This is a genomic window from Vibrio genomosp. F10 str. ZF-129, assembly GCF_000287055.2.
Lineage (GTDB): Bacteria > Pseudomonadota > Gammaproteobacteria > Enterobacterales > Vibrionaceae > Vibrio.
Window position 1 is genome coordinate 115344 of record NZ_AJYQ02000107.1, and the last position, 57671, is coordinate 173014.

The window sequence follows — 57671 nt, forward strand, 5'->3', positions numbered from 1 at the left end:
TTCCAAAAATACTTATACCTAATATCCCATTGTATCTGAATACTGAGAAGTGGCTGTTTCCCGTAGGTGGATCTAGAGTTCTACCATTTGTTGACTCATTCCCGGTTGCCTTTTTTTATGGTCAAGGAAGCACCGAATATAGCTATGAAAATTACATAGAGAATGTTTGTGAAGACTTTAATTTGGTTTGGATGAAAGAGAATAATATTCAATACCTTTTCAAACCTGAGCAGATGCTGAGTGCATGTGTTAATGGGCTTGATGAAGTGAAGAAGAAATCTAAAGTTTTGTCTGAGAAGGGAGAGGCATACCTAATTAAGTTGTATTAGGTGATTTTAAACTTAGAATGCAGTGGTACGCAACAGTAGTGCTATTGTGCGCGACCACTACAGCTTATGTAACGTGTGTTAGATTTAGATTTAGATTGAAAAGGGAATTAACACTCGACCTGTTAATTTTCCAATCAATATAGTAAAAATGGTGTTGTGATAAGCTCGTTAGAGAGCGTGTGAACAGTTTAAAAATTCCTGAAATCACCATTAGTGGTTCAGAGAACCAAATAAATGAGATAACGTATATGATGGAATTAATTACTAAGTTTAGAAATAACTATAAGAGTCAGGTTGTTGTTATCACTTATTGCTTGGTTGGTATTGCATCTGCGTTGGTAGATGTCGGAGGTTTGAAACTACTTAGTGAGTTTTACAATCTAACAGATGTATATGCGATTACAATCGCTTATATAATTGGTATGCTATTTAACTATACCTCACATAGTATATTAACTTTCCAGACTAAGATGTCCCATAATTGTTTTGTTAAATACTTAATTGTTGTAGGTGTTAATTATTTACTGGCTCTGTTAATTATATCGCTATTGAAAATTCTTGGTATACCTCTTGTTTTAAGTAAAATAATGTCTCTTCCTGTGATTTTTATTTCAGGTTTTGTATTGTCGAAAAAATGGATCTATGCCTAATTATTAATGATGATATATATTTCTAGCGTTGGTTGATACATAGGGTTCCCGCATATTATTTTCGCAGTGTTTCTCAAGTTTTCGGGTGAAATTTTAAAAATGGGTTGAATGAAGTGATCTGAGCGAGTTTCCTCAATTAATTTAGGAATAAATTGCCTCGTAAAGCCTACCTAGTAGCTTAAGTTGCCGGGTTGAAGAGGTTGAACACCTGGTATAGAGCTCTGACCACTGAACTCGAGTGTGTCGATACCTTCGGATTTTTTAGCCCACCCAACGTGCTGCCGGTTTGGTTGTGTTTTTCACTATACTTGTGAAGAAATTGTCTGTTTTCTTGAGTTGCTTTCGGATCTTGTGTTCTAAACTCGCCTACACGAGAAGGCTAATTGTCATCATCAACAAAGCTTCGATTCGTTGGTTTTTTTTAGAAAATGGACGATATTAGGAACTCAGGGCTTTTCAGGAAGCGATCTCCACGCTCTACTTTTTGTTGCAATTTGTATTGTTCAAGTGGCGCGGCCATAGTGTGGTCTGTTGGAACCTTGAACCCTACTGGAGATAACTTTGCTGTGGTACGTCATATAGGTTTAAGTTTTTACAGCAAAAAAATAATTTAACGGTGGTATCAAGAGGAAGTAGAAGTAAGCAAATAGAAGTAATGTGTATGTTTTTTAAATCCTTATGGGACGATGGGCTTCGTAATCTTGCCCTGGTCTATGGTCAGCCAAACGTTCTTATTATGATTTTTGACTATAAGATCATTAAGGTGTTTGGATGAAAATATGATACTTATTTCCAATTAGTATGAACGTGTTTCTACATACTCTATTTTAGTAAGGGAGTTTTTTTGTCACTAACATCAATCATCATAACCTTTCAACCTGAATTATCAAGTGTAGAGCCCTTGTTACTCGCTTGTCAGTCGAATGGCAACAGCGTCATTGTGGTTGATAATGGTAGTGAAAACGCCAAAGAGCTTGCTGAGGTTTGTCAGTCTTTTGAACGAGTGAATCTCATTTATCTAGATGCCAACTTTGGTATCGCAGAAGCTCAAAATATTGCGATTAAACATCTACAAATCGATGACGATGAACTTGTGGTATTCTTCGATCAAGACTCATCGATTGGTCACGATTATCTGAACCAAGTTGAGGAAACTTATCAGAAGCTGGAGCGTAACTATGGTCGCGCACTAGTACTAGGGCCCAGTTTTTATAATCGTGTGTCTAAGTTTGAGTACCCTGTCATAAAATTGAACAAGCTAGGCCTGCGACAAAAGATCTTGCCTAGTCAATTTGCTCATCCGACAGAGGCGTCTTGTATTATTTCTTCAGGTATGACGGTGAAAAATGATACTCTGAAACAAGTCGGATTGATGGAAGAATCTTTGTTCATCGATTATGTCGACACGGAATGGTGCTTAAGAGCGCGGAAGCTAGGGTACCCTATATTGGTAGATCCTAGCTTAGTTATGGAGCATGAAATCGGTACTAATAATCTTAAATTGTTGAGATGGCGTGTCCCCGTTCATTCTGCAGCTAGGCGTTATTATCGAATTAGGAACTCGTTTTTCCTATTCAATTACTCGCACGTACCTAAACTAACGAGCTTAAGAGAAATCGTTTTTTCTATTGTACATCAGGTATTCCTAGTGATTTTTACTGAAGAGAAAATAGGGCATTTCAAATCCCTTATACGAGGTGTGAGAGACGGCCTTTTTTATAAACGCTCAAAACCTCGTCAATCAAAAACCCCAACGTAGCCGTACTTGATACCTTAGTGAGCTTTTCCAATACCAAATGAAATGTTTTGACAGAAGCCGTCTGTTTTGATGAGACGCAAAATGAACGGCTTTAATGCTAGGAAAGTAGTAGACATTTAACTTGTGCTTGTTTGCTCGCGTGCAAATGTCAGCATCCTCAAAGTACATGAAGTAACGTTCATCAAATCCGTTCAGTAGCTCAAAGCTATTGACAGTGAATAGTAGAAAAGAGCCAGCGGCCCATTCTACTCTTGTTGGTTTGACTATTTTGCTCTTGTCATACACATCACTTCTTGGTATCCCAACTAAAGACTTTAGTGGTGATAATAGACTCGGATAACGGCGAATGGAACAATCGTAGGTATTGAATGTATTGTCGGTATAGAGATTGATTGTCGAGATGTCCGCTTGGTATTCAATCGCTTGTGCTATCAAGTCAGACACACTATCTACTGCGATTTCAACATCTGGATTTAATGCCAAAAAGAAGGCTTCATATGTTGGATTAAGGTGTGATTTTACGAACTGAAACACCTCATTGTTGTTAGCCCCAAATCCTTTAGGTGTATCACCTTGAATTAGGTGAATCCTGTGAGCGAGACAATATCCTGTGAGTCTGGGTGTTGCCTGCGTGTTGGATTTAATGATGACCGTGAAATACTTGGCCAGTGGTGGTAACGTCGGGTTATCTACAATCATTGAATCGTGATGGTGATTCACGATAGAAATATATACAGTCATAAATTAGCTATTATTCTCTTGGGGCGTATAGCCAGTGGGGGCATCAAGCAATATGCGTCTGATACAATTCACATCAAAATTGTGGCAACACGTATCCATCTCATCGAGCAGCAGCGTCATTTCTTTCCAGCTCAGTTTGTCTTCACTCGCAGTCATTATCTTTTGATGCTCACTTCCTTCCACATTATTCCCAATCAAAAGCTCTTCATAGAGCTTTTCTCCTGGGCGTAATCCTGTGAACTTTATAGAAATATCGCCTTCTTGAGAGTCGCCTTCTACATTCTCTTGCATACCCATCAAATGAATCATTCGTTTTGCTAGGTCGAGAATTTTGACTGGCTCCCCCATATCAAGCACGAATACTTGTCCATTGTTGCCCATGGCTCCTGCTTGTATAACAAGTTGTGCCGCTTCTGGGATCAGCATGAAATAACGAATGATATCTGGGTGAGTTACGGTTACAGGGCCGCCACATTTGATTTGTTTTTTAAATAATGGAACGACAGAGCCAGATGAGCCTAGAACATTCCCAAAACGAACCATAGTAAAAGTGGTGGTCTTTTGCTTATCGGCTAGTGCTTGAAGAACCAGCTCTGCCATGCGTTTGGTCGCGCCCATTACGTTAGTTGGTCTTACTGCTTTATCTGTTGAGATGAGAGTAAAGTTCTTCACGCCTGTTTGGATCGAAGCTTCAGCGCAAGCAAGTGTCCCAAACACATTGTTACGAACACCTTCAACAATATTATCTTCAACCAAAGGGACATGCTTATAAGCTGCAGCATGATAAACAGTTTCAATCCCATGTGCTGTCATCAGTTTTTCTAAACGGTTTTGTCTCTGAACGGAGCCAAGAGCAGCGACGATATGAGTCTCGCTTTTTAAGTTGATTTTTGTCGAATTTAGTTCTTGATCTATTTTGTAAAGGTTGTATTCATTTAGCTCGAATAGAACGAGTGTTTTGGGTTTTTGTGACATGATTTGGCGACATAACTCAGAGCCAATAGATCCTCCAGCGCCAGTAACCATAACATTCTTATTAAAAATGTTTTGTGCTAAAAGTGCCTTGTCTGGGTCAACAGCTGCTCTCCCAAGTAGATCGGCGACATCAAGATCTTTCACGTCAGTTGCTGCTGCTTTACCTGCGGCAATATCTTCCACAGATGGTACTGATTGCACTGCGATTGGCCAATGTGACAATTTTTCAACCAACCTTAAGCGCTCACCTTTATTAATCCCATTAATGGCCAAAAGCAGCTTTACGGGTTGATAAAGTGATTGGAGGTGTTCAAATTCACTTGGGTGGTGGACCTTGAGTCCAAATAATATTTGACCTGACTTTGTAGGGTCGTCATCAAGTAATACTACTGGATTGTACTCATCACCCTGAATCAGAGCATATGTTAAGTCGCGACCGGTAGCCCCTGCGCCATAAATAAACACATTGGGTTTTTGGCGCTTAAACCAGTGGTAATAAATTGAACGGATAAGTATTCTTGGGCCACCTAGCGTCAGGGTGGCCAAGCCAGCATATATAAACGGGACACTTCTAGGGATGAACGATTGGAAAAAAAAACCACTCATTATTAAAGCTAGGGTCGATATTATAACCCCAAAGAAAATGTTGCCAACGGCTGGCAGCATCATATAACGCAGGACGGCTCGGTACATTCCTAATCTAACGAAGCTATAAATTGTGATCGCAACAGTAATGAAAAGAGTTATTAGCTCTTCTATTTCGACTGAAAAAAATGCATTTCCAAGCCTTAAGGCAATGGCTAAATAGAGTGAAATTACGATAGCGAAAATATCATAACCAATACTGATGATACGCTTGTTCTTGCGTTTGGCATTAAGCAATATATGTATTGGTCTGATCATTGTGTTCCTTAGCGAGCAATTGAGCGTCTTAAGTTTGGTAGTTATAGTTTTTGGATAGTATTTTAATGTTGTTGAGTGCGGTAAGCTAGTTGTAATTGATAGTTATGTACCACTCGGTACCTTTACTGTTAATTTTGTTTGTTATTTGCTCAATATTTAGGCGTTTTGCATTATGAAAATTTTGGTCACAGGTAGCACTGGTTTTGTAGGTTCTAGAGTGGTTGAGTTGGCTAGAGAGCGCAGCTGGGCAGTCATTCCGGTTGTGCGTAAGCAAATAGAAGCAGTAACTAATAGCCTTGTTGTCGCTTCCATTGAAGCATCTACCGATTGGTCTGGTGCATTCGAAGGTGTGGATTGTATTGTTCATTGTGCTGCTCGAGTGCATCAGATGAAAGAGAGTGAGCAAGATGCATTATTAGCCTATCGAGGTATTAATACGCTGGGTACATTGAACTTAGCAAAGCAAGCTGCAGAAGCGGGCGTTAAAAGGTTTGTATTTGTCAGCTCGATTAAAGTTAACGGAGAATTTAGTGAGCCCAACTTACCTTTTGAACCGAATTTAAAGAATACTCCAAAAGACCTTTATGGCTTGAGCAAGTATGAAGCCGAAGTTGAGTTGGTTAAGCTTTCAAAAGAGACAGGGCTAGAAGTAGTTATCATTAGGCCACCATTAGTTTATGGGCCTGGTGTAAAAGCGAATTTCTTATCCATGATACGTTTGATTTATAAAGGCATTCCGTTACCTTTTGGTGCTATAAAGAACCAGAGAAGCCTAGTTTATTTGGATAATCTGTCCGATTTGATACTGACGGGTTGTGAACATCCTTTGGCTCCCGGGCATACTTTCTTAGCTTCTGATGATCAGGATGTATCTACAACTCAATTGATGCAAACCATTGCTCGCGCTATGGAGAAATCACCGCGATTAATTCCAATCCCAATGTCTTGGATACAAGCTGGATCGTCTTCTTTAAAAAAGAAGCATATAGCTCAAAGAGTCTGTGGCAACCTCCAGGTTGATATAGGTTTGACTAAAGAGGTCTTGGGATGGAAACCTCCTGTAAGTTTTGAACAAGGGATTAAAAGAACAGTAGAAGCTTACTTGAAGTCGCAGTGATGCGTTTTCGGTAGTTTATGGATTTCTTATCCATAAAGTCTTCAGGTATCCTTTATTGATTAGTGGTGCTTATAGCGCCCCCACGTTTTCAATCTGAATTTGATAGGACACATATTTTGATTCGTTTGTTAGATTTTGTTTTTGCTTTCTTTGGCCTGTTGTTCCTATGGCCAGTATTTCTCGTTATTTGTATCCTTGGCTACTTTGATACCGGGTCGCCGGTCTTTTTTCAAATCCGAGTAGGGCGCAACAAAAAACCATTCACTTTAGTTAAATTCCGCACCATGCCAGTGGAAACAAAATCTGTTGCGACTCATTTAGTTGGCGCTAGCTCTGTCACCAAATTAGGTGGATTTCTACGTAAGACGAAACTGGATGAACTCCCTCAATTGTACAACGTGCTTAAAGGTGAAATGAGTTTAGTTGGCCCAAGACCATGCTTGTTTAACCAACAACTACTGATCGATGAAAGAGAATCAAGAGGCGTACTCGCGGTAAGACCTGGTGTAACCGGGTTAGCTCAAATCAACGATATCGATATGTCGACACCGAAAAAACTAGCGGAGTGGGATCAACGCATGATTAACACGCTGAATACCAAATTGTATTTCCAGTACATTATTCAAACCGTGTTAGGTAAAGGCTCGGGCGACCGCGTTTAATTTGCCTCTTGCTTTCTTATCTATCTTTGACGTTTTTTAGAATCAGTCTTGTATTGTAACTAGGCTTAGTCAGAGGGCTATAACGTGTAGTGAGTGTAGTTGATTAGATCGTAGGTTATTGAATTTATAACCACCACTTTGCGTAGCGAAGTCAGTGTTCATTAGTTAATTTTAGTGTTGACGAGAGTCATGAACTGACACCTGTATTTCCCTGTTTTATGGTGTAACTATACTTAAGTCTATAACGTCACCATGATAGGCTGTTCTCTTTGGTGTTTGTATTCTCATACCTTAGTTCGTTTATTTGGAGCATTGGTTTTGCTTGATTGGTTAATGAATCCTGCTGTTCAGGTACTTGGCTTGTTCGTTGCAACAATTTGCGGCTTGATACGCTTTCAATCTCAGTCTGATAGAGTGTTTGGTGTATTGTTGTTAGTGCTTTTTACTAGCTCTCTGGTTACGACAGAGCAGGTTATCCTAAGTTTTTCAAATAAAGGCTTGCTCACTTTGATGCTGCTAATGGTTTGTTCTGTGGCAATAGAAAAAACAAAACTCCTGCGAGTGATTACCAACTATGTGATTGGGACTAATTACCACTCAACGTTACTCAGGTTGTTTAGTTTAACTACTTTTTCTTCAGCGATATTGAACAATACAGCAGTAGTTTCAACTATGTTAGCACCGATCCGCAACAACCCGTATCACAAAGCCAGTAAACTGCTCATTCCTCTTTCTTATGCAGCCATATTGGGTGGGACCTTAACCTTAGTTGGAACGTCCACGAACCTAATAGTGAACAGTTTGGTTATTGACTCTGGTTTGCCCAGCTTGAAGTTTTTCGACTTTACCGCGGTGGGCTTATGTTTGGTGCTTAGCTGTGGAATGCTTTTGTTTGCATTAAGCCCATTATTGCCAGAGTATGATAAAAACCAAGTTCAGATTCGTGATTATATTATCGATACTACAGTTGCTTCAGATTCAGATTTAATAGGAAAGTCTGTAGAACAAAATGGTCTTCGGCACTTAGAGTCATTATTCTTGGTGGAAATCTTACGTAATGGACGCCTGATATCTCCTGTGACACCACAAGAAGTAATTCTGCCCGATGATCGTTTGTTGTTTAGCGGTGATGTTAAAAAGGTCACCACTTTAACTCAGTTCGATGGGTTGTCTTTGTTTGCCAGTGATATTGGTTTACCCTTAGATAACCTTTCTGAGGTGGTGATTCGCCCTGAGAGTCACTTAATTGGCAAAACACTTAAGCATACCGGTTTTCGAGCATTGTTTGATGCGGCGGTTGTCGCTATTAAGCGCGATGGTGAGGCGTTATCTGGCAAGTTGGGTGATGTGGAGTTGCAAGTTGGTGATTATTTAGTGCTAGCGGTGGGAGAAGATTATTCCTCTCGAAACAACATTACTAAAAATTTCTTTTTATTAAGTGAAGTAGAAACCGAACACCATCTAGATGGTTGGAAGGAGAAACTCGCCATTGGTGGCTTTCTCGGGGCTATATTGTTAGCTGCCGTTGGTGCGGTTTCGCTATTTAAAGTGATGCTTCTTTTGCTGGGTTTGTTGCTGCTTTCAGGCTGTCTAAGTGCTAGTGAAGTATTGCAGCGCATACCTAAGAACATTTGGTTGATTATCTCCTCTGCATTATTACTATCTCAAGCGCTGTCCAACAGCGGCGCATTGGATGGCTTAGAAACAATGGTTCATTCATATGACTATTTGTTTACTCCACTGACTGGCTTGATTGTTGTTTATGTATTGGCATGGATGATGACAGAGTTAGTTACTAACAATGCGGCTGCAGCTCTCGTACTTCCTATTGGAGTTGAATTGGCTTCGAGTTTATCAGCAAACCCTCAAGCATATATACTCGCAGTAGCGTTTGGCGCCAGCGCCAGTTTTATTAGTCCGTATGGTTACCAAACTAACTTGATGGTATTTAATGCGGGGCAGTATAAGCTGCAAGATTTTGTGAAAGTAGGCGTACCGATGTGCCTGCTTTATGGCTTGATTGTGTTAATCGCAATACCTACCTTTATTGGATTGTAATTTAAGGACTTCTTTGAAATGAATATTTCTTCAGAGCGTATGACTCATCTAAAGCAATTAGAAGCTGAGTCTATTCATATCATGCGTGAGGTTGCCGCTGAGTTTGATAACCCGGTAATGCTATATTCTGTCGGTAAAGATTCTTCGGTGATGCTCCACCTAGCGCAAAAAGCATTTGCGCCAGCGACGCCTCCGTTCCCGTTAATGCACGTAGATACCACGTGGAAGTTCAAAGAAATGATTCAGTTTCGTGACTATATGGCAGAAAAAGTGGGTATGAAGTTGATAGTGCATCAAAACCCTGAAGGGGTAGAGATGGACATCAGCCCATTTGTCCATGGCAGCTCTGTACATACTGACATCATGAAAACCCAAGGCTTGAAGCAAGCTCTTGACAAGCATGGCTTTGATGCTGCATTTGGAGGCGCACGCCGTGATGAAGAAAAGTCTCGTGCAAAAGAGCGTGTATATTCCTTCCGCGATGAGCATCACCGCTGGGACCCCAAAAACCAACGTCCTGAGCTATGGAATGTGTATAACGGCAAAGTAAATAAAGGCGAGAGCATTCGTGTGTTCCCTCTATCAAACTGGACTGAACTGGATATCTGGCAGTACATTTACCTAGAGAACATCGAAATTCCAGGGTTGTATCTAGCAGCCAAGCGTCCAGTGATTAAGCGTGACGGCATGCTCATAATGAAAGACGATGAGCGTATGGAGCTCAAAGAAGGTGAGGTGATTGAAGAAAAGATGGTTCGCTTCCGTACGCTTGGCTGTTACCCGTTGACGGGTGCGGTAGAGTCTGAAGCCGCAACGCTGCCAGAAATTATCCAAGAGATGCTACTAACCACAACGTCTGAACGCCAAGGCCGTGCCATTGATCATGATTCTTCTGGCTCAATGGAGAAGAAGAAACGCGAAGGGTATTTCTAAACTGTTATGACGACTCCATACCAACATAAAAACAATGACTCGGTGAGTGATGATGTCGTGTGGCATAACTCAACGGTGACTCATCAAGATCGTGTGGTTCAAAAAGGGCAAAAGCCCGTCATACTTTGGTTTACAGGTTTAAGTGGTTCCGGTAAATCGACCGTCGCCAATGCCGTTGAAAGTAAACTGCTGAAAATGGGCAAGCACAGTTATCTGCTTGATGGCGATAATGTGCGCCATGGCCTTAACAAAGATTTAGGTTTCTCTGATACAGACCGCATTGAAAATATCCGCCGCATCGGTGAGGTAGCTAAGCTGTTTGTTGATGCGGGCAATATTGTGTTAACTGCGTTTATCTCGCCGTTTATTTCTGATCGCCAACAAGTGCGTGAATTCGTAACTGAAGGCGAATTTCTTGAAGTGTTTGTCGATACCCCGCTAGAGGTGTGTGAAGCCCGCGATCCTAAAGGGCTCTACAAGAAAGCACGTGCAGGTGAGCTTAAACACTTCACAGGCATCGACTCAGAATACCAAGCCCCGGTGAATTCTGAAATCCATCTGCATACTGCAGAGCTATCTATTGAAGCTTGCGCGGATTTTGTCGTAGCTGAACTTGAGAAGAAAGGCTACCTGCAACTAGGAGTGCATGCCTAATGCATTACGACGTATTTAACGGCGATGCCGATGGCATCATTGCCTTGCTGCAACTGCGATTCGCTGAGCCAAAAGCTTCCATATTGCTTACAGGTGTGAAGCGCGATATTAAATTGCTAAAGCAAGTCGATATCGTTACCGCTGAGTCTGTGACGGCGCTGGATATCTCGATGGAGAAAAACCTGCCAGAACTTGAAGCACTTTTACAAAACAATGTGAAGGTGTTCTATTGCGACCATCACCGAAGTGGCGATATCCCGAAGTCAGATAATCTATATGCCTTAATTAACCTAGATGCGGAAACTTGCACCAGTTTGTTGATTAATGAGCGTCTTGGCGGCAAATATGCTAAGTGGGCAGTCGCTGCTGCCTTTGGTGACAACCTGTTTGCTTCAGCCAATAAGCTAGCACAAGAGATTAGCTTAACCGAATCAGAAACTGAGTTCTTAAAAGAGCTGGGCACTTTGATTAACTATAACGGTTATGGCGCAACGCTGAATGACTTGCACATTGAACCAGCTAAGCTCTACCAGCAATTGACAGCCTACGTTGACCCGTTATCGCTATTCGATGATGAGAGCTCGCCTTACCACGCACTGAAAAAAGGCTATGAGCTAGACCGTAACCAAGTGCTGAACATCAAACCAGCTCACTCGGACACGCAATGTAAAGTGTTTGAATTACCGTGTGAAGCCTGGGCAAGGCGCATTAGTGGTGTGTTTGGCAACGAGCTTGCAAATCAAAGTCCTGATTTAGCGCATGCAGTATTAACGCTAAACGCGAGCAAGCAAGATTACATGGTGAGCGTGCGTGCACCATTGAACAACCGTGTGGGTGCGGATGACATCTGCTCATCGTTTCCAACCGGTGGCGGTCGTAAAGCAGCTGCAGGCATTAACGCGTTAACGTTAGATGACAAGCAGAAGTTCATCAACACGTTGTCAGCGTATTACGCTCATTAAATGAAATGTAATTGTGGAAGGTACACAGCTATTTTCTGCAATGTGGCGCTAAAGCTCCCATACTCTAGAGTGCAAAGCATTCGAGTAGACAACCCAATTATACAGGGCATTGAAGCCTGAAAAAGAAGATTAGGAGAACGAAATGTCTCACAGCTCAGAGCTAATCGTAACGGACATCGAAGCGTATCTTAAAGTCCATGAAAACAAAGATTTATTACGTTTTTTGACTTGTGGTAACGTTGATGATGGTAAATCTACATTGATTGGTCGTTTGCTTTACGATTCAAAATTGATTTACGAAGATCAAATGGCGGCGATTGAGAAAGACTCTCAGAAGTTCAACACCACCGATGGCGATTTCGATTTGGCTCTTTTAGTTGATGGTCTGCAATCAGAGCGAGAGCAGGGCATCACTATCGATGTAGCATACCGTTACTTCTCAACGGATAAACGTAAGTTCATCATCGCTGATACTCCAGGGCACGAGCAGTACACACGTAACATGGTGACAGGTGCTTCTACCTGTGATTTAGCGATTGTCATGGTGGATGCTCGTTACGGCATTCAAACGCAAACTCGTCGCCATAGTTACATCTGCAGTTTGCTGGGTATTAAACACATCATTGTAGCCATGAACAAGATGGACTTGATGGAATACAGTCAAGATGTGTATAAGAAGATTAAAGCCGATTACCGCGAAATGGCGAAGAACTTCAACATCGATGATATACGTTTTGTGCCTATTTCTGCACTGAACGGTGATAACGTGGTGACACCAAGCGAAGCGATGGATTGGTATCCAGGTGCAACGCTGATGAAGCTGCTTGAAACCGTCAAGATTGACCAAGATAAAGACCTTGAACACATGCGCTTCCCGGTGCAATACGTGAATCGCCCCAACCTTAATTTTCGCGGTTTCTGTGGTACGTTAGCTTCAGGCCTCGTTCAAGTTGGTGATGAAGTGACGGTACTACCGTCAGGCAAGAGCTCACGTGTAAAATCCATTTACACCTTTGATGATGATCTGGATACCGCACGGCCCGGCCAAGCTATTACACTTACTCTTGAAGATGAAATTGATGTGTCACGTGGTGATATGCTGGTGCACAACGGTCATGAGCCTAAAGTTACCAATAAAGTCAATGCTAATGTAGTATGGATGGGTGAGAACCCAATGCGTACGCACAAAGAGTACATATTTAAATTTGCGACCAAATCGTGCTTAGGTAAAGTGACGGGCATCCCTCATAAGATCGATGTCAATACTCTTGAACAGCACGCTGAAGAGAGTGAGACACTTGAGCTTAACGAGATTGCACTGTCTGAGATTACATTGACCGATAAGATCGCGGTGGATACTTACCAAACACTACCACAAACAGGTTCATTCATTGTAATTGACCGCCACAACAACGTGACTGTAGGTGCAGGTATGATTTTCTCGGTATCAGGTGAGAAAGCAGAAGAAAGTCGTGTGTACTCTCAATCTGAGAAGGATCTAAATGCTTATATACGTAAGCATTTTCCTGAATGGGGCTGCGCAAAGGTGTAACTTAATAAGGTGTCAGTAGCATATTTGGTTTGACTATTTGCTTTAGATGAAGGTGCTTGTGTCCAAAGAGGTTATATCTCCTTTGAGCTAAGTATTTGTTCTCTGGCTATCATTACCTTTTAATAACCGCTACCTTCTCCCCAATTAAAAGCTCTTTGTAGAGTTTTTCTCTTGGACATACTTTCTTGGCTTCTGATGATCAGATGCCTCGACAACTCAATTGATGCGAACAGTTGCTCTAGCTATGGTTAAAGCATCTAGGCCTTTACCCATTACGAGGTCTTGGATACAATTGGGGGGATTGAGTCTTGAAAAAAACAAGTGCACAAAGCGTATGTGGCAGCCTCCAAGTTGAGATTGGCTTGACGAAAGACATTCTGGGAGAGAAACTTCCTGTGACTTTCAGGCAAGGAATCAAAAGAACAGTAAAAGTACACCTGAAGTCTCATTGATGCGTTTTAGATAGCTTATGGCTTTCTTACCCATATATTCTTTCAGGTATCTTTTATTGATTAGTGATGCTTATAGAGCCCCATGTTTGTAATCTGAATTTGATAGGACACATATTTTGATCCACTTGTTCGACTTCTTTTTTGCTTTCTTTGGCTTGCTGTTTCTATGGTCAGTATTTCTTGTTATTTGTCCCCTTGGTTACTTTGATACGGGGTCCCCCGTCTTTTTTTACACACTAGTCGGTCGTAACAAAAAGTCATTTACCGTAGTTAAATTCAGAACAATGCCTGTCGATACAAAGTCGGTTGCTACTCACTTGGTAGGAGCAAGCTCTGTGACTAAGTTAGGCGCATTTCTACGCAAAACTAAGTTAGACGAACTACCACAGCTCATTAATGTTGTTAAAGGAGAGATGAGCTTAGTCGGCCCGAGACCATGCCTGTTTAATCAAGAAGATCTAATTGGTCAGCGGAACAAGCGAGGGGTATTTACTGTGCGCCCAGGCATCACTGGTTTAGCGCAAGTTAATGATGTGGATATGTCGACACCCGAAAAATTAGCAGAATGGGATGAAGAGATGATTCGGTCAATGTCATTGAAGCTTTACTTTGCATTAATATTGAAAACGGTACTTGGAAAAGGCTCTGGTTATCGCGTTCAGTGAGCATTGAATCTAGTAAGCGTCATTTTATCAATCAAAGCGCACAGCTTGGTGTTTTAAGAGTTGTGGGCGCAGCCGTTAGCTTGCTTGTTAATCTTGTCCTGGCTCGCCGCTTTTATGCTGAAGAGGTTGGGCAATATTTTATCTCATTGAGCGTCGTCATCCTCGTTGCTCAACTATCAACGTTAGGGTCGGAGAAGCTCCTTGTCAGAAATATTTCTGCCACTAAAAGCTTAAATAAAATAAAGGAACATATATCGTTAGCTTTTTGCCTTACTTTTTTGGGCTCTCTTCTCACTTATAGCCTTTATCAGTTATTACTTCTGAATGTTTTTGACATTACTCAAAACTTAAATGTCATTGATATATATATAATTGCAATCGTTTTTCTATTGATGGCTATTCTTCAAGCAAATAATAAGGCTCCTATCGCGATTTTTTTCCAGTTCGTTTTTCAGCCGATTATTTTTATCATTCTCCTATATGAAGTGACCAAACCACCTATACAGTTATTTCTAATGAGCATGACGATAAGCGCTTTAGTTATATCGACTTACCTTGTACTGGCTGGGCATCTTCGATTTGGTAGGTTTTCTTTTTACGGAGTGATTCAAGCTTTACAGCGCACCTTTCCTTATTTAATTGCTGCGCTCATTGGGCTGTTGGTAACTCAACTTGCATTACCATTAAGTTCACTGTGGCTAGAAGACTCCGATATTGCAGTGATGGGTATCGTCATGCGCTTGATCAATGTGCTATTTTTTATTGTCACTGGTGCTCGTATGTTACTACTTCCTAGGTTTTCTTCATCAATTTCTAATAATAATGAAAATGCAATTAATATGTTGCGATATTGGGGTAGTATACTTCCGGGGGGGGCAACGGTGTGTAGCGTAATACTATATGTATTCTTTAGCCAAAATATCATGGTTTTATTTGGAGAGTACTATGTGAATGATCATTATTTATTAGTTGTGGCCTCTCTGATGCTAATTCCTGTGGCCTTTATGGGGTGGGCACAAAGCTATTTAATTGCTTTAAATCGAATGGATATGATTAATGTGTCTTCACTAGTATCTGCAATAATCACTTTTTCTACTTTAGTTATCTTTACACCTATATATGGTGTATGGGCTTCTGTAATTGCACTTGTTGGGGGGAAGATGATATATTCAATAGTTACATTATTTCTTTCATATAAACTAATTTGATCTAGCAATTAATATAATATCCCCACTTTTAGTAAAGACCTTACTTTTTATATATGACCAAACTCGCCCTAAAATAACATGCCTATTTCCGTTTCTTATGGTTCGATCTTGATCAAAATAGAGTGCAATTGCCTCAAACTCTAGAGCTTCAATGAGTTTAATGAAAGTGATCGGTGTAAACGTATAGTAGTGATCATTGCTAACTCTTTCTCTCTGTAGAAGTAGGGTAGGTAGGGCGTGTTTGATATTGTAAGCATTAGGAACGGCAAAAATGAACTCTTTAGTCTTCACTTTGTTAACTACTTGCTCTAAAAAACCAGTCAGATCGACAATGTGTTCCAAAACATGAGATAAAACAACATAGTCATATTCGTCTTCTAGATACTGATGGTTATCAGAAAAAACATCACAATATTCAACATTATAGCTAAGTTCTTTTAACTGTTTTATTCCTGCTCTATTGATATCTATTCCGACAACATAACTTGCCTTTTTTGTTATATTATGGAATTGATGTTTTCCTTGGATTATGTATTCTTTTAGCGGGAGCATTTCAATCATGTCAACACAGCCAATGACTAAGACACGTTTATTTTTACAAATATCAGGGATAGAATTTCTTCTAATGTCTAGATATCCACATCTTTAAAGTTAAGAATGGCGTTATCTCCAGATTTCTTAGAGGTTTTTATTTTCTGCATAGTAATGTGTTTCCAAGGCTTATATGTTTTTCAGTACATATTTATAATAAGTAACGACATCGTTGTCATTCCAATCCCGATAGAAGCATTGGCCGTAGGTGGTCACGGGTTTATTGAATAGTAGTGATTGCAAGCCACCGGTTGAATTAATCGTGAAAACCTCGTTACACATACTGACACTCTCAAGCAATGCGCCTTTATTGCTAATAATAATGTTATTTTCTTTACAGTATTCAATTTGTTCTTTGATTACTGATGGTTTTTTTTCTCCAGGGTGAAGCCTGACTACTAATGGAATTTTTTTATCCGAAGATGCCTTATGAGCAAGTGCAATGGCTTCTATAGAATTGACTGTCGACTGAAACAGGGTTTGTGAATCTTGAGCTACTTGACCGATAAACAGATTGAATACGTCAGGCGTAGGGCATGATTGATATGAGGCTATCAGTTTTCGGGTTTGGCGTATATCTCTTGCTATTTTGATTTGATCTATGGGGGAACTATGAGGTGCGATTGTGCTAAAGGCGTAAAATCCTATAAGGTTGATGAGCTGTTCTAGAGCTTTACTGGAAATGGATGCATCAACATGGGAAGGACGATACTTAAGAAGTAGCTCTTTTAGCTTCAGGATATCATCAGCCATTTTGTCATTATTGTTGATCATTGCTTTAACTTTCATATGGTGATCAGCATCTGCATTCACACCTTTATCGCTGGATTGATACTTGTTTGGAAAGTTAGCTATTTCAAAGTACCTGACAGACGAGTAAAGAGGGATCAATTCGAGAGCCGTGAATTGGAACCCTGAAAAAACCCAAAGCTTATCTTCTGCTTGTATTTTTGGGATGTTATTTTTATTCAAACTATAGCTAACACGTTTATGTTGCTTTACTTCTTCGATCGATGGTTTTTTCGAACTTCTGCCATTATATGTTCTTCTTAAAAGAATCTGTTGACCTGGAATTTTTTTAAACTTCGCTATTAACCAGGTGGCTAGATTCGCGTGATATAAGATCGAAGGGGCTATTTTCTCATTAGCAGATACTTTGGAAAAAAAATCCAGTCTGACAGCATTGTCGATAAGTAAATGAATACGCCCTTTATGTCTCACTAAATTGCTCCTTTTCCTGTAAACATGACTTTAACTGTCTTAAGAAAAATTTCAAAGTCCAGTGCCCAACTTAAATGCTTTATATAGTATAAATCGTACGCCACTTTTTCTTTGGTACCAATGACATCATCAGTATATCCCAGTGAAACTTGTGCCAAGCCTGACATCCCTGGTTTCACGACATGTCTATAGTTATAGAATGGAATTTCTTGGCAAAATAAATCCACAAATGCTGCTTGCTCGGGCCTTGGTCCGATTAGAGACATATCTCCTTTTATCACATTCCAAAACTGTGGAATTTCATCAAGACGGGACTTTCTCAATAATACCCCAAATTTAGTAATGCGCTGTGTTTCCTCGGTAGCAAACCTATTTTCTTGTTTTTCACTATAGGATGTCATCGTTCGGAATTTATAGATAGTGAATATTTGATTGTGAAATCCAATTCTTTTTTGGCGGAAAAAGACAGATTCGTTGGTTGTGATTTTTAGCATTAATGCAATGGTTAAGGTTATGATGATGAAAGGGCTAAGAATAATCACAGTCAGTTTGTCTAAGAGTATTTTCAGGTAGAGATAGACGTAATCAGGTTGTAACGTACCTAGTGTGTTTTCGGATAGATGTAACTCAGACACTTTGTGTGTGATTCGTTCACTTAACAAACCAGAATGGTAAACAGGAATGTTAGCTAGCGAAAAGTCAGCAAGTAGCCGCTCTTCCTCAGGTGTTAAGTTAGAGTGGAGATCCACTAAAATACCCGCTGATAATTCTTTAATGGAATGTGTTTTTGATATCGGTGTTACCGTTATGCTTTTGAAGTTACTCAGATCTAAGTTCTTTATTTTTCCCAAAGAAAATATATCTAGCTTTACTCGAGACTCCGCCCAGTAATAGAAGAGGATAAACCATATGGTGGTCAGCATTATGCCGCTAAGTAATATTGGTCTTGAGTATTCAAGGCGTAACAGCATTATCATGAAAAAAGCGATGCCATAGCAAGAAAATATCAATGGTATAATCCTGTTGGTCTGTGTTTGAAGTATCGCTGGTGTTGGAATCGGAAGTATTATAATAACGACTAAGAAAATACTAGTGACAATACACAGACTTGAAATGACAGTGCTAGGAATAGTCCTATAGACTGTATAAGTGCCAATAACTTGTATTATTAGTAAAAGAAAAAGAACGATAAGATGAGATAGCTTGCAGCCTTGCTTAGTCATGCTTTTTTGCTTCTTTTCTTTAGAACAGATAGAGGTCTAGTATATGGTTTATTTTTGAGTAAAAGTGTTTTATTTTTTTTAAGTTCCTCACATTGATATAAGGAACTAAGTTGATCTACTCTTGCTACAATATCTGCTTCAGAACTCGGTCAGCCTTAACGCGCATAATTTTACGAATCAGTTTTTGAACAGGATCTGGGTAGTGCTCTATCTTTTCAAGTTGGCGATAGGCACAAATCATCTCGGTGTACTTTAAGATGTTTTCAACTTCCAACTCAAATCCCTCAGTGAGGTGGTTGTAGTTGTCTTGAATAAGAAGAGCATTTTCAAGATCGAGTTTCCATGCTCTAGGGTTGAGGTTGTTACCTGTAAGCAGCATGTAACGCTTATCGACCCAAATCCCTTTAAGGTGGAAGCTGTTGTTGTCGTGTTTCCATAAGTGGATAGAAAGTTGTCGGCTCGCAATATGCGCCTCATTAGCTTTAGCAAATCGACGCAAGTTCATTTCATACAGGTAAGGCAGCCCACCAATGGTTTTAAACGTCTCTTCTGGTGAAATGTAGAAATCATTCGCGGTTTTGTCACCCACCACAATCGTCACTTTTACACCGCGTTTTATCGCTTTTTTCACTTCCTTAGCAACGCTAGGTGGGAAATTGAAATACGGCGTGCAGATGAAAAGCTCATCTTTAGCTTGCGCGATCAGTTGATTAATACTGTTATTGAGTTTATTTCGGCGCTTGCCTACCCCAACTAATGGCGTTATCGCGATTTGTTCGTTACTCACGGGCTCTGATTCAAATTCATAACTTGATTGAGCCAGCAACGCGCGGAATTGGCGAATATCCGTTTTAATCTCTTTGGTGGTGGGCTTATCTTCACAAGCAAGATTGTTCACCGCAGGGTGATCAATGAGAGATTCTCTTATAAAGCGCACCATGCTGTCAGCCAGTGCCGGTTGCTTCAATACATGGTAGCGGTCAAATCGGTAACGATCTTGATAATGCAGGTAGATGTTGTTTAAGCTTGCGCCGCTATAAATCACTTCATCATCAATAATAAACCCTTTTAAGTGCAAAACCCCAAACACTTCTCGGCCACGAACAGGAACGCCATACACCGGAATCTTGTGCTCATATTGATCAGCAAAAGATTGGTACATGGCCGCGTTAGTTTCTGAAGGGGCAGCGCCAATTAACCCACGCTGTGCTCGGTGCCAATCGACACACACATTGATTTCTAGATCGGGGTTTTTCTGTTTGGCTTTATACAGCTCAGTTAAGATCTCACGACCGGCTTCATCATCTTCTAAATAAAGAGCAACAAGGTAAATCCGTTTACTTGCCTCTTGAATCGCTTTTACTACGCGAGTTCTAAACGCTTGCGCTGAATACAGAACGCTAAAATTCTCAGGCTCTAGTGCAAGGGTTGGCAGTCGATTGAATGGATTCCTATTGACCATCATGTTGGATGTATCACCTTAATCGTTAACAAGTTGAGGTATGCCCTCTTAAATATAGAGCATCATAAACCGTGTGAAAAATGCAAAAAAACTGCAAGAGACGAATATTACCAAACTTAATCTATCGTTGACCAGTAAAGGCGCATAGTTGCTTAATTATCAACCTGAAACTGCATAGGAATGAGACTTCGGCCACTATTCACATACCGTTGGTAAAGATTTTTAAGGCAATTGGGCATCTCATCAAGGGCAACAATTTCAAATTGATGAGCGCGGTAAAAGCTCTCTAAGTGGTCGTAGGCAAAACAGAAGTCATTACTGGTCAGCTCATTGTCTTGGCAATAGTTAAGTAAAGCATGGCCGACACCTTGTTCGCGCTGCTCTGGAATCACAAGCATCCCAGTGAGCAGGCGGTATTGCTCTATCGTGCGAAATCGAACCATCGCAATAATAGAGCTGCGGTTTGAGGCGGTAATAATGTGTTCATCTTTTTTGGCTTTGCCTGAAGGGTAGTGAACCTTATAGAGCTTATTGACCAGGGGGACTTTTATTGTCGGGAGAACCGCGATTGTCAGCTCACTCATTATGACCTTCCTCTTATCTAATCGTATCGTTGTCATGTAGAATAGGGGCAGTTTAAGTTACTCGATGAAGCCCATGCAATCTCTATCTAACGCCAATCTTGGCTCTTACCATACTTTTGCCATTGAGCAATATTGCGATCACCTCGTTGAAGTGAGTACGCAGCAGCAGCTTATGGATGTCTATCAATCAGCCGAGTGGCATGCCTTACCGAAGTTGATGTTGGGTAAAGGCAGCAATATGTTGTTTACCGAGCATTATAAAGGAGTAGTGGTGGTCAGCCGGTTGATGGGCATCGAAGTGAGCGAATCAGACTCTGCGTATCATTTGCATGTTAATGGTGGGGAAGATTGGCCATCGTTGGTTCAGTGGTGTGTTGCTCAAGGTTACAATGGATTAGAAAACCTAGCGCTGATCCCTGGCTGTTCAGGCTCTGCGCCCATCCAAAATATCGGAGCGTACGGCATCGAGTTTCAAGACGTCTGTGAATATGTGGATATATTGTGCCTGGAAAACCATCAAATAAAGCGCCTCACTGCCGAAGAGTGCGCTTTTGGTTATCGTGATTCTATTTTTAAACATCAGCTTTATAAGAAAGCAGTTGTTGTTGCTATTGGTCTCAAGTTGGCGAAAAACTGGCAGCCTAATATCGGCTATGGCCCACTAAAGGGCTTTGATAAAGCCACGGTGACCGCCAAGCAAATCTTTGAACGTGTCAGTCAGGTTCGATTGGAAAAACTGCCCAATCCAGAAAACGTTGGAAATGCAGGCAGTTTTTTCAAAAACCCTATTGTGACTCAATCGCATTTTGAATCTCTACAGGAACGCTTTCCACAGATAGTCGCATACCCTGCAATTGATGAAAAAGGCAATCCAGCGATGAAAGTCGCAGCCGGTTGGTTGATCGATCAATGTGGTTTAAAAGGGATGATGCTTGGTGGCGCTCAAGTGCATCCAAATCAGGCTTTGGTGATAGTGAATGCCAATAATGCAACCGCTGATCATGTGGTGCTACTCGCGGCGAAAGTGCGTCAGGCTGTCTTTGAGCGATACAATATTGAACTAGAACATGAAGTGCGTTTTATGGATGCGACTGGCGAAACGAACTTAAAAGCAATTTTACAGCGTAAAGGTTTACTGGAGAGGCAGGAATGAAAGAGCATCGAGTAAAATTGGCGATATTGCAGACTTTGTCTCAAGGCGGCTTTCATTCGGGCCAAGAGCTTGGAGAGCAATTGGGCATTTCACGAGCGGCAATCAGTAAGCATATTAAAGGCATTCAAGCGTGGGGTGTCGATGTCTTTAGTGTGCAAGGGAAAGGCTACCAGCTGTCGAAACCGATGCAGTTACTCGATGAAGCGTTACTTAAGTCTCAAGTGACAACGCCTTTAGAGTTGGTTCCGATTATCGATTCAACCAATCAGTACTTACTTGACCGAGTGGATCAATTGGAATCAGGATCGGTATGTATCGCTGAATATCAAGCCAAAGGGCGTGGTCGTCGTGGCCGAGAATGGGTCTCGCCATTTGGCAGTAATCTCTATCTCTCTATTTATTGGCGATTAGATGCGGGCATGGCTGCGGCAATGGGGCTGAGCCTGGTTGTTGGTGTTGCTATTGTTGAAGCACTGGAAAAAATCGGCATTGATGGCGTCAAACTCAAATGGCCGAACGATCTCTACTTTGAGGACAAAAAACTGGCGGGTATTTTGGTTGAGATGTCTGGTCAAGCAGGCGCAGCGGCTAATCTTGTGATTGGCATGGGTATCAACCTGAATATGGCGAATGACAGCCAAAACATAAATCAGAACGTCACCCAAAAGATCACTCAGCCGTGGGTCAGCTTATCTGAAGTGTGTGATGCTCAACCTCATCCTCAAACTTTTGATCGAAATGATTTGGCGGTGACTTTAGTCAATACCTTGCAAAGTACATTAAACGATTATGAGTTGTATGGAATGACAGGGTTCGTTGAACGCTGGAACCGCTTAGACAACTATTTAGGTCGTAAGGTGAAGCTGGTTATGGGCTCACGTGAAATTGAAGGTATATCGAAAGGTATCGACGCCCAAGGGGCTGTGCTGCTTGAAACCGATCAGGGCGTTGAGCGCTTCATTGGTGGTGAAATTTCATTACGCAATAATGAAACACCGTAAAATATTAGTGGCGTGGATTTAGCGCCACTGCTCTTCTTTTGGTCTGAACGGAATAATCTGAGCGCTGTTTTCTTGTTTTGGCACATTGCCATCCAAGACATTTTGAAAGCGATGCATCTGCTGTGATAGCTCTTTCATTAACAAAACATTAGCGTGAGTCGGATTTTTGCAACGATCAACCACTCGATCAATGTGACTCTGCTGAGCCCAAAGGCGATCTTGCATTTCGCTGGAAGCGGAAAGAATCATCTCTTCACACATCTCTTTTTTAAATTGCACAAACGCATCTGGGTTGTGTTTGGCTAAGTCGACCAACTCATCAAAAGGTGGCAGAGTCTGATTTAAAGGTGAGGCATTCATGTCTGTTTCCTCTATCACAGCGTTGATGGATTTATCAACACTACCTTAAGCGTAACCAATCAAATAGATTAAAGTTTGAACTAACGTCTTTATTCTCATTTGTGAGACGGTGATTTTTGTTCCATTAATAGAATTGATATGCATTTAGATATTGATTATTTCGATGAATTCAAGCAGTAAAATAGAAATAAACATGAGCAAGGCTCTAATTTTGTTAAGGATATCTTTACCCCCTAATTAACATGCTGTATTCATGTCTGGCTAATTACCTAATTGGTGCTGGTGGAGTGAACTTCATTCCAAAATGGTTGCTGGAAACTTACCTTCGTGGCTCAGTGATCTTCATAACCTCGACATAACTATTAAGCATGAATATTCTTATCTGCGATGATTCCGCGCTCGCCCGAAAAATGCTGGCGCGAAGTATCGAGTTATTACCGAATCAAAATTTGCTGTTCGCTCAACATGGACGCCAAGCATTAGAGCTTTTGCACCAATACGCTATTGATGTGCTATTTCTAGATCTTACCATGCCCGAAATGGATGGCTACCAGGTACTAAAAGCCATTCCCAAGCATATTTCCACCAAAGTTGTCGTTGTCTCGGGGGATGTTCAACCCCAGGCAGTAAGTCGATGTATGGATTTAGGCGCGTATCTCTTTATTCAAAAACCGTTTTCCAGTAGCTATGCGGCAGAGGTGTTTACTCGTTTAGGTTTGGTGTTCAAAAGTAACGGGCCCAGAGTTGACGACATCTCCCCGCAGGTGAAATTTAAAGAGATCGCCAATATAGCGCTTGGGCAAGGTGCTGCCACCTTAGCCAAAGTGCTGGGTGAATTTATTCATCTGCCTGTACCAACCGTCAGTAAAATTGAAAAAGCGGAACTGGATATGATGCTGCGTGATGCTTTGTATCGAGATGAAGTCGCGGCGGTTACTCAGCGTTTTGTGGGAAGTGGGATGCATGGTGAGGCGTTGATATGCCTTCATGGTGATGGGATTGGGCACATCGGCGAGCGCTTGGGGTTCACCAGTGATGATAACTCTTACAATGAAGTCGTGCTGAATGTGGCTAACCTATTTGTGTCTTCATTTATGACTTCTCTCTGTGAACAAATGGACGTCAGTGTTTCATTACGTCAACCGGTGGTGGTGGATACACGCGTATATGCAAAACCGAGTTGTATTGGCGATGATACCTTAGCACTTGAATTTATTTATCGAGATGATCAAGCGTTTGAATGTGAGGTGCTGTTTATGTTTGATCAGTCCTCAGAAAAGGTGATTAACTGTATTATGGAGTCCATATGAGCCATGAAACCAATTTAAATGTGGTTGAAGAGCTGCATTGGTATACCCAAGTTATCGACACGATGGATGTCGGGATTTTTGTTCTTGATCTTGAATTTAAAGTCGTGGCTTGGAATCGTTTCATGCAGTCGTACAGCGGAATATCGTCAGCCAAAATTTTACAAAAGCCGCTGTTCAGTGTGTGTAAAGATCTTCCAGAAGCCTGGATGGAAGCTAAGTTCAACGCCACCATCTCTTTGGGGACACAAGGTTTTTCTTCCTGGGAAGATCGCGCCTATATCTTCGAATTTAATAATTTTTCACCTGCTTCTCGTGGGTTAGAGCAGATGCATCAGAATATGGTCATCACACCATTGAGCTCTTTATCCGGTCAGGTTTCTCACCTATGCGTGATGATCAGTGACGTTTCCGATACCGCGCAAAGCAAAATGCTTTTGCATGAATCCAATCGCAAGCTCGAACATAAGAGCCGCATTGATGGGTTAACGGGCCTACTCAATCGAGCGTGTTGGGAAGATTCGTTAATCGAAGAATACAATCGCCTCAAAATCGACGATGATCGTGTGTCGACTCTCATCATGTTTGATATCGATTTCTTTAAGCGGGTGAATGATAACTACGGGCACAGCATTGGTGATGAAGTGATTCGTCATACCGCTCAACTTGCACAGAAAACCTCAAGAGGCAGTGATTTTGTTGGACGCTATGGGGGAGAAGAATTTGCCGTCTTGCTGCCTAATACCTGTCATGAACAAGCGTTGTATTTTGCAGAACGGCTACGTAAGAGAATTGAAGAAAGCCAAATCGGTTCGCCACAAGGGACTATTAATTACACCATTAGCCTCGGGGTGTGTGAGTTTAACCGCAGTGCTATTGATTCAGCCACCGGTTGGATTGAAGCCGCCGATACCGCGTTATACAAATCCAAAGAAAACGGTCGCAATATGACCACGGTTCATTCCGTCCCCGCTTAATGCTATGCGTGAATAGAAAGGCAAGAGGTAAGAGGCCAGAAATAAGAAGTAAGGGGTAGAGCATCAGAGTTTGCGGTGGCAGAGCCAGTTTTCGCAGAGTTGGATTTCATTGCGTAGGCCTTCACTGAGCTCGCCTCTATTGGAGGAGTCTTTACAGAGTTAGCCTTCACTGATGTGATAAGCGCAGCGTCGCTGACCTTGCACAATGTGTTCAATGCGTTGAACCTGGTGATCCTTACCAAGTAGCGCTTGAAACACGTTTAATTCAGAGCGACAAAGTACCGTATTTCGTGTCGCCGCTTTACAGATTGGACAATGATTTTCAATAAGCAAGTAGCCATCATCGAGTTTTTCAAATTCAGCCATGTAACCTTCATTACTGCGCTGCTCAACAATAATCGCCAGTTTTTGTTCCAGTGACTGAGAAGTATTAATGAGCTTTTGATAAGACACTAGGGTCTGATTTTCTCTGTCTTGAGCTATTTTCTCTAAGCCTTCAAGACCAAAAACACGCTCAACAGAATCGATCATTTGAACCGACAGTTCTCCATGGCTATCAGCAAAATGCGCATGGCCTTTGTTGGTCAGTGACCAATGTCTCGTTGGTCTGCCAACTTTGACTTTGAGGTCTTGGTAGCTCAACAACCCATCGTCTTCTAACAACTGTAAGTGCTGGCGAGCGCCCATTGTGGTCATAGCCAAATCAAGGGCTAACTGCTTTGCGGTGATCTCACCGTTTTTCTTGATCGCTTGCAGTATTTTTTCGCTACTTTTCATGTTTTCCTCATTCGCTTTGTTTAATTATGTCGTAACGATTTAATAAAGCAAAGAATTTACTATTTAGATTGATCCTATGAATCTACCCCCCAACACAGTAATCAGGTTGTTTTGCAGGTTTGGTCACAAAAAAATGTCCTTCCCCCCTTGGGATTATTGGGAATGCCCCCACATCTCTTTCAACCGCTGCAACACCTTTGAAAACATTAGGTGTCAGCATTTCTCAAACCTCATGGAAATTTTTAGGAGAGACGACCGATGAACATTCGTCCATTACACGACAGAGTTATCGTAGAACGCCAAGAAGCTGAATCAAAGTCAGCGGGTGGTATCGTACTAACAGGTTCAGCGGCTGAAAAATCAACTCGCGGTATCGTTGTTGCTGTGGGTAAAGGCCGCATCCTAGAAAACGGTACTGTCCAAGCATTGGATGTAAAAGTTGGCGATACCGTAATTTTTGCAGAAGGCTACGGTACTAAGACTGAGAAAATCGATGGCAAAGAAGTTTTGATCATGTCTGAAAATGACATCATGGCGATTGTCGAAGCATAAGCACTCGTTGAGTAATTGACTTTTCTCTTCAATATTTACTTTCGAGTAAAAATCGAATCAAAAATTTAAAGGAAATAAAGATGGCTGCTAAAGACGTAAAATTTGGTAATGACGCACGTATCAAGATGCTAGAAGGTGTAAACGTTCTGGCTGACGCTGTAAAAGTAACGCTAGGTCCTAAAGGCCGTAACGTTGTTCTAGATAAATCATTTGGTGCTCCAACGATCACTAAAGATGGTGTTTCTGTAGCCCGTGAAATTGAATTGGAAGATAAATTCCAAAACATGGGCGCACAAATGGTGAAAGAAGTCGCCTCTCAAGCGAATGATGCTGCAGGTGACGGAACAACAACAGCAACAGTACTGGCTCAAGCGATCATCTCTGAAGGCCTAAAAGCCGTTGCAGCTGGCATGAACCCAATGGATCTTAAACGCGGTATCGACAAAGCAGTTATCGCAGCAGTAGAAGAGCTAAAAGCGCTGTCTGTTCCATGTGCAGATACTAAAGCGATCGCACAAGTGGGGACTATCTCTGCAAACTCTGACTCAACGGTCGGTAACCTAATTGCTGAAGCCATGGATAAAGTGGGCCGTGATGGTGTAATCACGGTTGAAGAAGGTCAGGCTCTACAAGACGAGCTAGACGTAGTCGAAGGGATGCAGTTCGACCGCGGGTACCTATCTCCTTACTTCATCAACAACCAAGAAGCAGGTTCTGTTGATCTAGAAAGCCCATTCATTCTTCTTATCGACAAGAAAGTGTCGAACATTCGTGAACTTCTTCCGACTCTAGAAGCTGTGGCTAAAGCGTCTCGTCCACTTCTGATCATCGCTGAAGATGTAGAAGGCGAAGCACTGGCAACGCTTGTTGTGAACAACATGCGTGGCATCGTGAAAGTGGCAGCAGTGAAAGCACCTGGTTTCGGTGACCGTCGTAAGTCAATGCTGCAAGATATCGCTATCCTAACGGGCGGTACGGTAATCTCTGAAGAGATCGGTCTAGACCTTGAAAAAGTAACACTAGAAGACCTAGGTCAAGCGAAGCGCGTAACCATCACTAAAGAAAACTCAACCATCATCGATGGTGCGGGTGAAGAAGCGATGATTCAAGGTCGTGTTGCTCAAGTTCGTCAACAAATCGAAGAAGCAACCTCAGACTACGACAAAGAAAAACTTCAAGAGCGTGTGGCTAAACTGGCTGGCGGCGTAGCGGTTATCAAGGTTGGCGCAGCAACTGAAGTGGAAATGAAAGAGAAAAAAGACCGCGTAGAAGATGCCCTTCACGCAACTCGCGCAGCAGTTGAAGAAGGTGTGGTTGCAGGTGGTGGTGTTGCACTTATCCGCGCAGCATCTAAAGTGGCTGGCCTTGAAGGTGACAACGAAGAGCAAAACGTCGGTATCCGAGTGGCACTTCGCGCAATGGAAGCACCTATTCGTCAAATCACGACTAACGCAGGTGATGAAGAGTCAGTGGTTGCGAATAATGTACGTGCTGGCGAAGGTAACTACGGTTACAACGCGGCGACGGGTGAGTACGGCGATATGATCGAAATGGGTATCCTAGATCCTACAAAAGTGACTCGTTCTGCACTTCAGTTCGCAGCATCGGTTGCAGGTCTTATGATCACAACGGAAGCGATGATCACTGATAAGCCACAAGATTCTGGTCCAGCTATGCCTGATATGGGTGGCATGGGCGGTATGGGTGGAATGCCTGGCATGATGTAATTTGTGTTTATCTTGTTGCTGTAAAGCTTGATAGCGGCGTCGAAAGTACTCATTTACTCGCGTAAACTCCGTGCTTTCTTCTTGCTCTAAAACGTTACAGCTTAAAGATAATTAAACAAATATCAGATAGAGAACCGAGGCTTTTAGTCTCGGTTTTTTTGTGCCTGAAAAATGAGTTGATGCTTATTTAATACAGTAATTCGACATGGGTGCTGGCGTGTGACTGGATAATAGTGATGATATTTTGCACTATATGGGGGAGGGAAAAAGAAAGTACTGAAAGGCCATCGCCTGACAATGAGAGTGGCTGACATGATCACAACAATAAAAAATAACAATCATAAAAACAGGGATACGTTATGCACATTGAAAAGCTTCGCTACCATAGCGATGCCGCTTCGTTAAGTATTGATGATTGGGCGCTCACATCAAACCAGCATTGGGGTATATTCGCTGCCCACAGTCACAGTGCTTCGTTGGTGGCAAAGATCCTTAGTGGTGATTTAGTTCCAGACAGTGGCGAGATTAAGAACCTCCCGCAGCGTATTTCATGCGTCTCATTGGAAATGCAGCAGCAATTGCTCGAAGATGAAATTGCCAAAGACGAAACAGACTTTCAAGACAGTTTAGATTATGGAACGTCCGTTGAGCAGTTGCTTATCGATGTGGGTTGTGAGGCCAAACAGCTTGAAACGATGTTGGAAAAAACCGATTTGATGCGATTACGCCAGCGACAATTTAGACAGCTTTCAACGGGAGAAACGCGCCGAGTCATGCTCGCCAGAGCGTTGGTTCAGAATCCACAATTGTTGATTATCGATGAGCCATACACCGGGTTAGACACCGAACACCGCGCCGCTCTGACAGAATTACTCAATCAGTGTTCCAGCCAAATGCAGTTAGTGATCATTACCTCTCGGGAGGATGAATTACCGAAGTGTATTACCCATGTCGCTCTGTTTGATCATCAACGTTTAACACAAACCATGACCGAAAAAGAGTGGTCTTCCCACCCGGTTCGGCAACAAATTCAAGCACTATCAAAGCAAAAAAGTGACGTGTTACTGGGGATGATGGTTGAAAAAATACCCAATGAAAAAACGAGTGAACCGCTGGTGTCCATGAATAATGTCAAAGTGGAATACCTAGATGGCGTTATCTTCAAAGACGTCACTTGGCAGATGCACTCTGGGGAGCATTGGCAAATACGCGGTCCCAATGGTTGTGGAAAAAGCACCTTGCTAGGTCTGATTCTCGGTGATCATCCTCAATGCTATTGCAATGATATTCATGTATTGGGCATGAAGCGCGGCAGTGGTGAGAGTATCTGGGATATAAAACGCCAGATAGGCATTGTTTCATCCGCATTGCATCTGCAATATCGAGTAGGGTGCCAAGCGTTGGATGTGTTGTTGTCGGGTTTCTATGATTCTATCGGGCTTTACGATCAACCGAGTAAAAAGCAAATTGAAGCGGCTCATCAGTGGTTAGATGTCTTGGAAATGCGTGAATTTGCTAAGACCAGTTTTCGCAGTCTCGACTATGGCCAGCAGCGGTTATTGTTGATCGGCCGCGCCCTGATCAAACAACCTGAATTGTTGATTCTTGATGAGCCGTATCAGGGGCTCGATTTTATCAATCGAAAACTGGTTTATTTTGCTTTAAACCGAATTGCTAAAGCCAATTTGAGTCAACTTCTTTATGTGACCCACTATCAAGAAGATGCATTAGAAGCGGTTCAGAATTTTATGGATTTTGTGCCTGATGAAGAAGGGCATAGGGTAGTGATTACTCACTCTGCTTAAAGATCACTAACAGTGATGTTCAAAAAAGGCTTCACGAGGAAGCCTTTCTTTTTATCTACAATCGCCATTAGAGCAAGTTAGTGCTTACTGCGACTATAAAATATGGTCGCGTACTTCTGGATCTTTACGCTCTAGGTAGTGAATTGATTTAATACGACGGATGGTACGGCAGCGGCCACGGATGACTAAGGTTTCCGTTGTCGCGATATTGCCTTTACGGGTAATGCCTTCTAGAAGGTCACCTTTAGTGATGCCCGTTGCGGCAAAAACCACATCGTCGCTGCGCGCCATATCTTCCATTTTTAACACCACGTTGGTTTCCACACCCATTTCAGCACAACGTTTCAGTTCGTCTTCACCAAATTTACGGTTTTCTTCGGTATCGCCTTTTACTTCATGACGAGGAATCAATTTACCGTGCATGTCGCCGTCCAGTGCGCGAATAACCGCAGCTGACACCACACCTTCAGGCGCACCGCCGATGCAGTACATAACATCGACTTCGCTGTCAGGCATACAGGTTAAAATAGAAGCTGCGACATCACCATCTGGCACAGCGAAAACGCGCACGCCCATGGCCTGCATCTCTGCGATCACTTTGTCATGACGAGGCTTAGCAAGTGTGGTGACAACCAATGTATCTAATGTTTTACCGAGTGCTTTCGCAATATTCTCAAGGTTTTCTGTAAGCGGTTTATCAAGGTCAATGCAGCCTTTCGCACCAGGGCCAACCACGAGTTTTTCCATGTACATGTCAGGCGCTTTTAAGAAGCTACCTTTCTCGCCAGCGGCTAGTACAGCCAATGCATTTGACTGCCCCATAGCGGTCATGCGAGTCCCTTCGATAGGGTCTACCGCGATATCAACCGCATCACCGCCTTTACCTACATTTTCACCAATGAAAAGCATCGGCGCATCATCAATTTCGCCTTCACCGATCACGATCTCGCCGCTAATGTCGGTTTTATTGAGTAGGCTGCGCATAACTTCAACCGCAGCACCGTCAGCAGCAATTTTATCGCCACGGCCAAGCCATTTGTAACCTGCTAATGCAGCACCTTCGGTAACTCGTGAAAATGCCATTGCTAAGTCGCGTTTCATGATGACTCCAAATATGAGAGGGAAAAGGAAAAATTCGGCGAGATTTTAGCACATCAAAAAGGAAACGTTTGCTTTTTTGTCTAATGGCCATTTAGCGCATGATATTTTCAAAGAAATTGAAGCGTGAACCTTGGCTTGGTCAGGTGTTTGTCAATATGCGTGTGTTTTTTGAGCGAATGATATAAATTATCGAATATAGCGCGTGTTTATCGGCTCGCTGCTGAGTAGAATGGGGGCAAGAGCAACACTCACCAAACAACGACTTAAGCACACACCCGTTTAAGCACACATTCACTTAAGCAAGTAACGACTTAAGCAAATAGAAAGGTAGGCTAAAATGTCTTTTGAAGTATTAGAGCAATTGGAAGCAAAGATTCAAACAGCGGTAGATACAATTTCACTGCTACAAATGGAAGTAGAAGAGCTAAAAGAAGAAAAGCAACTGCTAGAAAACGAAGCGAATGAGTTAAAAGCAAACCGTGAAGCTCTAGAGCAAAAAACAGAGCAGATGCAACAAGAACAAGCGGCATGGCAAGAGCGTATCCGTGGCCTATTGGGTAAAATGGATGAAGTTGAGTAAGCGCTCGCTTAGACCCTGTAAATAATTGTTTGAAGCTTAATGAGCTTTCTTTGAAGCCGGATTCGTTTGCTTTAAAGCGCGATTAATCTTGTTTGAATTCATAATAAAAACGCCAGCGATCATTCGTTGGCGTTTTTGTTTTTATGACCGCAGGCGAGTTCTATTACCCTTGTGGGCGAACACCTAGCGTATGACAAAGTGCGTACGTCATTTCAGCACGATTTAGCGTGTAGAAGTGGAAATCTTTCACACCTTCACGGCTTAAAATTCTCACCATATCGATCGCTTGGCTAGCACCGACGAGCTGGCGTGTGGTTGGGTCGTCGTCGAGACCTTCAAACTGCTTTGCCATCCAGCCTGGTACTTTTACGTTGTTCATCGCGGCAAAACGAGACGCTTGTTTAAAATTCGACACGGGTAAAATACCTGGCACAATTTCTACATCAATCCCAGCAGCGACACAGCGGTCACGAAAACGCAGGTAACTTTCGACATCGAAGAAGAATTGAGTGATGGCACGATTTGCGCCCGCATCCACTTTGCGTTTTAGATTAAGAAGATCAGATTGCGCACTTTTCGCTTCAGGGTGAACTTCAGGAAACGCAGCCACAGAGATATCAAAGTCATGGCGTTCTTTAAGAAGCGTCACAAGATCTGATGCGTACATGTCTGGCGCACCGCCACCTGGTGGAATGTCGCCACGAAGTGCCACAATGCTTTGAATGCCGTTATTCCAGTAATCGTCCGCGATTTGGATTAACTCATCACGAGAAGCGTCAATACACGTTAGGTGAGGCGCAGCAATCAAACCGGTTTGGTCTTTAATGTCTTTGATGATGGAGTGAGTACGGTCTCGCTCGCCAGAGTTTGCGCCATAAGTAACAGAAACAAACTTTGGCTGTAGAGTTTTCAGACGGTGAACAGAGTTCCACAGTGTTTCTTCCATCTTTTCACTGCTCGGTGGAAAGAACTCGAATGACACATTAATGTTGTCTGAAAGCTCAGCAACATTTTGGTTTAATGCGTCTATGTGACCTGCGTGTGTGTATCCCATCTTACTCTCCCTGTGATCAATGTAATCACCAAACTTTAAAATCGACGTTTAGACGTCTATATGTCCACAGAATGTAATGAAAGCGATTTAATGTCAACAGTGTAACTATGAATTTTTTTCATGTTGATAATGAGCCAATCTCAAGTAGAGATGAAGTCGCTATTGAATGAGTTATGTAAGTAGGTAGTCAAGCAACGATTAAGTCGATGAGTAGGATGATGCAAGAAAAGAGGAAAAAAATGGGCTAGATAATCTCTAACCCAATTATTGGCATGAAACAGTCCAGGTTACAGTAGGCTCGACAATAGGTTCAGATCCGATTGAATCGCTCCCGCCGTGACTTCTCGCCCTGCGCCAGGGCCACGAATCACCAATGGATTGTCTTTATACCACTTACTCTCAATCGCAAAAATATTGTCGCAAGGCAGCAGATTCGCGAGAGCGTGCTCTTTATTGAGCGCTTCAATACCAACGGTTGCTTTGCCGTTCTTCTCGAGTCGAGCAATGTAGCGCAGCACTTTGTCTTCACGCTGAGCTTTTTCCAATCGCTCGGCCAGAATCTCACTCAGTAGGGCGCTCTTATCCAGAAAGTCATCCAGCGGAAGGTCGGCCAGCTCTTGAGGCACTAACGATTCCACTTTGACGTTTTCAGGTTCAATATCAAGGCCGGATTCACGGGCTAGGATAACCAACTTGCGCATAACGTCTGACCCATCAAGATCAGAACGCGGATCGGGCTCTGTTAGCCCTTGTTGCCAAGCTAAATCTACTAATTCGCTGAAAGGTACAGTGCCATCAAACTGCTGGAATAACCACGACAGAGTGCCAGAGAAAATGCCCGATAATGCCATGATGTCATCACCACTTTCACGGAGATCGCGAACCGTGTGATTGATCGGTAAGCCCGCCCCCACGGTGGCATTGTATAACCAATGGCGATTGATTTTACTGAATGCATCTTGAACTTGATGGTAATAGTGACTGGATGCGGATCCTGCCACCTTGTTTGCCGAGATAAGGTGCATACCGTGTGCAGCAATGTCGAGGTATTGATTGGCCAGCACTTGGCTAGCGGTGACATCCAGAACGATCACATCGTCGTAGCCCTGAATCGAGCCTAGTCGCTCAATCCATTCTTTGCCATTGTGAGTGACCGATTCATCGTTAAAGCGCTTCTCAACGCCGCTAGCATCGATTCCTTGCTCGTCAAACCAATACGTTTGGCTGTCGATGACGGCAACGAGATTGAAGCTCATTCCACGGCGTTTTTCTAACTCATTTTTTTGGCTAGAGAACAACTCAAGCCAACTACTGCCAATATTACCCTTGCCACATAACGCAATAGCGACCCGTTTTTGTGCCTGGAACAGTTGAGTATGAATCGCATTGACCAACGACGTTATCGGCGTTTTACGTGTCACGGCCACAAGACTTAACCCAGATTGGGATTCAGAGATGAACTCGACTGGTGAAGCTTTCAGTTGTTGGTAAAAGCCGTAACAGTGATTTGGGTTCTTAGCGACGCCAGCACCGACAGCAGCCACAAGGGAATACCCTTCTTTGAGCTTAATTTCAGCTTCTATCGCGGCATCTTGTAGGTGGCTTAGGGCACCGCTAGCAATTTCGGCGGTGTAAGCAAGACGCAGTTTGTATTGATCGGGTTGAGCTTCATAGGCCAGCGGTTCAAGCTGGGCGCGTTTTAGGCTTTGCAGTACGTCGTTTTCTAAGCGTTCAAAATCATGGCTGTGAGCAAAGGAAAGCTGAATCAGCAATACTTCGTCAAGTGAGGTGATGATTTTGGCACCACGACCAGAAGCCAGTACACGTTCAATGCGTGTTGACCCGGATTCGGCTTGATAGCTGCAACGCAAATGAAGGTCCATAGTGCTTTGAGCGACAGGTTGCAGAGTGCGACTGTGCAGTACCGGTGCAGCAAGCCGAGCAAGTTCACTGGCTTCATCTAAACGAAGCAGTGGCAGTAGGCAAGCGTCGCTAACAATGCGTGGGTCGGCACTGTATACACCAGCCACATCGCTCCAGATGGTCACCTGGGTGGCTTCGGCTAATGCGCCAATAACCGTTGCTGAATAGTCCGAACCATTACGGCCAAGCAGTACGGTATGGCCTTGGCTATCTTGCGCCATAAACCCAGTGATGATGATGCGATGGTGTGTATGCTGAGCCAACACTTCTTTAATCAGTGTATACGAGCTGGCTCGATCGACTTCTGGCTGAGTACCCGCTTCCGCACGCAAGAAAGCACGAGCGTCTTGAGAAATAGCATTCAGGTCATTTTGTGAAAGCAAAGCGGCCAGCAATCTTGCAGACCAGACCTCACCATGGCCTAAAATGGCCGCACGTTCTGCTTCTGTAAATGGAGCCGTAAGCTCACCAAGCGTGCTAAATTCATCGCTGAGTTGAGCCATCAAGCTTTGCTGTACATCACCAGTAACAAGGGCGTTAATCAGGTCAACTTGAAACTGCCTAAGCGCTTGTAATTCTTCGTGTGCGAGTCGACCATCTTTGGAGAGTGCGTCCACAAACGCGATTAATCGGTTGGTGGTTTTGCCTGCGGCCGACACGACCACCAAATCTTCAGAGCCTGAATACTCTTTGAGTATATTGACGACGCGACGGTAACATTCAGGATCCGCGAGGCTGCTTCCACCAAATTTGTGCAGTTGACGTGAAATGGTCATGAATTACGCCTCTTTCTCTGAAGGGGGGGTATTTTGAGAATCCGTTGCATCGCCAGTAAAGGCGGCGGCTTTTTGAAAGGCTTGTTTAAGGTCATCGATCAGATCCTCCGCATCTTCTAGACCAACCGAGAGGCGAAGAAGTTGCTGAGAAATGCCGGCTTCAGAAAGTGCTGCTTCACCCATTGCTCTGTGGGTCATGGAAGCTGGGTGACAAATCAAACTTTCAACACCGCCAAGTGACTCTGCCAGTGAAAACAGGTCGAGTTGTTCAACAAAGAACTTTAATTGTTCGAAGGTTCCGCCAAACTCAAAGCTCAACATAGAGCCGAAGCCTAACTGTTGTTTTTTTGCAATCTCATGGCCTGGATGGCTTTCAAGGCTCGGGTGATAAATAGTTTTCACTAAAGGTTGACGTTGAAGCTCGGCTAAAATGGTTTGTGAGCTTTCTTCGTGCACACGCATGCGCGCGCCCAATGTGCGAATGCCGCGTAACGTCATGTAGCTATCAAAAGGGGTACCCGTTGCGCCAATGCAGTTGCCCCACCATCCGAGTTCTTCTGCATGCTCTTCGGTTTTGGTGATCACAACGCCACCAATCACATCGGAGTGACCATTGATGTATTTGGTGGTTGAGTGGATAACGAAGTCAGCGCCAAGATCTAAAGGCTTTTGGAACACAGGGGTTAAAAAGGTATTGTCGACCGCGACCAATGCCCCGACTTGTTTGGCTTTTTGGCATGTTTTCTCAATGTCGACTACACGCACTAAAGGATTTGATGGGGTTTCAATCAGAATCAGTTTTGGTTTTTTAGCAATGGCCGCGTCAAAGGCTTTGGTATCCGATTGATCAACAAATTCCACCTTGAAGTCACCTTTAAGGCTTCGTGTATTAAACAGTCGGTAAGTGCCACCATAGCAATCGTGTGGGGCAACGATAAGATCATCTGGCCCCAAAAATGCCGATACCCAAAGGTTAAGTGCAGACGTTCCACAGTTTGTGACCACAGCGCCTTTGCCTGACTCTAGCTCAAACAAGGCGGTTTCAAGCAACCCGCGATTTGGGTTTCCAGAACGTGTGTAATCGTACTTAGGCACTTCGCCAAATGCAGGGAAGCCGTAATTGGTTGAGAGATAAATAGGTGGCACCACAGCGTGATGTTGCGAATCTGACTCGATTCCCGTACGAACTGCGATTGTTGCTGGCTTGCGGGTGCTCATAAATCCTTCCTTTGTGTATGGCTATGCTTTTTGACGCTGCTATAATGACTCGTAAGGGAAATACGGCTATACCTGGTTATATGGATAGACCTAGGTATATGGATAATTTCAGGTTGCTATCAGTTATTCCCTTCCTCATTTTTGACACTTTACTTATCAAAAATGAAGACGTCAACACTTCTAGACGTCTATATGTCTTTGCTTATAGACTTAAATCCGGCTAAAATTGCCCCTCAACTTAACTACCATATGATAATAACGAAGGTGCGCAATGGCAGACTGGAATGGTGAATACATTAGTCCATACGCGGAACACGGCAAAAAAAGCGAACAAGTAAAGAAAATCACAGTATCGATTCCGCTAAAAGTACTGAAGGTATTAACCGATGAACGTACGCGTCGTCAGATAAATAACCTGCGCCATGCGACCAACAGTGAATTACTGTGTGAAGCTTTTCTTCATGCTTATACTGGCCAACCGTTACCGACGGATGAAGATTTACGAAAAGATCGCCCAGATGATATTCCGGCAGAAGTGAAAGCACTGATGACGGCAATGGGGATTGAATTTGAAGCCTACGATCAAGAATAATAAAAGGCTCAGTTAAGTATTACTTTGTTAGCTAAGTATGACTTTATTAGCTAAGTGTTACGTTAATAGTCTCACTGGCACAGTAAAGCCATCGCTTGTTGTACCAAAATTAAAAATTGCACAGAAACAAAAAAACCGCAGTGACTTTATAAAAAGACTGCGGTTTTTTAATGCTTGGAATATCTTTAGTTATTTTACTAGGAGAGTCGATTACGACGCCATGTAGTTTTCTGGCATGTCGATTCGAGCTACTCCAGATTCAACTGCAGCAACGGCCACCGCTTTTGCTACGCGAGGCAACAAACGTGGATCCATCGGTTTTGGAATGATGTAGCTTGACCCGAATTCAAGGCTATCAACACCCGCAGCTTTTAATACCTCGGCAGGCACGGGCTCTTTAGCCAGTTCTCGGATAGCTTTCACCGCGGCTAATTTCATTGGATCATTGATTTCGCTTGCACGCACATCAAGAGCACCACGGAAGATGAACGGGAAACACAGAACATTATTGACCTGGTTTGGATAATCACTGCGACCAGTGCCCATAATAAGGTCATTACGAACCTCATGAGCAAGTTCAGGTTTGATTTCTGGATCTGGGTTTGAACAGGCGAAAACGATCGGCTTATCAGCCATCAGTTTTAGCGCTTCAGGTGGCAGCAAGTTTGGCCCTGATACGCCTAAGAATAAATCAGCACCTTCAATCACATCTTCAAGGGTACGCTTATCGGTATTGTTGGCAAACAGCTGCTTGTATTCGTTTAAGTCATCACGACGAGTGTGAATCACACCTTTACGGTCAAGCATGTAGATCTTTTCGCGCATGGCACCACACTTGATCAACAGTTCCATACACGCCACCGCTGCTGCGCCTGCACCCAGACAAACAATGGTAGCCTCTTCCAACTTTTTGCCTTGCAGTTCAATTGCATTAAGCATGCCTGCTGCGGTAACAATGGCGGTACCGTGTTGGTCATCGTGGAAAACAGGCACATCACAACGTTCAATCAGGCGACGTTCAATTTCAAAACAATCCGGTGCTTTAATGTCTTCTAAATTGATGCCACCAAAGGTATCGGCAATGTTAGCAACGGTATCGACAAACTCGTCGATGGTGCGGTGTTTCACTTCGATATCAATAGAATCTAAGCCAGCAAAGCGTTTGAACAACAGCGCTTTGCCTTCCATAACCGGTTTTGAGGCGATTGGCCCTAAGTTACCTAAACCCAAAATTGCGGTACCGTTAGAAATGACTGCGACCATGTTTCCTTTCGCGGTGTACTTGTAAACATTGTCTACGTTCTGCGCGATTTCACGAACAGGTTCAGCAACACCAGGGCTATAAGCCAGTGCCAGATCTTCCGCTGAATTAGCGGGCGTTGTTAGTGCAACGGCAATCTTACCTGGGTTCGGGAATTGATGGTAATCAAGAGCTTGTTGACGGAAGGCTTCTTGTGCAGATAACTCAGCAGTGTTTTCTTGACGGTTGTCATCGGACATAGGGTTAGGTACTCATTGAAAGTGTGGCCAAAGGGGAATACCATTCTAGAGTATGTAAGTCAACCTGCCTAGGTCAGAATGCGAGTCATATCATTAATAGTCATGAATGGACTACTGATAAGACCAGATCTGGTCTCACTGAGTTTATTTAAGATAAAGAGGATGATAGGAATAAAATAGGAAGACAATAAAGGAAAAGATAGAAAGAGGGGGAGAGGCGATGAGGTTAGAACAACAGAAACAAAAAAGGACGCCTGAGCGTCCTTTTTCTTAATTCGGTATAGCGCGAGCTATTACTTGCTTGAAAGAGCACCGAAACGCTTGTTGAATTTATCAACACGGCCACCAGTATCAACGATACGTTGCTTACCAGTGTAGAACGGGTGACATTTGTCACATACGTCTAGGTGGATAGTTTCTTTAGTTAGCGTTGAGTTGAACTCAAACGAGTTGCCGCAAGAACAAGTTGCTGTCGCTGCTTTGTATTCTGGGTGGATTCCAGCTTTCATGGGATAACCTCAATTTAGGCCGTGTCGCTATCCGATTCTATGCCGGACACCACACGTAGTTAATAAAACAGTATGGATAACACTCTCTTCTTGGCGGGTCGTGATGACCAATACCCTATCAGAAAGCCCTATCACTAAGGCGCAGTATAGTAATGAATACTTGCGTGAGGATCAACAGGTTTGCTAACTATTTAGCCACTTTTTTAGCTTCCCTCTTTACTAAGCGATCATTTAGACTGTGTTTTCTTGTTGCCGTTAAAAGTTGCCAATCACTATGCGCCCATCCATCGCTCGAGTTGCTCTGCCTGTTCCACTGGATAAGCAATTTGATTATCTCATTCCAAATCATCTGTTTCCGGTGATTGGTGGGCGAGTCAGTGTGCCTTTTGGCCCTCGAAGTCAGATTGGGATCGTGACCGCGATGGTCAGTGAATCTGAGTTTGAAATATCGAAGCTCAAACCGATTTACAAAGTGTTGGATTCAGAACCGGTCTGGCCAGAAAAACTGTATGGTTTACTTCATTGGTGCAGTCAGTTCTATCAATACCCTCTTGGTGAGACCTTCGCCAACGCCTTGCCTAGCGCCCTCAAGAAAGGCAAACCGGCCGACTTTACTGCCCAAGTAGAATGGCAGTTAACTCCAGCAGGTAACGATCAGTTGATGCAGGGATTTGGTCGAGCCGTTAAGCAAGCGACGGTAATGAAGATGCTTGAGCATGGGCCGCTGTCTCATCAGTCCTTTATTGACCAAGATATTACCAGCAGTGTTTTAAAAACATTGCAAGATAAAGGATGGATAGAGAGCCACGAGATCAAACCCAAACAGAAGCCATGGCCGCGTGACGTAGAAGCGAACGTTGATAAGCCAAAACTCAACGAAGAGCAGGCGATAGCGATTGCAACGGTGAACAGTAATCCGGGGTTTGGCTGTTATTTACTGGAAGGCGTGACGGGTTCGGGTAAAACTGAGGTTTATCTGAACATGATCAAGCCTGTCCTAGAGCAAAAGCGCCAGGCACTCGTGTTGGTGCCTGAAATCGGGCTGACGCCACAAACCATTAATCGTTTTAAAAAGCGATTTAATGTGCCAGTGGCTGTGATGCACTCTGGACTCAATGACACTGAGCGACTCAATGCTTGGTTATCCGCGCGTGATAATATCGCGGGCATCATTATTGGCACTCGTTCTGCGCTGCTCACCCCCTTTGCTGATCTCGGCATCATCATTGTGGATGAAGAGCACGATGGATCTTATAAGCAGCAAGACTCGTTAAGATACCATGCTCGTGATGTTGCGGTGATGCGAGCTAATAAAGAACAAATACCCATCATACTGGGTTCTGCGACTCCTGCATTTGAAACATTGAACAATGCCCAAACTGGCAAGTACCACCACTTAACGCTCACCCAAAGAGCCGGTGTCGCTAAGCCTGCCACGCACAGCGTGTTAGATATTAAAGGGTTGTATCTCGAAGGTGGATTGTCAGCGCCATTGATCGCTCAAATGAGACGCCACTTGAACGCGGGCAATCAGGTGATGTTGTTTCTCAATCGTCGTGGATTTTCTCCGGCTTTAATGTGCCATGAGTGTGGTTGGATAGCAGAGTGTCAACGCTGTGATGCGTATTACACCTTCCATCAACATAGCCGAGAGGTGCGTTGCCACCATTGCGGATCTCAGCAAGCGGTGATTCATCAATGCCATGGCTGTGGTTCAACCAACTTAGTGACCGTTGGTGTCGGGACCGAGCAGTTAGAAAGCCAACTCCTGGAATTGTTTCCCGAATTCAAAACCGTACGAATCGATCGAGACAGCACACGCCGAAAAGGCAGTTTAGAGAGCGCATTGGAATCCATTCGTCGTGGTGAGTATCAAATCTTAATTGGCACGCAGATGCTGGCCAAAGGGCATCACTTTCCGGATGTGACCTTAGTGGCGCTATTGGATGTGGATGGATCTTTATACAGCAGCGATTTTCGAGCATCGGAACGGCTGGCTCAGTTATTCATTCAGGTTGCCGGGCGTGCTGGAAGAGCAAGTAAGCCCGGTGAAGTGATCTTACAAAGCCATCACCCCGAGCACGCATTACTGCAAGCTTTACTCCATCAAAGCTATGGGCACTTCGCGAAAACTGCGCTTCAAGAGCGCAAGTTGGCGCAACTTCCTCCCTACAGTTATTTAACCCTATTTAGAGCGGAAGCGAATGATAATCAGCTTGTCGAAGACTTTCTTCGTCAAGTTCGTCATACACTTGAAGCGCATCCTCTATTCGATGAATACTGCATGGTTCTTGGCCCGGTGCCAGCACCACTGGCTAAAAGAGCGGGGAAGTATCGATGGCAATTGTTATTACAAACGGAAGCGCGTTCGTTAATGCAGAAGCTTCTGATGAGCGCCAAACCTGCGATAAACCTGTTACCTATTGCGAAAAAAGTCCGTTGGTCGATTGATATCGAACCGCAAGATCTCAGTTAAATCGAAGGGCTGTGAGCGAATCTGGATAAAGTACAAACAAGGGATTTGTGAGCCACTTCACGCTAGTCGTGCAAAATGTGTTAATCTCACCGTAACTTTATGTTTAGAAATGAATAAACTATCAGAACATAGAAAAACAAGAGTGGACGACAGTTCGCCAGATTAACTTTAACAATACGCAATGCAGCGTGGCTGTAACTAAAGGAAGAGAGGGTTAAAAATATGGCGACAATGAAGGATGTTGCCCAGCTTGCGGGAGTCTCAACGGCAACCGTGTCCAGAGCTCTGATGAACCCAGAGAAAGTATCGTCGACCACACGTAAGCGTGTTGAAGATGCTGTATTGGAAGCTGGCTATTCACCAAACTCGTTGGCGCGAAACCTGCGTCGAAATGAATCTAAAACCATTGTCACTATCGTCCCTGATATTTGCGATCCTTATTTCTCTGAAATTATTCGTGGTATTGAAGATGCAGCAATGGAGCATGGTTACCTTGTTTTACTGGGTGACAGCTCACAGCAAAAAAAGCGCGAAGCCTCTTTTGTTAACCTCGTTTTCACTAAGCAAGCGGATGGTATGTTGCTACTTGGCAGCGATCTTCCTTTTGATGTGAGCAAAGCTGAGCAAAAAAATCTACCGCCAATGGTGATGGCTTGCGAATTTGCTCCAGAACTTGAATTACCTACGGTGCATATCGATAACCTGACATCGGCATTTGAAGCGGTAAACTATTTGACACAAATGGGTCATAAACGTGTTGCTCAAATCTCAGGGCCTCAACATGCGGTGCTTTGCCAGTTCCGTCAGCAAGGTTACCAACAGGCATTGAGACGCGGTGGCTTGAGCATGAACCCGACTTACACTACGTATGGTGACTTTACTTTTGAAGCGGGTGCAAAAGCAGTAAGAGCTTTATTATCACTTCCTGAGCCACCAACGGCGATTTTCTGTCACAGCGATGTCATGGCAATTGGCGCGATTCAAGAAGCAAAAAAACTGGGATTACGTGTTCCGCAAGATCTATCCGTGGTTGGCTTTGATGATATTCAATTCTCAGAGTATTGTGATCCACCATTAACGACGATCTCTCAGCCTCGTTATGAAATCGGTCGTCAAGCGATGCTCATGATGCTTGAGTTATTGAGAGGGCACGATGTACGAGCAGGATCGCGTCTTTTAGAAACGCATTTGGTGGTTAGGGAAAGCGCTGCGCCACCAAGACTGGTGTGATTCTTTGGCTAAATCCCCTGACTGGCAGCGCATTTTGGTGCGCTGCTTCCATTTCTACCCTATTATCCCCACCAAATCTGAATTAACATACCTACTGACTTTTCAATGTTGATAGACCATCGTGGCAAATAAAGATTATGTAAAGCGCGGGCGAGGAACCAAAAAATCGCCTAGTAAAAAGGCGTCGAATAAGAGTTCACCAAGGCGAAAACCTTGGCGAAGTGGGCTCATTGCTCTTATTTTATTGGGTGCTTTTGGTTACGGGCTGTATACGTTAAGTAACGATCCTGAGCCACCGACACCTGCTGCGAAGCCCGTTGCGAAGCCAAAACCCAAACCTGCGACCGTATTGCCCAAGCCCCCAGAAGAAAAATGGGACTACGTTGAGTCTTTGCCAAACCGAGAGGTAGAGGTTCAGGCGAAAGAGCAGGTTATCTCTGATATTCCTTACATTATGCAGTGTGGCGCGTTTAAGCTCTCTCAACAAGCAGAAGAACGAAAAGCCAACATCGCCTTTCAAGGCATTCAAAGTGAAGTCAGGAAAAAAGAAGGCAGCAGTTGGTATCGTGTTGTTTTAGGGCCGTATACGTTAAAGCGTGATGCCGAGCGAGATAGGCATAAATTGCAACGCGCCAAAATAGAGCCATGTGCGATTTGGAAAGAATCACAGTAGACATTGAATGTCTTAGCCCACTTTTATCAAGAAGGTTATTCAAAGGAATAGCCTTTTTTATTTTTAGCTATTTATAGAAATCAGCCATAGAAGCTATTCACAAAAATGATTCCAGTTAGTCACTTTTCATGATTTATCACTCACCTCAGTCATAACGGTGTCTTGGTATGTATTTTCGTCAAAGAGTCGCGTCCTTTTGCTCTTGAAATTTCCCGTTTTGACCTCATATCAGTGTTTAACTCCCTAATCTAGAATAAGAGGCCCTACTCGTGACTACCATTGTATCAGTACGTCGAAATAATAAAGTTGTCATCGCGGGAGATGGACAAGTATCGCTAGGCAATACCGTCATGAAAGGTAACGCGAAAAAAGTACGTCGCCTTTATAACAACAAGGTTCTGGCTGGTTTTGCTGGTAGCACAGCCGATGCGTTCACGCTGTTTGAGCGATTTGAAAGTAAACTGCAAATGCATCAAGGGCATCTCACTAAAGCTGCAGTTGAACTGGCAAAAGACTGGCGCAGTGATCGCGCATTAAGAAAGCTAGAAGCTCTGTTAGCGGTAGCCGATGAGACCGCATCGCTAATCATTACCGGAAACGGTGATGTAGTTCAGCCAGAAAACGATTTGATCGCCATTGGCTCTGGTGGCAATTTTGCACAAGCCGCTGCGATTGCGTTACTTGAAAATACAGAATTAGACGCGCTAGAGATTGCACAAAAGTCATTGCAAATTGCGGGTGATATTTGCGTCTTTACTAACCATCATCACACTATTGAAGAACTAGAAATCCCAGCAGAACTGGTTAAATAGACTCAACTATTCGTCTATGTCAAAGCCCATTTTAGTTGGTGAAAAATAAAAATAGCCAGTGACACTGTTTTAAGGAAATAATTATGTCTGATATGACCCCTCGTGAAATTGTTCACGAACTTAACCGCCACATCATTGGCCAAGACCAAGCAAAACGTTCAGTGGCAATAGCCCTGCGTAATCGTTGGCGTCGAATGCAACTTGAAGAGGGCTTGCGTGCTGAAGTCACGCCGAAAAACATTTTGATGATTGGTCCAACGGGTGTGGGTAAAACTGAAATTGCTCGTCGTCTTGCTAAACTGGCTAACGCGCCTTTCATTAAAGTTGAAGCGACTAAGTTTACGGAAGTGGGCTATGTTGGTAAGGAAGTAGAAACCATCATTCGTGACCTGACGGATGTGGCGATAAAGATGACCCATCAGCAAGCGATGGAGAAAGTAAAATACCGAGCTGAAGAACAAGCTGAAGAACGTATCTTAGACGCACTATTACCGCCAGCCCGTGATGCTTGGGGTGAAAATGAGAAATCAGACGATAGCTCATCGAATACCCGCCAAATCTTCCGTAAGAAATTACGTGAAGGCAAGCTAGATGATAAAGAGATCGAAGTCGATGTTGCCGCGCCACAGATGGGCGTTGAAATCATGGCGCCTCCTGGTATGGAAGAGATGACCAATCAGCTTCAAGGTATGTTTCAAAACTTGGCGGGAGATACCAAGAAAAAGCGCAAGATGAAAATTAAAGATGCCTTTAAAGCACTGACGGAAGAAGAAGCGGCCAAGCTTGTGAATCCGGAAGAGTTAAAAGAGAGCTCAATCTTTAATGTCGAAAACAATGGCATTGTGTTTATCGATGAAATCGACAAAATCTGTAAGCGTGGTGAAAGCTCCGGCCCTGATGTTTCTCGTGAAGGTGTTCAGCGTGACTTACTGCCACTTATTGAAGGCAGTACGGTATCGACTAAGCACGGCATGGTGAAAACCGACCATATTTTGTTTGTGACGTCTGGTGCATTCCAAGTATCGAAGCCCTCTGATCTTATTCCTGAGTTGCAAGGTCGCTTGCCAATTCGAGTAGAACTTGAAGCGTTATCAAGCAACGATTTCAAGCGTATTTTGACCGAACCGAAAGCTTCATTGACTGAGCAATATATTGCATTGATGAAAACGGAAGAAGTGGATATCGACTTTACAGAAGATGGTATTACTCAGATCGCTGAAGCTGCATGGCATGTGAATGAAACCACGGAGAATATTGGTGCTCGTCGCCTGCACACGGTGATGGAACGCTTAATGGATGAGATTTCATTTGAAGCCACAGACAAAGCCGGAACAAGTTTAACCATTGATGCTGAGTACGTGAAGAACTGCCTGGGTGAGTTGGTTGAAAACGAAGATTTGAGCCGCTTCATTCTTTAATCACGTTGTTTAAATAAAAAGACAATGAACAGAAAAAAGGGTTGGCATTATGCCAACCCTTTTTATTACTTAATGATGGTTACTTGCTGATGGTACTAACTGTTTATTACTCACTGCGATTGGCTTACTTTAAATCATCGCAATAAAGATAACCGACAGAGCAGTGATCAAACCGGCAAAGGCGTAACAACCGACTTTGCCCGCAACGCCTGCGTGTATTTTGAGATCATGCATACCATGATGAAGGCGGTGCATAGCGTGCCACATAGGGAAAGCCAGTGTGCCGATGATAAACAAGGCACCAATAATGCTGGTGGCAAAGCGACTAACACGCTCGTAGCTCAATGCTTCAGCGTCAATAATACCAAGAGGTGCAAGGATACCGAGAACAAGTACGGTAACCGGAGTGATCATGGCAAACCATGTGCCACCTGCGCCAAATAGCCCCCACCAGATAGGCTCATCAGAGCGTTTTGGTGATCTGTCTACTTTATAGTTGTTTGTTATCACAATATGCTCCTTACACAACAACGAGAACAACGAGGGAGATAAACGCCACAGCAGCCCATTGCGTTAAAATAATCACTTTCTTATCAACCGTTTTGCCTTTCAAACGAATAGGCATGACTTGCGGCATCATGCCAAAGAAAGTATGGGCATGAAGTAAGCTGCCAGCCAACGCCACAATATTGATGGCGATGATCACAGGATTGGCCATAAATTCGAGCCAACCTTGCCATGCATCAGCCCCTTTGACTAAAGAGGCCAATCCGACGGTCAAAAACAGAGTGAATAGGATCAGCGGCAGTACCGTTGCTTCGCGCAGCATGTAGAAGCGATAAAAGGGATTATTGCTCCACCAGGTGCGTTTCATTTCACGAACGTAAGGTTTACGATTACTACTCATCCTTATGCCTCCTTCTTATTCACTGAACCATCGGGCTTCAACATCGCAATCACGAAGTCCATCGACGATTCAATTTTACCTTGGTTTACCGCAGCAGCTGGATCAACATTCTTAGGACAAACATCAGAGCAGTAGCCCACAAACGTACAGCCCCAAGCGCCATTGTCACCGTTAATCAGTGCCATACGCTCACTCTTACCATTGTCACGGCTATCAAGATTGTAACGATGCGCCAGGGTTAGAGCCGCAGGGCCGATGAACTCAGGGTTTAGCCCAAACTGAGGACACGCCGCGTAGCAAAGACCACAGTTTATGCAGCTTGCAAATTGCTTGTATTTCGCCATTTGCTCTGGGGTTTGAATGTTAGTGCCATCTTCAGGTTTACGGTCGTTACCAATAATGTATGGCTTAATCGCTTCCAGACGCTCAATAAACGAGCTCATATCAACAATCAGATCTTTCTCGATTGGGAAGTTTGCCAAAGGCTCAATCGTTACCCCATCAGGGTAGTCACGTAAGAAGCATTTACAGGCTAGCTTTGGTACGCCATTAACCATGATGCCACATGAACCACAGATCGCCATTCGGCAAGACCAACGGTAAGACAAGTCTTTGTCTAGGTTGTCTTTGATGTAGCCAATGGCATCAAGCACAGACATGGTGTCATCAAAAGGGACTTCAAACGCCTGCATATGAGGTTCAGCATCAGTGGCTGGGTCATAGCGGAGAATATTAATTTTTTGAATTCGATTCGCTGGCATTACTCTTGCTCCTCTGTCTGTTTCGTTTGAGCAGCTTCCTCTGCCGCTGCTTTCTCAGCAGCTTCGCCGTATAGACGTGCTTTCGGTTGGGATTTCGTAATTTTGACATCGCGGTAATCTATTTTTGGTGCGGCATCTTCTTGGTAGTAGGCCAGTGAATGCTTCAAGAAGTTCTCATCATCACGCTCTGTACAGCCATCATCTAAACGTTGGTGAGCACCACGAGACTCTTTACGTAAAATAGCCGAGTGAGCCATCGCTTCTGCGACTTCTAACCCGTAACCGACCTCGATAGCGTAAAGAAGATCCGTGTTGAACACTTTGCCTTTATCTTTAATACCAATCTTTTTGTAACGTGCTTTAAGCTCTGTGATTTTCTCGATGGTGGCTTGCATCAAGTCTTCTTGACGGTAAATACCGCAACCCGCTTCCATGGTGTGACCCATTTCAGTTCGGATGTCCGCCCAGTTTTCATCGCCCTCTTGGGCTAAGATGCCCGCAATACGATCTTCTACCGCTTTTACTTGTTTCTCGATAGACGCGTCGTTCCAGCCTTTGAATTCTTCCGCGCGTTTCACGGCATGTTCACCGGCAACGCGGCCAAAGACCACAAACTCAGCCAGAGAGTTAGAACCTAAACGGTTGGCCCCGTGCAGACCTACAGAGGCACATTCACCGACCGCAAAGAGACCTTTTATTTGAGTCTCACAATTGCCGTTCGTTTCAATACCACCCATGGTGTAGTGAACCGTTGGACGAATTGGAATTGGCTCTTTAGCCGGATCAACGTTGACGTATGCTTTTGATAGCTCACAGATAAACGGCAGACGCTCTTGCAGGTACTCTTCCCCTAAATGGCGAAGGTCAAGGTGTACCACATCACCGAGTGGGTGTTTGATGGTGTTGCCTTTCTGCTGCTCATGCCAAAACGCTTGAGAAACTTTGTCACGAGGACCGAGTTCCATGTATTTATTTTTCGGCTCGCCTACGGGTGTTTCTGGGCCCATGCCGTAATCTTGCAGATAACGATAGCCGTTCTTGTTAACGATAATACCGCCTTCACCACGACAACCTTCGGTCATCAGAATGCCAGTACCAGGAAGGCCGGTAGGGTGATATTGAACAAATTCCATATCACGCAAAGGAACACCATGACGATAGGCCATTGCCATGCCGTCACCGGTGACAATGCCGCCGTTAGTATTACAGTGATAAACACGGCCAGCGCCACCCGTTGCGAGTACAACCGATTTTGCTTTAATGGTCACGAGTTCACCTTCAGCCATATGAATAGCGATAAGGCCCTGAACTTCGCCATCTTCAACAAGCAGATCAACCACAAAGTACTCATCAAAACGTTTGATTTGCTCGTACTTCATCGAAGTTTGAAATAGGGTATGAAGCATGTGGAAACCGGTTTTATCCGCCGCAAACCAAGTACGCTCGACTTTCATACCACCAAAACGACGAACGTTGATTTCACCGTTCTCTTTTCGACTCCATGGGCAACCCCATTGCTCCATTTGGATCATTTCACGGGTTGCGTTTTTAACAAAGTACTCAACGACATCCTGCTCACATAGCCAGTCACCACCACCAACAGTATCGTTGAAGTGATTATCTAGGCTGTCTTCTTCCTTGACGACGGCTGCTGAACCCCCTTCTGCTGCAACCGTGTGGGAGCGCATAGGGTAAACTTTCGAAATGAGTGCAACTTCTAATTCAGGGTTTGCTTCCGCAGCTGCAATAGCAGTACGAAGACCAGCGCCACCAGCGCCAATGACTGCGATATCTGTGGTGAGTATTTTCACAGTTATCCTCCAGTGAGTAATTGATATTATTGAATACTAGGTACGCTTTATTCCGCTGCCCTAGAGTCTTTATATTCAGAAATCAAAATAGGGATAAAAAGTGGATTTTTATCCCTTCAATTCCAGACCGCCTTTTTAACGGCACAATCAGTTTAGAAGAGCAGAATGAGGAATAAATTGATTCAGTCAGCCTTTTTAGTCGGAAATGCAAACATGAGCATAGTTATTCCATTTTGTGTGATCAATATCATGAAGTAATGATCGAAAAGGAGTTAACTGACAGGATTGTCGCTCCCCCAAAGTGTTCCAATGACCATTCTAGAGTGCGCTTTTTAAAGGTAGAATATCGCCATAAACGTTACTTGCTAAATAGAGCTTCTTATGACGAGACAAACCTGGCAACCCAGTGCATCAATTCACCAACTGAAAAAGCGCGCCTCTATACTGGCTAAGATTCGCGAGTTTTTTTATCAGCGACAAGTGATGGAGGTGGATACGCCAGCAATGAGCCATGCTACGGTCACTGATATTCATCTACATACTTTTCAAACGACCTTTATTGGCCCTGAATACGCGCAAGGTTGCCAACTCTATTTCATGACCAGCCCAGAATTTCATATGAAGCGTTTATTAGCGGCGGGAAGTGGGTGCATTTACCAAATGAGCAAGGCGTTTCGTAACGAAGAGAATGGTCGCTACCATAACCCAGAATTCACCATGCTTGAGTGGTATCGAGTAGGCTTTGATCACCATAAGTTGATGGATGAAATGGATGATCTTCTGCAATTGACGCTTGGTTGCAATACGGCAACACGCATGACTTACCAGCAAGCTTTTATGGATGTGTTGGGCATTTGCCCATTAGAAGACTCAATGCAGAGACTAAAACAGTCAGCCTCTACGCTTGGCTTGAGCGATATTGCCAACGATGAACAAGACCGAGATACGCTGTTACAGCTATTGTTTAGTATTGGCGTTGAAAAAGAGATTGGCCAAACTGAACCGGTTTTCGTTTATGGCTTCCCCGCGTCACAAGCGGCATTGGCAAGAATCAACACGCAAGACAAACGAGTATCCGATCGTTTTGAAGTGTATTTTAAAGGGATTGAGCTTGCGAATGGGTTCCATGAGTTGGATGACGCCGATGAGCAATTGGCTCGATTTGAGTCCGACAACCGAAAACGCGTAGAAATGGGCTTACCAGAGCAACCCATCGATCACCATTTGGTTGCCGCGTTAAGGGCCGGTTTTCCCGCTTGTGCAGGGGTCGCACTTGGGATCGACCGCCTTATTATGCTAGCGCTGCAATGCAAACACATCGATGAAGTGACTGCGTTTCCATTTCCTAGGGCTTAGGTTAGTGACGACTGGTTTTTAAGTTATAAAGACATGGATCGCGGATAGGTGATAGGAGCTTGGTCATCCATTTTTCTAAAGTATATATCCTCGGTCCACTGCTAAAAGGCTGTGCAGAACTGGTTGACTTCACGTCTAGTTGCAATTGAAGCTTATCCTCACTAGCCTCTTTGGCGCTTCCTCGCTATACTCCTGACTGAATTTTAAGCCCTAAACAGTAAGAGCGCAGGATATGCAAGAATACATCGATTTTTTCCAACAAAATATGATCCTATCTTTAGTATGGGTCGGTCTTTTTGCCGCTTTAATTATGAGCTTTGTCAAAGCCGCAACAGCAGCGTATAAAGAAGTCACAGCATCTGAAGTGACATTACTTATGAATCGTGAAGACGGTATCGTGGTCGATGTTCGCGCAAAAGACGAGTTCAAAAAAGGCCACATTACAGACGCAGTTCACATTTTACCGTCTGACATCAAAGCGGGTAACTTTAACGGCCTTGAAAAGAACAAAACTAACCCAATCATTGTGGTATGTAAGACAGGTCAAACCGCAGTAGAAAGCGCTAACCTACTTGCAAAAGCAGGCTTTGAAAATGTAAAGCTACTGAAAAATGGTTTGTCAGGCTGGAGCGAAGCTAACTTGCCTTTAGTTCGTGGCAAAAAGTAGTCCGCGGAAAAATAGCGCCTAGGAAAACAGTGCTCAGCAAACATAGAGCGCAATACAAAGTAAGTCGCCCCATTAGCGACGACAGTAAGCCTAGCTTGAATATGTGTTGCCTAAAATGGCAGCACTTATCGTTAAGAGATGTGATACTTTCCACGGAACTGCGGATTTATTTGCGCAAGATGACGTCTCTCGGTTAGTCTGAAAACAGATTAAATTACCCAAATTTTAAGGATTCCCACATGGCTGAAGCAGCACCACAAGAACAAGCTCAAGATTTCGCTATCCAACGTATCTTTCTAAAAGATATTTCTTTTGAAGCGCCTAACTCTCCAGTTATGTTTCAAAAAGAGTGGCAACCAGATGTGAAACTTGACCTAGACACGCAAAGCCGTGAGCTTGGTGAAGGCACTTATGAAGTGGTTCTACGTCTAACTGTGACGGTTAAGAACGCAGAAGAAACGGCTTTCCTATGTGAAGTTCAACAAGGCGGTATCTTCACTGCTGGAAACATGGAAGCGGGTCAACTGGCTCATTGTTTAGGTGCATTCTGCCCGAACATCCTGTTCCCATACGCTCGTGAAACGATTTCTAGCCTAGTGGTTAAAGGTACGTTCCCTCAACTGAACCTTGCACCTGTTAACTTTGATGCATTGTTCATGAACTACCTACAGCAGCAAGCAAAAGACGGCGAAGCTTCTAAAGAGGCGTAAATCGGTTTTTCACTTCAGCGATGAGGTGAAAGGTACGCCTAGTGAATCGATAGCTTATTAAAGAAAATGCACAAAGCATCTAAATAGAATGATGCGATGTGCATTTTTTGTTTAGAATGACAGTAAATGAATCCTTATAAAATGTGATCAGGCAAAGTGAATGACTAACTCAAATTTGAATAATGCTTACGGAAAAGAGATCGCCATGACGGTGATCGGTGCCGGCTCTTACGGTACCTCATTGGCTATTTCTCTGGCTCGCAATGGCGCTAATGTTGTAATTTGGGGGCATGAGCCTGAACACATGGCGCGGTTGGAAGCGGATCGTGCTAATCATGAGTTCCTTCCTGGTATTGATTTCCCAGAATCCTTGATCGTTGAGTCGGACGTTGAGAAAGCCGTTCAAGCAAGCCGAGATTTATTGGTTGTGGTGCCTAGCCATGTGTTCGGCATTGTATTAGGCAGCATAAAACCGCATCTACGCGATGACACAAGGATTTGCTGGGCAACAAAAGGGCTTGAGCCTGAAACAGGTCGCCTGCTTAAAGACGTCGCTCATGAAGTGCTAGGGGAAGGGCGTTCATTGGCCGTGTTGTCTGGGCCAACTTTTGCTAAAGAACTCGCGATGGGCATGCCAACGGCGATTTCTGTGGCTTCCCCAGATGATCAGTTTGTGGCGGATCTTCAAGAGAAAATTCACTGCAGTAAGACTTTCCGTGTTTACGCAAACAGCGATTTTACCGGAATGCAGCTGGGCGGTGCAGTCAAAAATGTAATAGCGATTGGCGCAGGTATGTCTGATGGTATCGGCTTTGGTGCTAACGCTCGAACAGCATTGATTACTCGAGGTCTTGCTGAAATGACACGTTTAGGTGAAGCTCTTGGCGCTCAAAAAGAAACCTTTATGGGAATGGCTGGGCTTGGTGATTTAGTGCTTACTTGTACTGATAACCAATCTCGTAATCGACGTTTTGGTCTAGCGCTAGGCTCGGGTAAGGGTGTTGAAGAGGCCCAAGAAGAGATCGGCCAAGTCGTTGAAGGCTACCGCAATACCAAAGAAGTGTGGATGCTTGCAGCTCGAATGGGGGTTGAGATGCCGATTGTTGATCAAATCTACCAAGTGCTGTATCAAGGAAAAGATACACGTGTTGCCGCGCAAGATTTGCTTGCGCGAGATAAAAAATCAGAAGGGAAGTAACAAACACCTTGTGATCAGCGCTCTGGTTAATAGGGTGCTGAGGGTGCTTTGGGAATAGGGATTGATTGATGAAGCATTGTGAAAAAAAGAAAGTATGGCAAGCGATCATTCGCGAAGCTCGGGAGCAATCTGAGCAAGAGCCAATGTTGGCGAGTTTTTATCATGCCACCATTATTAATCATGATAGCTTGGCGGCGGCGTTAAGCTATATCCTCGCGAACAAACTAAAAACCCCATCTATGCCAGCAATGGCGGTACGTGAAGTGGTTGAACAAGCCTTTGCTGCGGATCCGGACATCGGTCACTCCGCGGCCTGTGATATCTGCGCGACCGTGAATCGAGATCCCGCCGTTGCCATGTACTCTATGCCGCTCCTGTATTTGAAAGGCTATCATGCATTGCAAGGCTATCGCGTTGCAAACTGGCTGTGGAAACAAGGCCGAATAGCTCTGGCGACTTACTTGCAAAATCAAATCTCTGTAGCTTGCCAAGTGGATATTCATCCTGCGGCGCAAATTGGTCGCGGCATCATGCTGGATCATGCGACAGGTATTGTGATTGGTGAAACCGCCGTGGTGGAAGACGATGTTTCCATACTTCAAGACGTGACGCTGGGCGGAACGGGCAAAGAGTGTGGTGATCGCCATCCTAAGATTCGCGAAGGGGTCATGATCGGCGCTGGTGCTAAGATTTTGGGTAATATTGAAGTGGGCGAAGGGGCCAAAATTGGTTCTTGTTCTGTGGTCTTACAGGCGGTTCCTGCTCATACCACGGTGGCGGGTGTTCCGGCAAAAATAGTCGGCCGACCAAAAACCGATAAACCATCATTGGATATGGACCAACAGTTTAATGGTAAGTCTCAAAGCTTTATTGGTGGCGATGGTATTTAGCGTATTGAGCGTTAAAGTGTCCGAGCAGCAAAATACGCAATAGCAGAATAAAAAAGGACGATACCCAGGTATCGTCCTTTTGGCTTTCTATGACCAGCCTTAAATAAACCCAAGTTCAGGTCTATTTATGCACATTACTGTTTATTTGATTTCATTAAGCTCAGCGAGCACTTCTTCCGCCCAAACTAACCAAGCTTGACGAAGTAATAAATTACGGCGCAAGGTGAGGCGTTCTAGTCGTTGAGATTTATCGAGAGTGGCTGGCGTTGCGTAGTAAGCCGCTTCTATCTCTTGATAGTGCGCTACCAGGCTATAAGACTCTTTAATTAACTCGCTAAGTTGAATGCGATACGGACCTGAGTCTTGTACGGCACACGCCATTAATTTAGCAGAAAACTCATCGCGTACGGTTGGGTGTGCTGTAGGTTGATCAAACCATTCACCTAACGCGCTGCGGCCAGCATCTGTGATGGAATACACTTTACGATCAGGTTTGCCTTCTTGAGGTTCAAGAACACAGGTAACGAGCTCGTTTTGAGCCATTTTATTGAGTTCACGATACACTTGTTGATGGCTTGCTTTCCAAAAATAGCCGATGCTAGCGGAAAACTCTTTAGTGATATCGTATCCAGTTGCGTTACGTGTACTAAGTACAGTGAGGATTACGTGTGGTAGTGACATGTCTTAAATCCAAATAGGTCAATAAACTTCAAAATAACGATGTTTAAACATTGGTTGTGCTTCGTAGCACTTATTATTTCTATGTTTAAACAACACCAACTTTATCGTGTTGGTTCTGTCACCTTTATAAGCCGTTTATCACCTAGTTATATTTAAACTGATGTCGATCCTGCGAGATAATTAGTATATGTGTGTTATCGCAGTGGGGCGGTATTATATCTAAATATAAGCATAAAGTGGAATAGATGGACGTATTCACAACAAAAACTGATAAATAACTCAATAAGGCCATTCGTTTAGTTTATCATTCTTTATATGTTATAATTTTATTGTTTTTATATCGCGAAATTTAATCGTTTTATACTTTTATAGAGAATAAAAACAAAAAGCAGCACAAAAATAGTGCTGCTTTTTTGGTTTTTTTGATCAATGCGTCACCTAATCCGTTACTTGCCGCGTTATTTGGACAGTCACGAGATCAGGCAGTGAAATCGATCAATTACCCTGTATTTCGCATACCTGCCGCAATACCTGCAATGGTCACCATCAGTGCTTCTTCAAGTTCCGCCGACGGTGTGTCCATTTGGCGAGTCCGGTGAAGCAATTCTGCTTGAAGCATGTTGAGTGGCTCAACGTAGATACTGCGAAGACGAATGGACTCTTGGCCCCATGGGTCGCTTTGCATCAAGTTTTCGTTGTTCTCAACATTCAATACGGCTTTGATGTCTTTTTGCAGTTGTTCACGTAGGCGATCACCCAGTGGCAACAACGATGGATCAGCAAGGCGTTCGTCATAGTAGCGAGAAATCTCGATATTACATTTTGAGTACACCATCTCTAGCATACCCAGACGAGTTGAGAAGAATGGCCACTCGCGACACATCTCTTCTAACAGCGCTTGGTGACCTTTATCAACGGAGTACTGGATTGCTTCACCTGCCCCTAACCATGCGGGTAACACAAGGCGGTTTTGACTCCATGAGAAGATCCATGGAATAGCACGCAAGCTTTCAACACCGCCATTCGGGTTGCGTTTTGCAGGGCGAGAGCCGAGAGGCAACATGCCGAGTTCAAGTTCTGGTGTTGCTTGTCGGAAATACGGTACAAAGTCAGGCTCTCCTTGCACGATATTACGGTAAGACTCACAAGAGACTTCCGACAATACGTCCATGAGATCGCGCCAATCTTGTTTTGGCTCTGGAGGTGGAAGTAGGTTCGCTTCTAAAATCGCACTGGCGTACATATTGAAGCTGTTGACAGCCACTTCAGGTAAACCAAGCTTAAAGCGGATCATTTCCCCTTGTTCTGTAACACGTAAGCCGCCTTTCAAGCTTTTTGGTGGCTGAGACAACAGTGCCGCATGGGCAGGAGCACCACCACGACCAACCGTACCGCCACGGCCGTGGAACAGTGTTAGTTCAATGCCTTCAGCGTCACATACTTTAACCAGAGCATCCATTGCGCTGTATTGTGCCCAGCCTGCAGCCATAACACCGGCATCTTTCGCAGAGTCGGAGTAACCGATCATGACCATTTGATGATTCTGAATAAAGCCTCGGTACAGATCGATGTCCATTAATTGCTTAATGACCGATTCTGCGTTGTTCAAGTCGTCCAGTGTTTCAAACAGCGGACAAACGTCCATGCGGTAAGGACAACCTGATTCTTGTAGAAGCAAATGAACAGCCAGTACATCTGAAGCCGTGCGTGCCATTGAAATAACATAAGCGCCAAACGCTTCACGTGGTTGAGACGCCACAATCTTACACGTATCTAAAACTTCTTTTACCGGTGCCGATGGCTCCCAGTCGCGTGGTAGAAGTGGGCGTTTAGAGCTTAGCTCATTCGTTAGAAAAGCAATTTTATCTTGCTCGCTCCACTGATCGTAATCACCAATACCCAGGTAACGAGTCAGTTCTGATAACACGTCTGAATGGCGAGTACTTTCTTGGCGGATATCCAAGCGGACAAGGTGGACACCAAACGCTTTAATGCGGCGTAAAGTATCGAGCAGTGAGCCGTCAGCAATCACACCCATGCCACATTCATGCAGTGATTGATAACAGGCATAAAGCGGTGCCCATAATTGATCAATATGCTGCAATGGTGCTTTTACAGCCAGCTTTTGGCCATTGACTTTTGCGTCGAGAATGTCCAGCGTTTCGTTTAGAAGCGAACGAAGACCTTTCAATACAGCGCGATACGGTTCATGTTGGTCATCACCGGCTAAATCACGGACAGCATCATTACACTTCGTCATCGAGAGTTCAGAGATAAGCTCGTTCACATCACCCAAGTAAAGGTCAGCGGCTTTCCAACGAGAAAGAAGCATCACTTCACGAGTGATTGTATGCGTCACAAATGGGTTACCATCGCGATCGCCACCCATCCAAGATGAGAAATGCACTGGGCGAGCGTCAATAGGTAAGCCTTCACCTAGGTAGCTTGTTAGGCGATCATCAAGCTCG

General features: G+C 43.7%; 51 protein-coding genes and 3 pseudogenes (2 of these 54 cut by a window edge). 32 read left to right on the forward strand and 22 right to left on the reverse strand.

Features of this window, described 5'->3' with window-relative positions; genetic code table 11:
• Window positions 1–329, forward strand: the final stretch of a protein-coding gene (locus A1QO_RS13405) for a hypothetical protein (RefSeq protein WP_241790457.1). It extends 1786 nt beyond the left edge of the window; the window shows 329 of its 2115 coding nt (coding positions 1787–2115); its start codon lies off the left edge, out of view; it ends in the stop codon at window positions 327–329.
• Between the two features lie 179 nt (window positions 330–508).
• The gene (locus A1QO_RS13410; RefSeq protein ID WP_017040686.1) at window positions 509–979 is read left to right on the forward strand and encodes a GtrA family protein; all 471 of its coding nucleotides are present in this window, start codon (window positions 509–511) and stop codon (window positions 977–979) included.
• Between the two features lie 141 nt (window positions 980–1120).
• Here the strand turns inward: A1QO_RS13410 and A1QO_RS20610 are convergent.
• Window positions 1121–1502: pseudogene (locus A1QO_RS20610) on the reverse strand (IS1634 family transposase); the annotation flags it as partial.
• Window positions 1503–1823: 321 nt separating this feature from the next.
• Between A1QO_RS20610 and A1QO_RS13415 the strand changes: the two are divergent.
• A complete protein-coding gene (locus A1QO_RS13415) occupies window positions 1824–2738 on the forward strand; it encodes a glycosyltransferase family 2 protein (protein WP_017040688.1) in 915 nt (304 codons plus the stop codon).
• Here A1QO_RS13415 and A1QO_RS13420 read toward each other — a convergent pair.
• Together A1QO_RS13420 and A1QO_RS13425 are read right to left on the reverse strand one after the other, a co-directional pair.
• Window positions 2721–3479 carry a galactosyltransferase-related protein gene (locus A1QO_RS13420; protein WP_017040689.1) on the reverse strand — a complete coding sequence of 253 codons (759 nt, stop codon included), beginning with the start codon at window positions 3477–3479 and terminating at the stop codon, window positions 2721–2723. The two genes, A1QO_RS13415 and A1QO_RS13420, sit on opposite strands and share 18 nt — an antisense overlap.
• A gap of 3 nt (window positions 3480–3482) precedes the next feature.
• Complete coding sequence (locus A1QO_RS13425) at window positions 3483–5357, reverse strand: polysaccharide biosynthesis protein (RefSeq protein WP_017040690.1); 1875 nt, start codon at window positions 5355–5357, stop codon at window positions 3483–3485.
• A 172-nt stretch (window positions 5358–5529) separates the two neighbouring features.
• On the opposite strand from A1QO_RS13425, the gene A1QO_RS13430 reads away from it, so the two are divergent.
• The 10 genes and pseudogenes from A1QO_RS13430 (at window position 5530) to A1QO_RS13470 (ending at window position 15620) form a co-directional block, all read left to right on the forward strand.
• Entirely contained in the window at window positions 5530–6474 is a 945-nt protein-coding gene (locus A1QO_RS13430; RefSeq protein ID WP_017040691.1) for a UDP-glucose 4-epimerase family protein, read from the forward strand.
• A 113-nt stretch (window positions 6475–6587) separates the two neighbouring features.
• Window positions 6588–7136: a sugar transferase gene (locus tag A1QO_RS13435; protein WP_026027002.1), complete on the forward strand. Its 549-nt coding sequence runs from the start codon at window positions 6588–6590 to the stop codon at window positions 7134–7136.
• A gap of 318 nt (window positions 7137–7454) precedes the next feature.
• A complete protein-coding gene (locus A1QO_RS13440; protein WP_026027003.1) occupies window positions 7455–9194 on the forward strand; it encodes an SLC13 family permease in 1740 nt (579 codons plus the stop codon).
• An 18-nt stretch (window positions 9195–9212) separates the two neighbouring features.
• Window positions 9213–10127 (forward strand): sulfate adenylyltransferase subunit CysD, encoded by a 915-nt coding sequence (cysD, locus tag A1QO_RS13445; protein WP_009847930.1) that lies wholly within the window; start codon window positions 9213–9215, stop codon window positions 10125–10127.
• Window positions 10128–10133: 6 nt separating this feature from the next.
• Complete coding sequence (gene cysC, locus A1QO_RS13450) at window positions 10134–10781, forward strand: adenylyl-sulfate kinase (protein ID WP_017040694.1); 648 nt, start codon at window positions 10134–10136, stop codon at window positions 10779–10781.
• The gene (locus tag A1QO_RS13455; protein WP_017040695.1) at window positions 10781–11743 is read left to right on the forward strand and encodes a hypothetical protein; all 963 of its coding nucleotides are present in this window, start codon (window positions 10781–10783) and stop codon (window positions 11741–11743) included. The genes cysC and A1QO_RS13455 overlap by 1 nt, the downstream gene beginning before the upstream one ends.
• Window positions 11744–11885: 142 nt before the next feature.
• A complete protein-coding gene (cysN, locus tag A1QO_RS13460) occupies window positions 11886–13295 on the forward strand; it encodes a sulfate adenylyltransferase subunit CysN (RefSeq protein WP_017040696.1) in 1410 nt (469 codons plus the stop codon).
• A gap of 173 nt (window positions 13296–13468) precedes the next feature.
• Window positions 13469–13747 (forward strand): annotated as a pseudogene (locus tag A1QO_RS20615) (NAD-dependent dehydratase); the annotation flags it as partial.
• Window positions 13748–13860: 113 nt separating this feature from the next.
• Entirely contained in the window at window positions 13861–14412 is a 552-nt protein-coding gene (locus A1QO_RS13465; protein ID WP_026027004.1) for a lipid carrier--UDP-N-acetylgalactosaminyltransferase, read from the forward strand.
• Entirely contained in the window at window positions 14409–15620 is a 1212-nt protein-coding gene (locus A1QO_RS13470; RefSeq protein ID WP_017040698.1) for a lipopolysaccharide biosynthesis protein, read from the forward strand. Before A1QO_RS13465 ends, A1QO_RS13470 begins: the two co-directional genes overlap by 4 nt.
• On the opposite strand, the gene A1QO_RS13475 is transcribed toward A1QO_RS13470, so the two are convergent.
• The 5 genes from A1QO_RS13475 to A1QO_RS13495 all read right to left on the reverse strand — a co-directional run bounded on the left by A1QO_RS13475 (window position 15612) and on the right by A1QO_RS13495 (window position 20701).
• Window positions 15612–16181, reverse strand: a complete 570-nt coding sequence (locus A1QO_RS13475) for a class I SAM-dependent methyltransferase (protein WP_017040699.1) — start codon at window positions 16179–16181, stop codon at window positions 15612–15614. The two genes, A1QO_RS13470 and A1QO_RS13475, sit on opposite strands and share 9 nt — an antisense overlap.
• Window positions 16182–16340: 159 nt before the next feature.
• Window positions 16341–17432, reverse strand: a complete 1092-nt coding sequence (locus tag A1QO_RS13480) for a hypothetical protein (protein ID WP_017040700.1) — start codon at window positions 17430–17432, stop codon at window positions 16341–16343.
• Complete coding sequence (locus tag A1QO_RS13485) at window positions 17432–18655, reverse strand: sugar transferase (protein WP_017040901.1); 1224 nt, start codon at window positions 18653–18655, stop codon at window positions 17432–17434. Before A1QO_RS13485 ends, A1QO_RS13480 begins: the two co-directional genes overlap by 1 nt.
• Before the next feature lie 124 nt (window positions 18656–18779).
• On the reverse strand, window positions 18780–20120 hold the full coding sequence (gene pssA, locus A1QO_RS13490) for a CDP-diacylglycerol--serine O-phosphatidyltransferase (protein ID WP_017040702.1): 1341 nt from the start codon (window positions 20118–20120) through the stop codon (window positions 18780–18782).
• Between the two features lie 149 nt (window positions 20121–20269).
• The gene (locus A1QO_RS13495) at window positions 20270–20701 is read right to left on the reverse strand and encodes a GNAT family N-acetyltransferase (RefSeq protein ID WP_017040703.1); all 432 of its coding nucleotides are present in this window, start codon (window positions 20699–20701) and stop codon (window positions 20270–20272) included.
• 64 nt (window positions 20702–20765) lie between these two features.
• Here A1QO_RS13495 and murB point away from each other — a divergent pair, with 64 nt between their 5' ends.
• Window positions 20766–21854, forward strand: coding sequence for a UDP-N-acetylmuramate dehydrogenase (gene murB / locus A1QO_RS13500; RefSeq protein ID WP_017040704.1), 1089 nt, complete (start codon window positions 20766–20768; stop codon window positions 21852–21854).
• Window positions 21851–22855, forward strand: coding sequence for a bifunctional biotin--[acetyl-CoA-carboxylase] ligase/biotin operon repressor BirA (birA, locus tag A1QO_RS13505; RefSeq protein ID WP_017036815.1), 1005 nt, complete (start codon window positions 21851–21853; stop codon window positions 22853–22855). Before murB ends, birA begins: the two co-directional genes overlap by 4 nt.
• Before the next feature lie 18 nt (window positions 22856–22873).
• Here the strand turns inward: birA and A1QO_RS13510 are convergent, their stop codons facing one another.
• Window positions 22874–23215, reverse strand: a complete 342-nt coding sequence (locus A1QO_RS13510; protein WP_017040705.1) for a DUF3135 domain-containing protein — start codon at window positions 23213–23215, stop codon at window positions 22874–22876.
• Between the two features lie 368 nt (window positions 23216–23583).
• Here A1QO_RS13510 and A1QO_RS13515 point away from each other — a divergent pair, with 368 nt between their 5' ends.
• Entirely contained in the window at window positions 23584–24525 is a 942-nt protein-coding gene (locus A1QO_RS13515) for a response regulator (protein WP_017036813.1), read from the forward strand.
• Entirely contained in the window at window positions 24522–25499 is a 978-nt protein-coding gene (locus A1QO_RS13520) for a sensor domain-containing diguanylate cyclase (protein WP_017036812.1), read from the forward strand. Before A1QO_RS13515 ends, A1QO_RS13520 begins: the two co-directional genes overlap by 4 nt.
• 159 nt (window positions 25500–25658) lie before the next feature.
• Here A1QO_RS13520 and A1QO_RS13525 read toward each other — a convergent pair whose 3' ends face one another.
• Window positions 25659–26276 carry a helix-turn-helix transcriptional regulator gene (locus tag A1QO_RS13525; RefSeq protein WP_017036811.1) on the reverse strand — a complete coding sequence of 206 codons (618 nt, stop codon included), beginning with the start codon at window positions 26274–26276 and terminating at the stop codon, window positions 25659–25661.
• 258 nt (window positions 26277–26534) lie between these two features.
• Here A1QO_RS13525 and A1QO_RS13530 point away from each other — a divergent pair, with 258 nt between their 5' ends.
• The 3 genes from A1QO_RS13530 (at window position 26535) to A1QO_RS13540 (ending at window position 30360) form a co-directional block, all read left to right on the forward strand.
• The gene (locus A1QO_RS13530) at window positions 26535–26828 is read left to right on the forward strand and encodes a co-chaperone GroES (protein WP_017036809.1); all 294 of its coding nucleotides are present in this window, start codon (window positions 26535–26537) and stop codon (window positions 26826–26828) included.
• An 80-nt stretch (window positions 26829–26908) separates the two neighbouring features.
• Entirely contained in the window at window positions 26909–28555 is a 1647-nt protein-coding gene (gene groL / locus A1QO_RS13535; RefSeq protein WP_017036808.1) for a chaperonin GroEL, read from the forward strand.
• Window positions 28556–28914: 359 nt separating this feature from the next.
• Entirely contained in the window at window positions 28915–30360 is a 1446-nt protein-coding gene (locus A1QO_RS13540) for an ATP-binding cassette domain-containing protein (RefSeq protein ID WP_017040902.1), read from the forward strand.
• 93 nt (window positions 30361–30453) lie between these two features.
• Here A1QO_RS13540 and glpX read toward each other — a convergent pair whose 3' ends face one another.
• Entirely contained in the window at window positions 30454–31461 is a 1008-nt protein-coding gene (gene glpX, locus A1QO_RS13545) for a class II fructose-bisphosphatase (RefSeq protein ID WP_017036806.1), read from the reverse strand.
• Window positions 31462–31798: 337 nt separating this feature from the next.
• On the opposite strand from glpX, the gene zapB reads away from it, so the two are divergent.
• Complete coding sequence (gene zapB / locus A1QO_RS13550) at window positions 31799–32041, forward strand: cell division protein ZapB (RefSeq protein ID WP_017036805.1); 243 nt, start codon at window positions 31799–31801, stop codon at window positions 32039–32041.
• A gap of 163 nt (window positions 32042–32204) precedes the next feature.
• Here zapB and metF read toward each other — a convergent pair whose 3' ends face one another.
• From metF to A1QO_RS13565, 3 genes are all read right to left on the reverse strand, one after another.
• Entirely contained in the window at window positions 32205–33095 is an 891-nt protein-coding gene (gene metF, locus A1QO_RS13555) for a methylenetetrahydrofolate reductase (protein ID WP_017036804.1), read from the reverse strand.
• Window positions 33096–33382: 287 nt separating this feature from the next.
• Entirely contained in the window at window positions 33383–35794 is a 2412-nt protein-coding gene (locus A1QO_RS13560) for a bifunctional aspartate kinase/homoserine dehydrogenase II (RefSeq protein WP_017040585.1), read from the reverse strand.
• Window positions 35795–35797: 3 nt separating this feature from the next.
• Window positions 35798–37012 carry an O-succinylhomoserine (thiol)-lyase gene (locus A1QO_RS13565; RefSeq protein ID WP_017040586.1) on the reverse strand — a complete coding sequence of 405 codons (1215 nt, stop codon included), beginning with the start codon at window positions 37010–37012 and terminating at the stop codon, window positions 35798–35800.
• 271 nt (window positions 37013–37283) lie between these two features.
• Between A1QO_RS13565 and metJ the strand changes: the two genes are divergently transcribed.
• Window positions 37284–37604, forward strand: a complete 321-nt coding sequence (gene metJ, locus A1QO_RS13570; protein ID WP_017036800.1) for a met regulon transcriptional regulator MetJ — start codon at window positions 37284–37286, stop codon at window positions 37602–37604.
• Window positions 37605–37814: 210 nt separating this feature from the next.
• Here the strand turns inward: metJ and A1QO_RS13575 are convergent, their stop codons facing one another.
• Together A1QO_RS13575 and rpmE are read right to left on the reverse strand one after the other, a co-directional pair.
• Window positions 37815–39104, reverse strand: a complete 1290-nt coding sequence (locus tag A1QO_RS13575) for a malic enzyme-like NAD(P)-binding protein (RefSeq protein ID WP_017036799.1) — start codon at window positions 39102–39104, stop codon at window positions 37815–37817.
• 293 nt (window positions 39105–39397) lie between these two features.
• Window positions 39398–39613, reverse strand: coding sequence for a 50S ribosomal protein L31 (gene rpmE, locus A1QO_RS13580; protein WP_017036798.1), 216 nt, complete (start codon window positions 39611–39613; stop codon window positions 39398–39400).
• Window positions 39614–39887: 274 nt separating this feature from the next.
• On the opposite strand from rpmE, the gene priA reads away from it, so the two are divergent.
• The 5 genes and pseudogenes from priA (at window position 39888) to hslU (ending at window position 46222) form a co-directional block, all read left to right on the forward strand.
• Window positions 39888–42089 carry a primosomal protein N' gene (gene priA / locus A1QO_RS13585; RefSeq protein ID WP_017040903.1) on the forward strand — a complete coding sequence of 734 codons (2202 nt, stop codon included), beginning with the start codon at window positions 39888–39890 and terminating at the stop codon, window positions 42087–42089.
• A 213-nt stretch (window positions 42090–42302) separates the two neighbouring features.
• Window positions 42303–43319, forward strand: a pseudogene (gene cytR / locus A1QO_RS13590) (DNA-binding transcriptional regulator CytR); the annotation flags it as partial.
• A 121-nt stretch (window positions 43320–43440) separates the two neighbouring features.
• Entirely contained in the window at window positions 43441–43992 is a 552-nt protein-coding gene (locus A1QO_RS13595; RefSeq protein WP_017036795.1) for an SPOR domain-containing protein, read from the forward strand.
• A 269-nt stretch (window positions 43993–44261) separates the two neighbouring features.
• Complete coding sequence (hslV, locus tag A1QO_RS13600; protein ID WP_017036794.1) at window positions 44262–44804, forward strand: ATP-dependent protease subunit HslV; 543 nt, start codon at window positions 44262–44264, stop codon at window positions 44802–44804.
• Between the two features lie 83 nt (window positions 44805–44887).
• Window positions 44888–46222, forward strand: a complete 1335-nt coding sequence (gene hslU, locus A1QO_RS13605; protein ID WP_017036793.1) for an HslU--HslV peptidase ATPase subunit — start codon at window positions 44888–44890, stop codon at window positions 46220–46222.
• Between the two features lie 129 nt (window positions 46223–46351).
• On the opposite strand, the gene frdD is transcribed toward hslU, so the two are convergent.
• The 4 genes from frdD to frdA are packed head-to-tail and all read right to left on the reverse strand — an operon-like array spanning window position 46352 to window position 49701.
• On the reverse strand, window positions 46352–46729 hold the full coding sequence (gene frdD, locus A1QO_RS13610) for a fumarate reductase subunit FrdD (protein WP_026026669.1): 378 nt from the start codon (window positions 46727–46729) through the stop codon (window positions 46352–46354).
• Between the two features lie 13 nt (window positions 46730–46742).
• Window positions 46743–47129 carry a fumarate reductase subunit FrdC gene (gene frdC / locus A1QO_RS13615; protein ID WP_017040588.1) on the reverse strand — a complete coding sequence of 129 codons (387 nt, stop codon included), beginning with the start codon at window positions 47127–47129 and terminating at the stop codon, window positions 46743–46745.
• Window positions 47130–47131: 2 nt separating this feature from the next.
• Complete coding sequence (locus tag A1QO_RS13620) at window positions 47132–47890, reverse strand: succinate dehydrogenase/fumarate reductase iron-sulfur subunit (RefSeq protein ID WP_017036790.1); 759 nt, start codon at window positions 47888–47890, stop codon at window positions 47132–47134.
• On the reverse strand, window positions 47890–49701 hold the full coding sequence (gene frdA, locus A1QO_RS13625; RefSeq protein WP_017036789.1) for a fumarate reductase (quinol) flavoprotein subunit: 1812 nt from the start codon (window positions 49699–49701) through the stop codon (window positions 47890–47892). Before frdA ends, A1QO_RS13620 begins: the two co-directional genes overlap by 1 nt.
• Window positions 49702–50082: 381 nt before the next feature.
• Between frdA and epmA the strand changes: the two genes are divergently transcribed.
• From epmA to cysE, 5 genes are all read left to right on the forward strand, one after another.
• Window positions 50083–51057, forward strand: coding sequence for an elongation factor P--(R)-beta-lysine ligase (epmA, locus tag A1QO_RS13630; RefSeq protein ID WP_017040904.1), 975 nt, complete (start codon window positions 50083–50085; stop codon window positions 51055–51057).
• A 232-nt stretch (window positions 51058–51289) separates the two neighbouring features.
• Window positions 51290–51724, forward strand: a complete 435-nt coding sequence (locus tag A1QO_RS13635; protein ID WP_017036787.1) for a rhodanese-like domain-containing protein — start codon at window positions 51290–51292, stop codon at window positions 51722–51724.
• A gap of 239 nt (window positions 51725–51963) precedes the next feature.
• Window positions 51964–52434: a protein-export chaperone SecB gene (gene secB, locus A1QO_RS13640; protein WP_017036786.1), complete on the forward strand. Its 471-nt coding sequence runs from the start codon at window positions 51964–51966 to the stop codon at window positions 52432–52434.
• Window positions 52435–52594: 160 nt separating this feature from the next.
• Window positions 52595–53632, forward strand: a complete 1038-nt coding sequence (gpsA, locus tag A1QO_RS13645) for an NAD(P)H-dependent glycerol-3-phosphate dehydrogenase (protein ID WP_017040905.1) — start codon at window positions 52595–52597, stop codon at window positions 53630–53632.
• A gap of 68 nt (window positions 53633–53700) precedes the next feature.
• Window positions 53701–54522: a serine O-acetyltransferase gene (cysE, locus tag A1QO_RS13650; protein ID WP_017038301.1), complete on the forward strand. Its 822-nt coding sequence runs from the start codon at window positions 53701–53703 to the stop codon at window positions 54520–54522.
• 141 nt (window positions 54523–54663) lie between these two features.
• Here the strand turns inward: cysE and A1QO_RS13655 are convergent, their stop codons facing one another.
• On the reverse strand, window positions 54664–55203 hold the full coding sequence (locus A1QO_RS13655; RefSeq protein WP_017036783.1) for a PadR family transcriptional regulator: 540 nt from the start codon (window positions 55201–55203) through the stop codon (window positions 54664–54666).
• Window positions 55204–55702: 499 nt separating this feature from the next.
• Window positions 55703–57671, reverse strand: the 3' portion of a protein-coding gene (ppc, locus tag A1QO_RS13660) for a phosphoenolpyruvate carboxylase (RefSeq protein WP_017036782.1). 665 nt of this gene lie beyond the right edge of the window; 1969 of the gene's 2634 nt are visible here — the last part of the coding sequence; the start codon falls outside the window, past its right edge; the stop codon is at window positions 55703–55705.

Bases quoted from the DNA above. Each gene is read 5' to 3' on its own strand.
- A1QO_RS13420 (WP_017040689.1), bottom strand. From the start codon at position 3,479: ATGACTGTATATATTTCTATCGTGAATCACCATCACGATTCAATGATT.
- A1QO_RS13425 (WP_017040690.1), bottom strand. From the start codon at position 5,357: ATGATCAGACCAATACATATATTGCTTAATGCCAAACGCAAGAACAAG.
- A1QO_RS13430 (WP_017040691.1), top strand. From the start codon at position 5,530: ATGAAAATTTTGGTCACAGGTAGCACTGGTTTTGTAGGTTCTAGAGTG.
- cysD (WP_009847930.1), top strand. From the start codon at position 9,213: ATGAATATTTCTTCAGAGCGTATGACTCATCTAAAGCAATTAGAAGCT.
- cysC (WP_017040694.1), top strand. From the start codon at position 10,134: ATGACGACTCCATACCAACATAAAAACAATGACTCGGTGAGTGATGAT.
- A1QO_RS13455 (WP_017040695.1), top strand. From the start codon at position 10,781: ATGCATTACGACGTATTTAACGGCGATGCCGATGGCATCATTGCCTTG.
- cysN (WP_017040696.1), top strand. From the start codon at position 11,886: ATGTCTCACAGCTCAGAGCTAATCGTAACGGACATCGAAGCGTATCTT.
- A1QO_RS13475 (WP_017040699.1), bottom strand. From the start codon at position 16,181: ATGATTGAAATGCTCCCGCTAAAAGAATACATAATCCAAGGAAAACAT.
- A1QO_RS13485 (WP_017040901.1), bottom strand. From the start codon at position 18,655: ATGACTAAGCAAGGCTGCAAGCTATCTCATCTTATCGTTCTTTTTCTT.
- pssA (WP_017040702.1), bottom strand. From the start codon at position 20,120: ATGATGGTCAATAGGAATCCATTCAATCGACTGCCAACCCTTGCACTA.
- A1QO_RS13495 (WP_017040703.1), bottom strand. From the start codon at position 20,701: ATGAGTGAGCTGACAATCGCGGTTCTCCCGACAATAAAAGTCCCCCTG.
- murB (WP_017040704.1), top strand. From the start codon at position 20,766: ATGAAGCCCATGCAATCTCTATCTAACGCCAATCTTGGCTCTTACCAT.
- birA (WP_017036815.1), top strand. From the start codon at position 21,851: ATGAAAGAGCATCGAGTAAAATTGGCGATATTGCAGACTTTGTCTCAA.
- A1QO_RS13510 (WP_017040705.1), bottom strand. From the start codon at position 23,215: ATGAATGCCTCACCTTTAAATCAGACTCTGCCACCTTTTGATGAGTTG.
- A1QO_RS13515 (WP_017036813.1), top strand. From the start codon at position 23,584: ATGAATATTCTTATCTGCGATGATTCCGCGCTCGCCCGAAAAATGCTG.
- A1QO_RS13520 (WP_017036812.1), top strand. From the start codon at position 24,522: ATGAGCCATGAAACCAATTTAAATGTGGTTGAAGAGCTGCATTGGTAT.
- A1QO_RS13525 (WP_017036811.1), bottom strand. From the start codon at position 26,276: ATGAAAAGTAGCGAAAAAATACTGCAAGCGATCAAGAAAAACGGTGAG.
- A1QO_RS13530 (WP_017036809.1), top strand. From the start codon at position 26,535: ATGAACATTCGTCCATTACACGACAGAGTTATCGTAGAACGCCAAGAA.
- groL (WP_017036808.1), top strand. From the start codon at position 26,909: ATGGCTGCTAAAGACGTAAAATTTGGTAATGACGCACGTATCAAGATG.
- A1QO_RS13540 (WP_017040902.1), top strand. From the start codon at position 28,915: ATGCACATTGAAAAGCTTCGCTACCATAGCGATGCCGCTTCGTTAAGT.
- glpX (WP_017036806.1), bottom strand. From the start codon at position 31,461: ATGAAACGCGACTTAGCAATGGCATTTTCACGAGTTACCGAAGGTGCT.
- zapB (WP_017036805.1), top strand. From the start codon at position 31,799: ATGTCTTTTGAAGTATTAGAGCAATTGGAAGCAAAGATTCAAACAGCG.
- metF (WP_017036804.1), bottom strand. From the start codon at position 33,095: ATGGGATACACACACGCAGGTCACATAGACGCATTAAACCAAAATGTT.
- A1QO_RS13560 (WP_017040585.1), bottom strand. From the start codon at position 35,794: ATGACCATTTCACGTCAACTGCACAAATTTGGTGGAAGCAGCCTCGCG.
- A1QO_RS13565 (WP_017040586.1), bottom strand. From the start codon at position 37,012: ATGAGCACCCGCAAGCCAGCAACAATCGCAGTTCGTACGGGAATCGAG.
- metJ (WP_017036800.1), top strand. From the start codon at position 37,284: ATGGCAGACTGGAATGGTGAATACATTAGTCCATACGCGGAACACGGC.
- A1QO_RS13575 (WP_017036799.1), bottom strand. From the start codon at position 39,104: ATGTCCGATGACAACCGTCAAGAAAACACTGCTGAGTTATCTGCACAA.
- rpmE (WP_017036798.1), bottom strand. From the start codon at position 39,613: ATGAAAGCTGGAATCCACCCAGAATACAAAGCAGCGACAGCAACTTGT.
- priA (WP_017040903.1), top strand. From the start codon at position 39,888: ATGCGCCCATCCATCGCTCGAGTTGCTCTGCCTGTTCCACTGGATAAG.
- hslU (WP_017036793.1), top strand. From the start codon at position 44,888: ATGTCTGATATGACCCCTCGTGAAATTGTTCACGAACTTAACCGCCAC.
- frdC (WP_017040588.1), bottom strand. From the start codon at position 47,129: ATGAGTAGTAATCGTAAACCTTACGTTCGTGAAATGAAACGCACCTGG.
- A1QO_RS13620 (WP_017036790.1), bottom strand. From the start codon at position 47,890: ATGCCAGCGAATCGAATTCAAAAAATTAATATTCTCCGCTATGACCCA.
- epmA (WP_017040904.1), top strand. From the start codon at position 50,083: ATGACGAGACAAACCTGGCAACCCAGTGCATCAATTCACCAACTGAAA.
- A1QO_RS13635 (WP_017036787.1), top strand. From the start codon at position 51,290: ATGCAAGAATACATCGATTTTTTCCAACAAAATATGATCCTATCTTTA.
- secB (WP_017036786.1), top strand. From the start codon at position 51,964: ATGGCTGAAGCAGCACCACAAGAACAAGCTCAAGATTTCGCTATCCAA.
- gpsA (WP_017040905.1), top strand. From the start codon at position 52,595: ATGACTAACTCAAATTTGAATAATGCTTACGGAAAAGAGATCGCCATG.
- cysE (WP_017038301.1), top strand. From the start codon at position 53,701: ATGAAGCATTGTGAAAAAAAGAAAGTATGGCAAGCGATCATTCGCGAA.
- A1QO_RS13655 (WP_017036783.1), bottom strand. From the start codon at position 55,203: ATGTCACTACCACACGTAATCCTCACTGTACTTAGTACACGTAACGCA.